At 69.0% G+C, this 57,671-nt stretch carries 49 protein-coding genes, 1 tRNA gene and 2 pseudogenes (1 of these 52 running past the window's edge); 35 read left to right on the forward strand and 17 right to left on the reverse strand.

Translation table 11 applies throughout. From position 1 onward, the window contains the following. From AO398_RS29735 to AO398_RS29740, 4 genes and pseudogenes are all read left to right on the forward strand, one after another. Nucleotides 1-701, forward strand: a pseudogene (locus AO398_RS29735) (hypothetical protein); the annotation flags it as partial. Between the two features lie 76 nt (nt 702-777). Next, nucleotides 778-2,301, forward strand: coding sequence for a phytoene desaturase (locus AO398_RS22285; protein ID WP_058194370.1), 1,524 nt, complete (start codon nt 778-780; stop codon nt 2,299-2,301). Beyond that, nucleotides 2,282-3,352 carry a phytoene/squalene synthase family protein gene (locus AO398_RS22290; protein WP_058194371.1) on the forward strand — a complete coding sequence of 357 codons (1,071 nt, stop codon included), beginning with the start codon at nt 2,282-2,284 and terminating at the stop codon, nt 3,350-3,352. The genes AO398_RS22285 and AO398_RS22290 overlap by 20 nt, the downstream gene beginning before the upstream one ends. Before the next feature lie 9 nt (nt 3,353-3,361). Beyond that, complete coding sequence (locus AO398_RS29740; protein ID WP_280139147.1) at nt 3,362-3,496, forward strand: hypothetical protein; 135 nt, start codon at nt 3,362-3,364, stop codon at nt 3,494-3,496. 77 nt (nt 3,497-3,573) lie between these two features. On the opposite strand, the gene hemC is transcribed toward AO398_RS29740, so the two are convergent. Then, a complete protein-coding gene (gene hemC, locus AO398_RS22295; RefSeq protein ID WP_058194372.1) occupies nt 3,574-4,497 on the reverse strand; it encodes a hydroxymethylbilane synthase in 924 nt (307 codons plus the stop codon). Nucleotides 4,498-4,679: 182 nt separating this feature from the next. Here hemC and AO398_RS22300 point away from each other — a divergent pair, with 182 nt between their 5' ends. The 3 genes from AO398_RS22300 (at nt 4,680) to AO398_RS22310 (ending at nt 6,777) form a co-directional block, all read left to right on the forward strand. Continuing rightward, nucleotides 4,680-5,597: a metallophosphoesterase gene (locus AO398_RS22300; protein ID WP_058194373.1), complete on the forward strand. Its 918-nt coding sequence runs from the start codon at nt 4,680-4,682 to the stop codon at nt 5,595-5,597. Between the two features lie 101 nt (nt 5,598-5,698). Continuing rightward, a complete protein-coding gene (locus AO398_RS22305) occupies nt 5,699-6,205 on the forward strand; it encodes a hypothetical protein (protein ID WP_244498857.1) in 507 nt (168 codons plus the stop codon). Nucleotides 6,206-6,315: 110 nt separating this feature from the next. Continuing rightward, nucleotides 6,316-6,777, forward strand: coding sequence for a hypothetical protein (locus tag AO398_RS22310; RefSeq protein ID WP_058194374.1), 462 nt, complete (start codon nt 6,316-6,318; stop codon nt 6,775-6,777). Nucleotides 6,778-6,816: 39 nt separating this feature from the next. On the opposite strand, the gene AO398_RS22315 is transcribed toward AO398_RS22310, so the two are convergent. Continuing rightward, nucleotides 6,817-8,349 carry an acyl-CoA carboxylase subunit beta gene (locus tag AO398_RS22315; RefSeq protein WP_058194375.1) on the reverse strand — a complete coding sequence of 511 codons (1,533 nt, stop codon included), beginning with the start codon at nt 8,347-8,349 and terminating at the stop codon, nt 6,817-6,819. Nucleotides 8,350-8,506: 157 nt separating this feature from the next. Further along, nucleotides 8,507-8,581 (reverse strand) — tRNA-Val (locus AO398_RS22320). Nucleotides 8,582-8,783: 202 nt separating this feature from the next. Here AO398_RS22320 and AO398_RS22325 point away from each other — a divergent pair. Next, nucleotides 8,784-9,083 carry a SelT/SelW/SelH family protein gene (locus tag AO398_RS22325; RefSeq protein WP_058194509.1) on the forward strand — a complete coding sequence of 100 codons (300 nt, stop codon included), beginning with the start codon at nt 8,784-8,786 and terminating at the stop codon, nt 9,081-9,083. Nucleotides 9,084-9,138: 55 nt separating this feature from the next. Continuing rightward, nucleotides 9,139-11,355, forward strand: coding sequence for an HWE histidine kinase domain-containing protein (locus tag AO398_RS22330; protein WP_082643405.1), 2,217 nt, complete (start codon nt 9,139-9,141; stop codon nt 11,353-11,355). Nucleotides 11,356-11,405: 50 nt separating this feature from the next. Here AO398_RS22330 and AO398_RS28540 read toward each other — a convergent pair whose 3' ends face one another. From AO398_RS28540 to AO398_RS22375, 9 genes are all read right to left on the reverse strand, one after another. Then, the gene (locus AO398_RS28540) at nt 11,406-11,648 is read right to left on the reverse strand and encodes a hypothetical protein (protein WP_152997613.1); all 243 of its coding nucleotides are present in this window, start codon (nt 11,646-11,648) and stop codon (nt 11,406-11,408) included. 269 nt (nt 11,649-11,917) lie between these two features. After that, entirely contained in the window at nt 11,918-13,060 is a 1,143-nt protein-coding gene (locus AO398_RS22340) for an ABC transporter permease (RefSeq protein ID WP_152997620.1), read from the reverse strand. 11 nt (nt 13,061-13,071) lie between these two features. Then, nucleotides 13,072-14,088 (reverse strand): ABC transporter permease, encoded by a 1,017-nt coding sequence (locus tag AO398_RS22345; protein WP_058194378.1) that lies wholly within the window; start codon nt 14,086-14,088, stop codon nt 13,072-13,074. Further along, nucleotides 14,085-15,851, reverse strand: coding sequence for an ABC transporter substrate-binding protein (locus AO398_RS22350; protein WP_244498858.1), 1,767 nt, complete (start codon nt 15,849-15,851; stop codon nt 14,085-14,087). The genes AO398_RS22345 and AO398_RS22350 overlap by 4 nt, the downstream gene beginning before the upstream one ends. Nucleotides 15,852-16,177: 326 nt before the next feature. After that, a complete protein-coding gene (locus AO398_RS22355) occupies nt 16,178-17,053 on the reverse strand; it encodes a hypothetical protein (RefSeq protein WP_058194379.1) in 876 nt (291 codons plus the stop codon). Next, nucleotides 17,053-18,894, reverse strand: a complete 1,842-nt coding sequence (locus AO398_RS22360) for an ABC transporter ATP-binding protein (RefSeq protein ID WP_058194380.1) — start codon at nt 18,892-18,894, stop codon at nt 17,053-17,055. The genes AO398_RS22355 and AO398_RS22360 overlap by 1 nt, the downstream gene beginning before the upstream one ends. Next, nucleotides 18,891-21,185, reverse strand: a complete 2,295-nt coding sequence (locus AO398_RS29515) for a glycosyltransferase (protein WP_244498859.1) — start codon at nt 21,183-21,185, stop codon at nt 18,891-18,893. The genes AO398_RS22360 and AO398_RS29515 overlap by 4 nt, the downstream gene beginning before the upstream one ends. Beyond that, a complete protein-coding gene (locus AO398_RS22370) occupies nt 21,173-22,453 on the reverse strand; it encodes a glycosyltransferase family 4 protein (protein ID WP_058194381.1) in 1,281 nt (426 codons plus the stop codon). The genes AO398_RS29515 and AO398_RS22370 overlap by 13 nt, the downstream gene beginning before the upstream one ends. Further along, nucleotides 22,450-23,688: a glycosyltransferase gene (locus AO398_RS22375; RefSeq protein WP_058194382.1), complete on the reverse strand. Its 1,239-nt coding sequence runs from the start codon at nt 23,686-23,688 to the stop codon at nt 22,450-22,452. Before AO398_RS22375 ends, AO398_RS22370 begins: the two co-directional genes overlap by 4 nt. A gap of 144 nt (nt 23,689-23,832) precedes the next feature. Between AO398_RS22375 and AO398_RS22380 the strand changes: the two genes are divergently transcribed. From AO398_RS22380 to AO398_RS22390, 3 genes are all read left to right on the forward strand, one after another. Then, on the forward strand, nt 23,833-25,098 hold the full coding sequence (locus tag AO398_RS22380) for a glycosyltransferase family 87 protein (RefSeq protein ID WP_058194383.1): 1,266 nt from the start codon (nt 23,833-23,835) through the stop codon (nt 25,096-25,098). Between the two features lie 313 nt (nt 25,099-25,411). Further along, nucleotides 25,412-26,146: a hypothetical protein gene (locus AO398_RS22385; protein WP_058194384.1), complete on the forward strand. Its 735-nt coding sequence runs from the start codon at nt 25,412-25,414 to the stop codon at nt 26,144-26,146. Between the two features lie 15 nt (nt 26,147-26,161). Continuing rightward, nucleotides 26,162-26,857: a DUF2268 domain-containing putative Zn-dependent protease gene (locus AO398_RS22390; RefSeq protein WP_244498860.1), complete on the forward strand. Its 696-nt coding sequence runs from the start codon at nt 26,162-26,164 to the stop codon at nt 26,855-26,857. A 574-nt stretch (nt 26,858-27,431) separates the two neighbouring features. Here the strand turns inward: AO398_RS22390 and AO398_RS22395 are convergent. Then, the gene (locus AO398_RS22395; protein WP_058194385.1) at nt 27,432-28,292 is read right to left on the reverse strand and encodes a carotenoid 1,2-hydratase; all 861 of its coding nucleotides are present in this window, start codon (nt 28,290-28,292) and stop codon (nt 27,432-27,434) included. Continuing rightward, nucleotides 28,289-29,824: a 1-hydroxycarotenoid 3,4-desaturase CrtD gene (gene crtD, locus AO398_RS22400; protein WP_058194512.1), complete on the reverse strand. Its 1,536-nt coding sequence runs from the start codon at nt 29,822-29,824 to the stop codon at nt 28,289-28,291. Before crtD ends, AO398_RS22395 begins: the two co-directional genes overlap by 4 nt. Before the next feature lie 110 nt (nt 29,825-29,934). Here crtD and AO398_RS22405 point away from each other — a divergent pair, with 110 nt between their 5' ends. From AO398_RS22405 to AO398_RS22470, 15 genes are all read left to right on the forward strand, one after another. Beyond that, nucleotides 29,935-30,804 carry a polyprenyl synthetase family protein gene (locus tag AO398_RS22405; protein ID WP_058194386.1) on the forward strand — a complete coding sequence of 290 codons (870 nt, stop codon included), beginning with the start codon at nt 29,935-29,937 and terminating at the stop codon, nt 30,802-30,804. Between the two features lie 32 nt (nt 30,805-30,836). Further along, nucleotides 30,837-31,997 carry a methyltransferase gene (locus AO398_RS22410; RefSeq protein ID WP_082643406.1) on the forward strand — a complete coding sequence of 387 codons (1,161 nt, stop codon included), beginning with the start codon at nt 30,837-30,839 and terminating at the stop codon, nt 31,995-31,997. Between the two features lie 58 nt (nt 31,998-32,055). After that, nucleotides 32,056-32,994, forward strand: a complete 939-nt coding sequence (gene bchC / locus AO398_RS22415) for a chlorophyll synthesis pathway protein BchC (RefSeq protein WP_058194387.1) — start codon at nt 32,056-32,058, stop codon at nt 32,992-32,994. Continuing rightward, a complete protein-coding gene (locus tag AO398_RS22420) occupies nt 32,991-33,995 on the forward strand; it encodes a chlorophyllide a reductase iron protein subunit X (RefSeq protein ID WP_058194388.1) in 1,005 nt (334 codons plus the stop codon). The genes bchC and AO398_RS22420 overlap by 4 nt, the downstream gene beginning before the upstream one ends. A gap of 3 nt (nt 33,996-33,998) precedes the next feature. Continuing rightward, the gene (gene bchY, locus AO398_RS22425; RefSeq protein ID WP_058194389.1) at nt 33,999-35,543 is read left to right on the forward strand and encodes a chlorophyllide a reductase subunit Y; all 1,545 of its coding nucleotides are present in this window, start codon (nt 33,999-34,001) and stop codon (nt 35,541-35,543) included. Continuing rightward, on the forward strand, nt 35,543-37,009 hold the full coding sequence (bchZ, locus tag AO398_RS22430; protein WP_058194390.1) for a chlorophyllide a reductase subunit Z: 1,467 nt from the start codon (nt 35,543-35,545) through the stop codon (nt 37,007-37,009). The genes bchY and bchZ overlap by 1 nt, the downstream gene beginning before the upstream one ends. A 35-nt stretch (nt 37,010-37,044) precedes the next feature. Next, nucleotides 37,045-37,266 carry a hypothetical protein gene (locus tag AO398_RS22435; protein WP_201025810.1) on the forward strand — a complete coding sequence of 74 codons (222 nt, stop codon included), beginning with the start codon at nt 37,045-37,047 and terminating at the stop codon, nt 37,264-37,266. 124 nt (nt 37,267-37,390) lie between these two features. Beyond that, a complete protein-coding gene (pufB, locus tag AO398_RS22440) occupies nt 37,391-37,627 on the forward strand; it encodes a light-harvesting antenna LH1, beta subunit (protein WP_058194392.1) in 237 nt (78 codons plus the stop codon). Between the two features lie 10 nt (nt 37,628-37,637). Beyond that, nucleotides 37,638-37,826, forward strand: coding sequence for a light-harvesting antenna LH1, alpha subunit (pufA, locus tag AO398_RS22445; RefSeq protein ID WP_058194393.1), 189 nt, complete (start codon nt 37,638-37,640; stop codon nt 37,824-37,826). A gap of 86 nt (nt 37,827-37,912) precedes the next feature. Continuing rightward, nucleotides 37,913-38,737: a photosynthetic reaction center subunit L gene (pufL, locus tag AO398_RS22450; RefSeq protein WP_058194394.1), complete on the forward strand. Its 825-nt coding sequence runs from the start codon at nt 37,913-37,915 to the stop codon at nt 38,735-38,737. 96 nt (nt 38,738-38,833) lie between these two features. After that, a complete protein-coding gene (gene pufM, locus AO398_RS22455; protein ID WP_058194395.1) occupies nt 38,834-39,814 on the forward strand; it encodes a photosynthetic reaction center subunit M in 981 nt (326 codons plus the stop codon). Between the two features lie 10 nt (nt 39,815-39,824). Further along, nucleotides 39,825-40,937 carry a photosynthetic reaction center cytochrome PufC gene (pufC, locus tag AO398_RS22460; protein WP_058194396.1) on the forward strand — a complete coding sequence of 371 codons (1,113 nt, stop codon included), beginning with the start codon at nt 39,825-39,827 and terminating at the stop codon, nt 40,935-40,937. A gap of 118 nt (nt 40,938-41,055) precedes the next feature. Further along, nucleotides 41,056-41,208 (forward strand): DUF3096 domain-containing protein, encoded by a 153-nt coding sequence (locus AO398_RS27755; protein WP_082643410.1) that lies wholly within the window; start codon nt 41,056-41,058, stop codon nt 41,206-41,208. Between the two features lie 156 nt (nt 41,209-41,364). Further along, nucleotides 41,365-44,055, forward strand: coding sequence for a pyruvate, phosphate dikinase (gene ppdK, locus AO398_RS22465; RefSeq protein WP_058194397.1), 2,691 nt, complete (start codon nt 41,365-41,367; stop codon nt 44,053-44,055). A 199-nt stretch (nt 44,056-44,254) separates the two neighbouring features. Next, on the forward strand, nt 44,255-44,506 hold the full coding sequence (locus AO398_RS22470) for a hypothetical protein (RefSeq protein WP_058194398.1): 252 nt from the start codon (nt 44,255-44,257) through the stop codon (nt 44,504-44,506). Nucleotides 44,507-44,535: 29 nt separating this feature from the next. On the opposite strand, the gene AO398_RS22475 is transcribed toward AO398_RS22470, so the two are convergent. The 3 genes from AO398_RS22475 to AO398_RS22485 form a co-directional block, all read right to left on the reverse strand. Next, complete coding sequence (locus AO398_RS22475) at nt 44,536-46,029, reverse strand: DUF882 domain-containing protein (RefSeq protein ID WP_058194399.1); 1,494 nt, start codon at nt 46,027-46,029, stop codon at nt 44,536-44,538. Nucleotides 46,030-46,224: 195 nt separating this feature from the next. Beyond that, nucleotides 46,225-48,237, reverse strand: coding sequence for a L,D-transpeptidase family protein (locus AO398_RS22480; RefSeq protein WP_058194400.1), 2,013 nt, complete (start codon nt 48,235-48,237; stop codon nt 46,225-46,227). A 244-nt stretch (nt 48,238-48,481) separates the two neighbouring features. After that, the gene (locus AO398_RS22485; RefSeq protein ID WP_058194401.1) at nt 48,482-49,966 is read right to left on the reverse strand and encodes a sigma-54 dependent transcriptional regulator; all 1,485 of its coding nucleotides are present in this window, start codon (nt 49,964-49,966) and stop codon (nt 48,482-48,484) included. 246 nt (nt 49,967-50,212) lie between these two features. Here AO398_RS22485 and AO398_RS22490 point away from each other — a divergent pair, with 246 nt between their 5' ends. The 8 genes and pseudogenes from AO398_RS22490 to recJ form a co-directional block, all read left to right on the forward strand. After that, nucleotides 50,213-52,084 carry a M3 family oligoendopeptidase gene (locus AO398_RS22490; protein ID WP_058194402.1) on the forward strand — a complete coding sequence of 624 codons (1,872 nt, stop codon included), beginning with the start codon at nt 50,213-50,215 and terminating at the stop codon, nt 52,082-52,084. 1 nt (nt 52,085) lies between these two features. Beyond that, nucleotides 52,086-52,241, forward strand: a pseudogene (locus tag AO398_RS29520) (type II toxin-antitoxin system death-on-curing family toxin); the annotation flags it as partial. An 85-nt stretch (nt 52,242-52,326) separates the two neighbouring features. Beyond that, complete coding sequence (locus AO398_RS22500) at nt 52,327-53,688, forward strand: AarF/ABC1/UbiB kinase family protein (protein ID WP_058194403.1); 1,362 nt, start codon at nt 52,327-52,329, stop codon at nt 53,686-53,688. 124 nt (nt 53,689-53,812) lie between these two features. Then, nucleotides 53,813-54,106 (forward strand): aa3-type cytochrome c oxidase subunit IV, encoded by a 294-nt coding sequence (locus AO398_RS22505; RefSeq protein ID WP_058194404.1) that lies wholly within the window; start codon nt 53,813-53,815, stop codon nt 54,104-54,106. 188 nt (nt 54,107-54,294) lie between these two features. Further along, entirely contained in the window at nt 54,295-55,524 is a 1,230-nt protein-coding gene (locus tag AO398_RS22510) for a Re/Si-specific NAD(P)(+) transhydrogenase subunit alpha (protein WP_058194405.1), read from the forward strand. Nucleotides 55,525-55,548: 24 nt separating this feature from the next. Then, nucleotides 55,549-56,004 (forward strand): proton-translocating transhydrogenase family protein, encoded by a 456-nt coding sequence (locus AO398_RS22515; RefSeq protein ID WP_058194406.1) that lies wholly within the window; start codon nt 55,549-55,551, stop codon nt 56,002-56,004. Nucleotides 56,005-56,008: 4 nt separating this feature from the next. Continuing rightward, entirely contained in the window at nt 56,009-57,409 is a 1,401-nt protein-coding gene (locus AO398_RS22520) for an NAD(P)(+) transhydrogenase (Re/Si-specific) subunit beta (RefSeq protein WP_058194407.1), read from the forward strand. Between the two features lie 127 nt (nt 57,410-57,536). After that, nucleotides 57,537-57,671 carry the start of a single-stranded-DNA-specific exonuclease RecJ gene (gene recJ / locus AO398_RS22525; protein WP_058194408.1) on the forward strand. Its footprint extends 1,698 nt past the window's final position, so 135 of the gene's 1,833 nt are visible here — the first part of the coding sequence; the start codon lies at nt 57,537-57,539; its stop codon lies beyond the right edge, outside the window.

Consider the following 57,671-nt stretch of genomic DNA (forward strand, 5'->3'; position numbering starts at 1 on the left):
TAGGCGGCACGGCGGTCGGCACCGCGTCTGCGGCCGGGGGGGCCGGCAGCACGGCGCTGGGCTTCGTGGCCGGCGCGACCGGCACGGGATCCACGGCCATCGGTGCCGCGGCCTCGGCCGCCGGCAACAACAGCGTCGCGCTCGGCAACGGAGCCGCCGCCAACCAGGCGAACACGATCGCGATCGGCGCCAACGTCAAGACGACCCAGGCCAACCAGGTGGCGATCGGCAACGCCGCCAACACCTATACGCTGGCCGGCGTAGCCTCGCAGGCGAGTGCGGCCGCCCAGAGCGGAGCGACGGCGTTCGTGACCACCGACGCCGCCGGCAACCTCGCGGCCTCGGCCTACGGTCCCTCGACCATCGTCGGCCTCGGCAACCGGATCGATTCGGTCCAGTCCCAGGTCAACAACCTGGAGGCCAAGACCGACACGATGCAGCGCTACGCGGTCCAGACCCGGAAGGAAGCCCGCCAGGGCGTCGCGATGGCGATCGCGATGGCGACCGCGCCGATGCCGTCTGCTCCCGGCAAGACCACCTGGGCGACGAACGGCGCCACCTATCGTGGCGAGTGGGCCGGCGGCGTCGCCGTCGCGCACCGGCTGCCGACCTGCTGCGTACCGATCGCGATCACCGCTGGCGTCGCTTACGCCGGCGACAGCAACCTCGGCGTCCGCGCCGGCCTGGCCGGCGAGTTCTGAGGGCAACCTGCGTCAGCAAGGCCGGACCCGCGTTTCGGCCTTGCGCACGGGAGAATCCCCGGCATAGTGTCAAGTTATGTTGACACTCGCGGTCGAGCAGTCGGAACGGCAGGCGACGGATCGGCGACCGCACGCGGTCGTCGTCGGCTCGGGCTTCGGCGGCTTGGCCGCCGCGGTCCGGCTCGGGGCCCGGGGCTACCGGGTGACGGTGCTGGAGCGCTTGGAGCAGCCCGGCGGGCGCGCCCGGGTGCATCGCCAGGACGGCTTCACCTTCGATGCCGGTCCGACCATCGTCACCGCGCCGCAATTGTTCGAGGAGCTGTGGCAGCTCGCCGGACGCCGGCTCTCCGACGATGTCGCGCTGGTGCCGATCGATCCGTTCTACCGGATCCGCTTCGCCGACGGAGAAACCTTCGAGTACAGCGGCGATCCCGAGCGGATGCGCGCCGAGGTGGCGCGCTTCGCCCCCGACGATGTCGCCGGCTACGACCGCTTCATGGACCACAGCCGCGCGGTCTGCCGGATCGGCTTCGAGCAGCTCGGCCATGTTCCATTCGGCAGCGTTGGATCGATGCTGAAGATCGCCCCAGACTTGCTGCGCCTGTCGGGCCATCGCTCGGTCCACGCCGTGGTGGCGCGCTTCATCCGCGATGAGCGGCTGCGCACCGTATTCAGCTTCCATCCGCTCCTGATCGGCGGCAACCCGTTCCGGGCCAGCGCGATCTACTGCCTGATCGCCGATCTCGAGCGGCGCTGGGGCGTCCATTTCGCCATGGGCGGCACGGGCAAGCTGGTCGATGGTCTGGTCCGGCTGATCCGGAGCCAGAACGGCCGGGTCCGGCTCGGCGTCGACGTCGACCGCATCCGGGTCGAGAACGGGACTGCGACCGGCGTCGAACTCGCCGGTGGGGAAACGATCGCGGCCGATCTCGTGGTCTCGAACGCCGATTCGGCGGTGACGCATGCGCGGCTGCTGCCGAAACCCCGGCGCTGGAGTTCCGGGCGGCTGAAGCGCGCGCGCTCCTCGATGGGGCTGTTCGTCTGGTATTTCGGGACGAAGCGCCGCTACCCGGACGTCGCCCACCACATGATCCTGCTCGGGCCGCGCTATCGCGGCCTGCTGGCCGACATCTTCGACAAGAAGGTGCTGGCCGAGGATGCGAGTCTCTACCTGCACCGGCCCACCGCCACGGATCCGAGCCTCGCGCCACCGGGCTGCGACGCGTTCTACGTTCTGGCGCCGGTGCCGAACCTGGCCGGCGGCCAGGATTGGGGCGCCCTCGCCGAGCCGTACCGGCGCCGGATCGCCGAAATGCTCGAATCGAGCGTCCTGCCCGGTCTGTCCGACGCCATCGTGACCTCGAAGGTCACGACGCCCCAGGAATTCCAGGACGATTTCCAGAGCTACCGCGGCTCGGGCTTCGGCCTGGAGCCGGTGCTGACCCAATCCGCGTGGTTCCGGCCACACAACCGGTCGGGCGACGTCCGCAATCTGTATCTGGTGGGAGCCGGCACGCATCCCGGGGCGGGTCTGCCCGGCGTGCTTTCCTCCGCCCGTATCCTCGATCTTGTGGTTCCGGATGCCCGTGTTTCCGCCTGAATTCGCAGCCGCCGCCGACCGCACCGCCTGCCGCGTTGCGATCCGGGCCGGCTCGAAGAGTTTCTTCGCCGCCGGACGGCTGCTCCCCGGCGAGGTGCGCGAGGCGGCCTACGGCCTCTATGCCTTCTGCCGGCTCTCCGACGACCTCGTCGACGACGCCGCCACCGCCTCCGACCGCCGCGACGCGGTGGCGCGGCTCGGCCGCCGGGTCGCGTTGGCCTATGCCGGCACTCCGGCAGATACGCCGGCCGACCGGGCCTTCTCGGAGATCGTCGGTCGTTACGCGATCCCCGAAGCCCTGCCCTACGCGCTGATCGAGGGCTTTGCCTGGGATGCGGAGGGCCAGCGCTACCCCGATCTGTCCGCGCTGCACGCCTACGCCGCGCGGGTGGCGGGCTCGGTCGGGGCCATGATGGCGCTGATCATGGGCGCACGCTCGCCCGACGCGCTCGCCCGCGCCTGCGATCTCGGCGCCGCCATGCAGCTCACCAATATCGCCCGCGATGTCGGCGAGGATGCCCGGATGGGCCGGCTCTACCTGCCCCTCGACTGGATGGTCGCGGCCGGGCTCGACCCCGTCGCGTTCCTGGCTGATCCGCGGCCGAGCCCGGCGCTCGCCGGCGTTGTCGCCCGGCTGCTCGCCGAGGCGGACGGACTCTATCGCCGGGCCGAGGCCGGCATCGCGGCGCTGCCATCGCCCTGCCGCCCGGCGATCCGGGCTGCCGCGCTGATCTATGCCGAGATCGGTCGCGTCGTGGCGGTGCAGGATCATGATTCCATCAGCACCCGCGCCCGGGTCGGCACCGCGCGCAAGCTGACCCTGATCGCCCGCGCCCTCCGCGCCGGTCCGGCCACACCCGGCCTCGCGGCGCCGGCCCTTCCGGAAGTCGCGTTCCTGATCGACGCGGTGATGCGTCAGCCGCCTCTGCCCGATCGACGGCTTTCCGTGCTGCGGCCCTGGTGGGACGTGGGCGGCCGGGTGGTGCACGTGCTCGAGCTGATCGAGCGGATGCGCGAGCGCGAGGCTTACGGCCGCTCCGCCCCATCGTGAAGGTGGCCCATGAGCGACGGCCTCTTCGCCGCCTTCGATATCGGGCTGGTCTTCGCCCTGGCCTTCGGGCTCGGCCTCTGGCAGCTCATCACGGTCCGCCGCAGCATCCGCCGCGACCGCGCACGCGGTGACGCGCGGGAGTGAGCCGGTTGCGGTCGGACAATCCCAATCTCAGCCGGATGCGGGAATTGGGATGGTCGTTGGTCTGCTGACGCCGCCAGCTATTGCAGGTGCCGCGTGTAGGTGTCGCCTGCCGCGTCCTTCAGCACCGCGCCGGCCTCGCGGCCGATCCGCTCGGCCTCCGCCGCCGGGCCCTGCCGGGAGACGGCCCAGTGCCGGCTGCCGTCGGGCAGGAACAGCAGCCCGTCGAGCGTGAGATGGTCGCCGTCGATCCGCGCCAGGGCGGCGATCGGGGTCCGGCAGGAGCCGTCGAGCTCGGCGAGCAGCGCCCGCTCGGCCGCGATCGCCGTGGTTGTGCGGGCGCAGGCGATCGGCGCCAGCAGATCGCGGATCGCGGCGTCATCGATCCGGCATTCGATCCCGAGCGCGCCCTGCGCCACCGCCGGCAGCATCTCGTCCACCGACAGGATGCTGCGGGCCATGTCCTGCAGGCCGAGGCGCTGCAGCCCCGCGAGCGCCAGCAGGGTGGCGTCGCATTCGCCGGATTCGAGCTTGCGCATCCGGGTGTTCGCGTTGCCCCGCAGCGGCACGACCTTCAAGTCCGGCCGGTGCATCAGCACCTGCGCGCCCCGCCGCAGCGACGAGGTACCGACCCTTGCGCCCTGCGGAAGGCCGGCGAGCCCATCCGCATGCGGGGACAGGAACGCGTCGCGCGGGTCGTCCCGCTCCAGAATGCAGCCGATCACCAGACCGTCCGGCAGCCAGGTCTCCACGTCCTTCATGGAATGGACCGCGACGTCGACTTCGTCGGCGAACAGTGCCTGCTCGAGTTCCTTGGTGAACAGGCCCTTGCCGCCGATCTCGGAGAGGGGGCGATCGAGGATCTTGTCGGCCACCGTGGTGACCACCACCAGCTCGGTTTCGAGCCCCGGATTGGCCGCCACGATCTTGTCGCGCACCATCCCGGTCTGTGCGAGGGCCATCGGGCTGCCGCGGGTGCCGATGCGCAGGGGGCGGTTCAACATTGGGGTCCGGACGTTTCTTGCGGCGTTGTCCGCCCGTTATAGCCTGCCCGTCGCCGCAGACCATCGCCGGGTGCGGAATTCAGACTCGCTGAAGCGTCTTCGTGCCAGGCTGGCGGCGCCCCGGTTTCGCCGGACTGCGCGCTTAGCGGCTCGCAGGTCACTTCGAGAGCCTTGGATACCCCATGCTGATCGTGCCGAGCCGACGGCAGTTCCTGACCGGACTAGGCGCCGGCGCCGGGCTCGTGGCGGCCACCGGCGTCTACGCCGTCGATGTCGAGCCGCTGCACCGGCTGGTGGTGACGCCGTACGCGCCCGCTCTGCCGCGCTGGGATCCGGCCCTCCGCCTGCGCGTGGCGGTGCTAGCGGATTTTCACATCTGCGAGCCGTATATGCCGTTCGACCGGGTGGCGGAGATCATCGACGCGACCAACGCGTTGAAGCCCGACCTCGTGCTGATGCTCGGCGACTACCCGGCCGGCAAGATCGCCTGGCGCAAGCTGCCGCTCGAGCAGTTCGCCCGGATGGTCGAGGGCTTGAAGGCGCCGCTCGGCACCCATGCCATCCTGGGCAACCACGACTGGTGGGACGACCACGCCGTCCAGCGCTCCCGGCGTGGCTCGCCCGCGGTCAAGCATCTGCTGGAGGCCCGCGGGATTCCCGTGATGGAGAATGGGGCGGTGCGGCTGGTGAAGGACGGCCGGCCGTTCTGGCTCGCCGGCCTCGCCGATCAGCAGCCGTTCTTCAACAGCTTCGATGTGGGCCTCGACGACCTGCCTGCGACCCTCGGCATGATCACCGACGACGCGCCGGTGATCCTGATGGCCCACGAGCCCGACATCTTCGCCGACGTGCCCGACAGGGTTTCGCTGACGCTCGCCGGCCATACCCATGGCGGGCAGATCCGGCTGTTCGGGCATTCGCCCGCAATCCGGCGGGTGCGCGGGCACGATTACGCCTACGGCCACGTCATCCAGGACGGGCGCCACCTGATCGTGTCCGGCGGTTTCGGCATGAGCCGGATCCCGGTGCGCTTCGGCGTGCCGCCCGAGATCGTTTTGCTGGAGCTCGGATCTGCGGATGCCGGGGCGAGTGCCGCCTGATCCCGGTCCGCTAGCCGACCGTCGCCGGACGGCATGCGTCAAATGGACCGGGCTTATTCAGCGCGGTGATATTGCGGTCTCGAATCGAGGGCGAGGCCGCTTTGCCGATCCTCATCGCCGTGGTGGGTATCCTGGCCGCCATCCTGTTCTGGATCTTGCGGGCGCAGCGCACGGTTCAAGACCTTAATGAGGTCGACCGAGACACGCAGAGGCTTCAGCGGCGGCCGAGATCCGTTCTGGAGGACGTGTTCGGCACGTCCTCGGAGCGTGTCCACGATGTGCGCTTGGCCGCACTCATACGCATGATTCAGATCGTGCGGACCGGGAGCCCGGTCACGGCGAGCGAGAAGACGCAGATCCTAGAGTTCCTGGAGACGCCCCTCGGGATCGACGCGATGTCCGCCGCGTTCGAGCGCTTGGCGATACACGCAGGCGCGTCGGCCTTTCTCTCAGGTTGCCGACCCGTCGATTCCCCTGCTGCACCGACACCTCACGGTCGCGGAGCGTGCCGACCGGAGCGACATGGTGACGTCGTTGGCCGGCGCCTATTCGGCGCCAAGCGCATTGCAACGCAAGGCTATCAGTCGGCTGAAGCGCTGCCTGCTTGAGGAACATCCGACCGATGCCGCCGGCCAGCGTCGCGAGGTCGGCTGCTGGACCAGCAGCGCCCGAACGCCGCGCCCCTCGCGGGTCCCGGTTCCAGCGCTATGTTCTAGCGATGCGCGCACTCCTCTCCATCCTTGCCCTGGGCGTCCTCGTAGCCGGTCCCGGCCCCGCCCGGGCGCAATCCTGTGACACGCTGATCGACAAGGTCACGGCGGAGACGGCTGCGAAGGCGACCGAGCGGCGCAGCGATTATGCCAGCTTCACCGCCGGCCCGGACATGACCCTTTCCCTCGCCTGCGGCACACCGGACCTGTCCTCGGTCGGCGCCCAGTATCGTGGGGCGAACCCGCCGGACGTGTATTACGATACCTTCGGCCGGGCCGGTCACGCGGTCACCGGCATCGACGCCGCGACGATCACGGAAGCCGCGCACCGCGCCCAGGCCGACGCCGTCCGCCTGCGGCACAGCAATGTCGACCTGGGCGGCGCTCGCATCACCTGCTCGACCATGGTCTCGCCCGACAAGGGGCCTCTGACCCTGTGCGCGGTGATCGAGCACAGCGACCGGAGCTGAAAGACCGGCGGCGGAAGCCGCCGCCCCGCGTGGTACGCCTCAGAGCGGGATGTTGTCGTGCTTCTTCCAGGGCTGCTCCATCTCCTTGGTGCGGAGCATGCCCAGCGCCCGGGCGATTCGGCGGCGGGTCGAGTGTGGCATGATCACCTCGTCGATATAGCCGCGCTCGGCCGCCACGAAGGGTGAGAGGAACCGGTCCTCGTACTCGCCGGTGCGGGCGGCGATCTTCTCCGGGTCGCCGATCTCGCTGCGGAAGATGATCTCCACGGCGCCCTTGGCGCCCATCACGGCGATCTGCGCGGTGGGCCAGGCGTAGTTGAGGTCGGCGCCGACATGCTTGGACGCCATCACGTCATAGGCGCCGCCGAAGGCCTTGCGGGTGATGATCGTGACCAGCGGCACCGTCGCCTGCGAATAGGCGAACAGCAGCTTGGCGCCGTGCTTGATCAGACCGCCATATTCCTGCGCGGTGCCCGGCAGGAAGCCCGGCACGTCCACAAAGGTCACGATCGGGATCGCGAAGGCGTCGCAGAAGCGCACGAACCGGGCGGCCTTGCGCGAGGCATCCGAATCGAGCACGCCGGCCAGCACCATCGGCTGGTTGGCGACGAACCCGACCGTGCGGCCCTCGATCCGGCCGAAGCCGGTCATGATGTTGCGGGCATAGGCCGCCTGGATCTCGAAGAAGTCGCCCTCGTCGACCACCCGGCGGATCAGCTCGCCCATGTCGTAGGGCTTGTTCGGGTTGTCGGGTATCAGGGTGTCGAGCGACATGTCGAGCCGGTCGACATCGTCGAAGCTCTCGATCTCCGGCACGCCCTCAATGTTGTTGGCCGGCAGGAAATCGAGCAGGCGGCGGATCTGCAGGATCGCCTCCACGTCGTTCTCGAACGCGCCGTCCGCGATGGAGGATTTAGTGGTGTGGACCTTGGCGCCGCCGAGCTCCTCCGCGGTCACGACCTCGTTGGTCACGGTTTTCACCACGTCCGGGCCGGTCACGAACATGTAGCTCGTGTCGCGGACCATGAAGATGAAGTCGGTCATGGCCGGCGAGTAGACGTCGCCGCCCGCGCACGGGCCCATGATCACCGAGATCTGCGGGATCACACCCGAGGCCATGACGTTGCGGCGGAAGACCTCGCCGTAGCCGCCGAGCGCCGCAACGCCCTCCTGGATGCGCGCGCCGCCGGCATCGAAGATGCCGATGATCGGGGCGCGCATCTTCAGCGCCATGTCCTGAACCTTCACGATCTTCTGGGCGTGCGCCTCCGACAGGGAGCCGCCGAACACCGTGAAGTCCTTCGAGAACAGGAAGACCGTGCGGCCGTTGATCGTGCCCCATCCGGTGACGACGCCGTCGCCGGGGATCTTCTGCTTCTCCATGCCGAAATCGGTGGAGCGGTGCTGCACGAACATGTCGAATTCCTCGAACGACCCGTGGTCGAGGAGGAGTTCGATCCGCTCGCGCGCCGTGAGCTTGCCGCGCTTGTGCTGGGCCTCGACGCGCTTCTCGCCGCCGCCCAGGCGCGCCTGGGCCCGCCGCTCCGCGAGCTTGTCGAGGATGTCCTTCATGGCTGTTCCCGCCCTTACCCTGCTCGTGCCGCCTTGCCCGGTTGATGCCGGGTCGAAGCTTGTGCGTTCACCGATCCAGCGGCCTTAGCACGGGCTTTTCGGGTGGCAAACCGACGCAAATGTCTCGCGCGTCGGACCTTCGGGGGAGGAGAGAGAATGGTGGACGGTGCAGGGATCGAACCTGCGACCTTTCCCGTGTGAAGGGAACGCACTACCGCTGTGCTAACCGTCCGTGCCGCCGAGGGTCGAACCCCATAGGCGGAACCAACGCGGTCGACGGCGCCTGGAACAGGCGGCGACCGGATGTCGGGCCTTCTAGGGCGTGGCGACCCGAAACGTCAAGCACCACGCGTGAGGTTGACAAGACCAGCGCTGCGATGCGCTGTGGCCCCATGCACGAGGAGCAAGCGGGCGACAGGCCCGACAGCGACGTGATGGGGGAGAACGGTGCGCGGGCTGCAAGGCCCCGCGTCGCGATCACGTACTGTACCCAGTGCAACTGGCTGCTGCGCTCCGCCTGGATGGCCCAGGAACTGCTCTCGACCTTCCGCGACGATCTGGGTGAAGTCGCCCTCATGCCCGCCACCGGCGGTGCGTTCCGGATCGAGATCGCCGGCGTGCTCTTGTGGGAGCGGGTCCGCGACGGCGGGTTCCCGGATGTGAAAGCCCTCAAGCAGCGGGTGCGCGACCACCTCGACCCGGAGCGCGATCTCGGCCATATCGACCGGTCATGAAGCGAGGGAACGGCGAGGAGCCCGCGGGGCACCGCGTGCCGGGGACGGGCGCCGCTTGAGCCCGGAGCAGGAGGCCGAGGGCGTGAACCTCCCGGCGGTCCTTCCCGCGCGCCGGTCGTGGCTGTCGCGCCGGCTTCACCGGTTCGGGCAGAACGGCTTCTCGACACAGGTCTACCTGATCGCCCTGGTGATCGCCCTGATCGGCCCGGGGCTGCTGTTCACCAGCATCCTGCTGATGCGCTACGCCTCGGCCGAGCGCGCCCGATTCGAGCAGGATGCTCGCGAAAATGTGCGCGGCATCGGCCTGTCGCTGGACCGGGACACCGCCGGTCTGGTCTCGGTGCTCCAGACGCTGGCGACCTCGCCGCGGATTCGGCAGAGCGATTTCGAGGCGTTCGATGCCCAGGCGCGCCTCGTGCGGGAATCGATCGACCTCGATGTGCTGCTGCGGCGGCCCAACGGGCAGGAGGTCGTGAATACCGGCGTGCCGCGCAGCGCGCCGCTGCCGATGATGCCGCTGCCGTTCGATCCGGAACTGACGCAGGGCGCCCAGCGCGCGATGGTGAGCGGCTACATTCCGGGCCCGACGCCGAACGAGGCGACCTACGCGGTCGGCGTGCCGGTGATCATCGACGGCGAGGTCGCGTACATCCTCAGCTTCACCGTGCCGCTGGCGCGCCTCCAGGGCATCCTGTCCCGCGAGGTGGTGCCCGGCTGGACCACCGGCATCTCGGACCGGAACGGCTTCGTCCTCGCCCGCCTGCCGGACCCGGACGCCGTCGTCGGCAAGCCGCGGCTCGCGAGCCTGCGCCAAGTGCAGACGGCGACGCCGGGCGTCTGGGAGGGCCAGGACCGCCAGCACAAGCCGGTGGTGGTCATCGAGGCGCGCTCGCGCCTCACCGGCTGGATGGTCGCCACCAGTATCCCGCAGGCCCTGGTTGATGCGCGGGTGCGCCGGTGGATCTGGGCGTTCGCGGGCTTCGGCCTGCTGGTGCTCGCCACCTCGTCGGTGCTGGCGGTGAACCTCTGGTCCCGGGTCTCGCGCCCGCTTCGGCTGCTGGCGGCCTCCGGCCCGGCGCTTTCGCGGGGCGAGGCGATCCCCCGGGTGCCGTCTCCGGTCCACGAGATCCGGCGGCTCGGAGCGGTGCTGTCCGATGCGTCCGTGCGGCTGCGCACCCGCGAGGCGGAGCGCGACCGGGCGCTCGCCGACACCCGGCGCGGCCTGACCGCGCTTAGCGAGAGCGAAGCTCGGTTCCGCCACATGGCCGATTCGGCGCCGGCGCTGATCTGGATGACCGACGAGAGCGGGGGCGTCAGCTTCGCGAACCTCCATTTCGAGCACATGTTCGGGATCCCGGCAGCCCAGCTCACCAATGAGGGGTGGGAGCGGATCGTCCACGCGGACGATCTGGAGGGTTTCCGGGCGGCCTTCACCGAGGCCTTCGAGGCCCGCGCGCCGTTCCGCGCCGAGGTCCGGGTGATCGACCGGAGCCAGGCGGTGCGCTGGCTGCGCTGCGAGGGCGTGCCGCGCCTCGACGACGATCAGAACTTCCTCGGCTATACTGGCTGCAACATCGACATCACCGATGCGAAATTCGCCGAGGAGCACCTGCTGCTCCTGATCCATGAGCTGAACCACCGGGTGAAGAACACCCTCGCGACGGTGCAGTCGATCGCCGGCCAGTCCCTGCGCAATCTCGAGGGCCCCGAGGCGGACGCGGCCCGAGCGGCGTTCGAGGCACGCCTCCTGGCACTCGCCCGTGTCCACGACGTCCTCACCCGCGAAAGCTGGGAGGGTGCCGAACTGTCGGCCGTGGTGGCGGACGCGATCCGTCCACTCGAATCGGGCGACGGCCATGCCTCCCGCTTTGAGGTTATCGGCCCGGCCCTGCGCCTGCCGCCGCGGCTCGCCCTGTCGATCGCCATGGCGTTGCACGAGCTCGGCACCAACGCGGTGAAGTACGGGGCCCTCTCGGTCGAAGGCGGCACGGTGGAGATCGCCTGGACCGTGCGGCGGGAGGCGGAGATCCGGCTGCACCTGCGCTGGGCCGAGCGGGGTGGCCCGCCGGTGACGAAGCCGACCCGCACCGGCTTCGGCTCCCGCCTGATCGAGCGCAGCCTCGCCCGCGAGCTGGCCGGCGAGGTGACGCTGACCTATGAGGAGACCGGCGTGATCTGCACGATCGACGCTCCGGTCCCGCCGCCGGGCCTCCTCGAGCGCAAGAGCGCCGCCGCGCCAACCCGGATCGCGCCGCTGCCGCTGGCAGGGTAAGGGCGCCCAGCCGTGATCCGAGAGCCATTCACGGCTGGACGTAGGCTCGATCAGTGCCGATCGAAGCGGCGGGCACTCTGCGCGTCCCGCTGAGCGTTGACGTAGGCGTTTTGCTCTCGCCGAGCTCGTTCGCTATCGCGCTGCGCCTGCTGGCGGGCAAACTCGAGTTGCTGGCGCTGGTTGGACTCGATGTCCTTCAGGATGTTGAGTTCGCGTTGCGTTTGGAAATCATCAGCCGCGGCAGGATTGATCACTGATACGACCAACACGACAATACAGGCGATCATGCGCATAGGTAATACTCCCTAAAGCGATCGATCCACCTCTCGCCATTGGTATCGCATCGGCCATAGATCGAACATGACTGGCGTGATGCGCGGTATCCACTGACATCTTTGGCGGATCGGCTCGATTTTAGGGGTCTGCCGAATGAATATGCTCTGAGTGATCGCCGATGGCGTTGTTAAGCTTCGCTTTGAACTCTGTCGTGATGCCAACACAAGCCGGCTCTTCAGATGCCTCTGCGGTCTCACGATGAGCGGGGCGGATTCGATCCGCCGCCTCAGTGATACGGATCGGCCGCGTCCCGCAGTCCGTCGCCCATGAAGTTGAAGGCCAGCACCGTCACCAGAACCGGCAGCACCGGCAGCAGCAGCCAGGGATAGAGCTGCACCGCCGCCAGATTCTGCGCTTCGTTGAGCAGGACGCCCCAGCTCGTCACCGGCGGCCGGAGGCCGAGCCCGAGGAACGACAGGGCGGTCTCGCCCAGGATCATGGTCGGGATCGACAGGGTCGCCGAGGCGATCAGGTGGCTCATGAAGTTGGGGATCAGGTGCCGGCCGATAACCCGGGCGGGCGAGGCGCCCATCAGCTCGGCGGCCTGGACGAAATCCTCTTCCCGCAGGGCCAGGAGTTTGCCGCGTACCGCCCGGGCGAGACCCGGCCAATCGAGCAGGCCGAGGATCACGGTGATGCCGAGGAAGACCAGCAGCGGGCTCCAGTTTGCCGGCAAAGCCGCCGACAGGGCGAGCCAGAGCGGCAGCTCGGGCAGGGAGCGCACCACCTCGATCAGGCGCTGCACCCCGGCATCGACGATCCCCCCGAAATAGCCCGCAATGCCGCCGAACAGCATGCCAAGCGTGAACGAGATTGCCACGCCCACGAGCCCGATGGTGAGGGAGATCCGCGCCCCGTAGATCATGCGGGAGAAGAGGTCGCGCCCGAGCCGGTCTGTTCCGAGCAGGAACAGGGTGCCGTCCTCCGGCGGGCAGACGACGTGCAGATCTGTGGGGATCAGCCCGAGCCAGACATAGCCGTCGCCGCGGCAGAGGAAGCGCAGGGGCTGCGGCCGCGCGGCATCGACCACGTAGTCCCGTCGGAACGTGTCGAGGTCGAGATGGGCCCGGTAGGGATACACGAACGGTCCGACGAGTCGCCCGTCATGGAACAGGTGCACGCCCTGGGGCGGGGCATGCAGGAAGTCGCCGTTGCGCCGGGCCTGGCCGTAGGGGGCCAGCATCTCCACGAACGGCACCGTCGCGTAGAGCGCCAGCAGGATCAGCGCCGAGGCCACGGCGATCCGGTGGCGCAGGAACTTGCGGATGATCAGCCGCCAGGCCGAGGCGCTGCCCGTGGGATCCTCGCCGAGCGCCTGCGGCTCGAACGGCGCCGGATCGACGAAATGGCCTCGGGCCGTCTCTGGCATCATGGGGATTGTCATCGCGCGCCCATGCGGATGCGCGGATCGAGCCAGACCAGGATGAGGTCGGAGATCAGCATGCCGACCAGCGTGAGGCCCGCGACGAACATCAGGATGAACCCGGCCATGAACTGGTCCTGGCTGCGCAGGGCGTCGAGCAGCAGCGGCCCCACGGTCGGCAGGCTCAGCACCAGGGAGACCAGCACCGAGCCCGAGACGAGGTGGGGCAGCAGGTTGCCGATATCGGCCACGAACGGGTTCAGCGACATCCGGAATGGGTATTTGAGCAGCGCCCGCATCGGCGGCAGGCCCTTGGCGCGGGCCGTGACCGTGTAGGGCTTCGCCAGCTCGTCGAGGAGATTCGCCCGCATCCGCCGGATCATGGCGGCGGTGCCGCCCAGCCCGATCACCAGGGTCGGCACCACGAGATGCGCCAGGAGCGAGCGGATCTTGGGCCACTCCCAGGGCTGGTTGGTCAGCGCCGAATCGTAGAGGCCGCCGATCGACAGGTCGAACCAGCGGTTGGCGTAGAACAACAAAATCAGCGCCAGCAGGAAGCCGGGCACGGCGAGGCCGACATAGCCGAGCAGAGTCACCACCGCGTCGCCGAACGTGTGCCGGTGGGTCGCCGAATAGATCGCCGCCGGGATCGCCACCACGTGGACGAACACCACCGCGGTCAGGTTGATCAGCAGCGTCAGCCACAGGGCATCGCCGACGACATCGGCCACCGGCTTGTCGTACTCGAACGACCAGCCCCAATCGCCCTGAAGCAACCCCGAGAACCCGACCGGGCCGGGCATCAGGCCGATCCACATCAGGTATTGCTGCCAGACCGGCCGGTCGAGGCCGTATTGGCGGATCAGCAATTCGGCCTTGGCCACGGAGCCCGCCTCGCCGGTGGCGCGCAGCTCCATGATCCGGTTGGTGAGGTAATCGCCCGGCGGCAGCTTGATGATGAAGAACACCAGCGCCGAGATGACGAGGAGCGTCAGCGCCATGGTGACGACGCGGCGGAGGATCGCGACGATCACCGGGCCTCCGCGCGCGCGTCGGCGGCCTTGTCCCAGAACACCTCGTCGAGGCGCTGCACGCCGATGAGCGCGGTGGGATCCCAGGAATACAGGGCGCGCGCGGGCAGGTTGACCAGCCGGTCGGCCCCGACCACCGGCTGGAGCGCACCTGCCACCGTGCCGATCACCCAGGTATTCTGCGCGTGGTTCATCAGCATCTCGCGCCAGATCGCAGCTTGTTTCTCGGCATCGTCGGTATGGCGCCATTGCCGGTCGAGTTCGAGGAGATGCTGCACCTCCGGGACGTCGCAGGCCTCCCCGGACTTGCCGCGGCTCTCGACATGGGCGCTCCAGAGTGGCCACGCATAATGCTCGGGCTGGGCCGGGCTCAGCTCGGTCGGCGGCATGATCGCGGTCGGCACCGCGAGGTCGAGGCCTTGGGCGGCGACCATCACGGTCATGCCGGCCACCGAGCGGCGATGGAGGTTCGTCCGTTCCTGCGGCTTGGTGACGAGGCGGATGCCGATCTCGCGCCAGAACTCGGTGATGAGCAGCAGCGCGTCGAGCACCATCTCGGCCTCGCCGTCGCTGTCGACCACCAGCTCCATCGGACGTCCGTCCGGCATCAGGCGGATGCCGGAGCCGTCGCGCCCGGTCAGCCCCACCGCGTCGAGGAGGCGCGTCGCCTGGGCCGGGTCGTAGCCCGCATGCAGCGTGCGCAGTTCCGGCGAGAAGAGCGGGCTGTCGGAGACGATCGTGTCGTTGCCTTCAACGCCGAGGCCGAACAACAGCGTGTTGTTGAGCGTGCGTCGATCGATGGCCAGCGACAGGGCCTGGCGGTAGCGCACGTCCCGGTTCAGCGCCCGCCAGCCGGGATCCCGGGTGGTGAGGTTCGGATAGAGGGCGATCTCGGAGCCCCGTGCCACCGGCCACAGGTTGGTGCGGTAGCGATGCGCCTTCTCGCCCTCCTTGAGGCTCGGAATGTCGGGCATCGACAGGCCGCGGAACATCAGGTCGGCCTCGCCGGCATTGGTCTTGGCGACCAGCAGCCCCTGGGAAGCGACATCCATCACGATCGTGTCGACGTAGGGCAGCTGGGTCCCGGCGGTGTCGACCCGGTGATAGCTGCGGTTGCGCTCGAACCGGAAGCGTGTCGCCGGCGAGCGGGTCTTCGGCACCCAGCCCTGAAGGGTCGGGCAATCGGGATTGTTCAGCTCGTAATTGTCGTCGAGGCGGTTGTGCAGGGCCGCCCAGCCGCGCAGCTTGAGTGCCTTGGCCTTCGCGTCGGCCGCTTCCTTGCCGAGATAGCGGGCATGGACCGTCTTGAGGTAGTGCGCCGGGCGGTAGATCAGCGGATCCCGGGGCGCGGCGAGCGCCGGCAGGAACATCGGGTTCGGCCGGTCCCAGCTGTAGCGGATCGTCATCGGGTCGAGGAACTCGACCTGGGGCGGCTTGCCGTCCACCAGGAAAAACGCCGGCGGCCCTTCGGGGCTCAGCGCCTTCTCGTTGGCGACGTCCTCCCAATAGTAGCGGAAATCCTCGCTGGTGAACGGGTGACCGTCCGACCAGCGATGGCCCTGGCGCAGCGTGAAGGTGAAGGCTCCACCGGCGACATCGACCCGTTCGAGCAGGTCCGGCCGCAGCTGCAGCGTGGCATCGTAGCCGACCAGCCGCGTGTAGCCGTAGACCGACAGGTAGCGGACGTCCCGGGCCTTGGCGATCAGGGTGCGGATCGTCCCGCCGGCGGTCCCGGTGCGGCGGCCCCGGGCGGCGAGGTCGATCACGAAGGGTTTTTCCGGCGGTGCGGGGGCGTCGGCCGGTGGCGTGTCGGCAAGCGCGTTGCGCGGACGATAGAGCAGGGCGGCGGCGCCGGCGCCGGCGATCAGGGCGCGACGGGAGACGCCGGTTTCCCTTCCCCCTCTGCGGGGGAGGGTACCCTGCGGAGCCGGGGGAGAGAGGGGAGCGACGGTGCAGGATAGGGCTTCGCCCGTGACGGCGGTCGCGCCTTGTCCTGAGCGCCGGTGCCCCTCTCCCGACCCCTGCTCACGCAGGGGCCAGCCTCCCCCACAGAGAAGGGGAGAGGGGAAAGCGTCGTGCCTGTCAGCCCCGCTCACGACCCGTCCCCCGCAGGATGCAGCACCACATAGGTCAGCCGCGCCGGCGAATAGCCCGTGGTCCGGTGGAGATCGTCGAAGGCGTGCGCCCGGGCGATCAGGCCGGCCGCCTCCCGCACCAGCGCGTCGTCGGCCGGCTGCTCGAAGTGCCGGCCGTTGCGGGTCCAGCGGATCGGCTCGGGGCTGTGCACGGGGCCGGTGATCATCGCGGGCGGCGGGTGCGCCGGGCCGCCATGAGCGTGGATCCGGTGACCGGCGGCGTCGTCGTCGAACACCAAGCGCGTCAGGCCGCGGGCGTGGGCCTCCACGACCCGGCGCCCCTGGGCGACGTGATCGTCGAAGAACGCCACTGTGCGAGTTGGATCGATGCCGGACCAGTCGGCTGTGGACCAATCGGCGGTGCTGTAGCGGGCCTGGGGGTCGCGGTATTGCAGGCCGGACAGGTCGGGATCGTGGCAGAAAATCTTTGCGGAAGGCCGGGCCATGCGGATCACCCAGGTGGTGAGCCCGCGAAACACGCCCGATTCGATCACGAAATCCGGCTTCAGGGCCCGCATCGCCACGTAGAGCTGCAGCGCGCCGTTGAAGCCGCTGCCGCCCCGGCGCTGGCGGACCGGGGCGGTGGGGATCAAGTCCCAGAAGTGCCGCACGCTCTCCACGAGATCACCTTCCGGCGTCAGGCCTGCGGCCGAAAGATCCTGCTCCAGGATCGCGGCTGCGGATTCGAGCAGGGTGGTCACCTCCCGCGGCGAGGTCGGCCGGTGGCTCCAGTCGGGGGCGGCGGGCACGAGGTCGTAGCCGAGGCGGTCGAACAGGGGCGACAGCACCTTTCGGCGCAGGCGTTCCAGCAGCACGGGCGGGCGCGGCTGCATCAGGCGGCCTCCGCGTCCTGCACGGTCGAGAACCGGACCCGGTGGCCCGGCTCGATCGCCCGCATGATCCCGGCCTCGTCCGCAGCGAGCCGGTAGGGCGCCGCCCAGCGGCTCGGGTCGTTCTGGTCGCCGGTGATCGCGGCGAAATCCAGCGGGTGGTCGAGGCTCGGGTCCGGCACGGCGGCGAGCAGCGCCTGGGCGTAGGGATGGACCGGGCGGCGGAACAGGGCGGCGCGGGGCGCTTCCTCGACGATCCGGCCCCGGCACATCACGCTGATCGTATCCGCCATGTAATCGATCACTGCCAGGTTGTGGGAGACGATCAGGTAGGACAGGCCGAGGGCCGCTTGCAAATCCTTGAGAAGGTTCAGGATCTGCGCCTGCACCGAGACGTCGAGCGCCGAGACCGGCTCGTCCAGCACCAATAGACGGGGGCGCGGGGCCAGGGCCCGGGCGATGCCGATCCGCTGGCGCTGTCCGCCCGAGAAGGCGTGCGGGTAACGGCCGAGACCGCTCGCCTCCAGCCCGACCATCGCCATCAGCTCCCGGCAGCGGGCGCGCCGCTCGGCGGCGGGGATACCGTGGATCTCCATCGGCTCGGACAGGATCTGGCGCACGGTCATGCGCGGATCCAGAGACGCGTAGGGGTCCTGGAACACGAACTGCACCGTGCGTCGGTAGGCGAACAGGGCGTCGCCCGTCAGCCTGTGAACGTCCCGCGGGCCGGTGCCGTCGTCGAACAAAATTCTCCCGGAATCCGGCTCGAGCGCCCGCATGATCATCTTCGAGACGGTGGTCTTGCCGGAGCCGGATTCGCCCACCAGCCCCAGGGTCTCCCCGGCCGCCAGGCTCAGCGACACCTCGGAGACGGCCTGGACGATCTTCGGTTTCTGCCACAGGCGGCCCGACCGGAGCGTATAGCGCTTGCTGACGTTCTCGACCCGCAGCAGCGGCCCCGCGGGCTTCTCCCGCGGCTGGACCGGGGGGATCTCCGCGCGGGCCGGGCGGATCGGAGTGAGACGCTCGCCCGGGGCCATGTCGAACCGCGGCACCGCGTGGAGCAGCGCCTTCAGATAGGCGTGGCCGGGCGCACGCATGACGGTGTCGCGGGGACCGGCCTCGACCAGCCGACCGCGGTAGAGCACGGCGACGTCGTGAGCGATGTTGGCGACCACCCCGAGATCGTGGGTGATCAGCAGGATCGCCATGCCGGTCTCGTCCTGGAGCCGCGCCAGCAGGGCGAGGATCTGCGCCTGGGTGGTGACATCGAGCGCCGTGGTCGGCTCGTCGGCGACCAGAAGGGCCGGCTTCAGGATCAGCGCCATGGCGATCATGGCGCGCTGGCGCAGGCCGCCGGAGAGTTCGAACGGATAGGTCTTCAGGGCGCGCTTCGGATCCGGGAAGCCGACCCGGGCCAGGGCCTCCTGGGTGCGGGCATCGGCCTCCCGCCGGTCGGCACCGGTATGGATGCGCAGGGCCTCGCCGATCTGGTCGCCGATCGTATGGAGCGGCGACAGGCAGGTCATCGGCTCCTGGAAGATCATCGCGATCCGCTGCCCGCGGATCGCCCGCATCGCCGAGCCCTCGGTGTCCAGCCGGGCGATATCGGTGCGTTCCGACGTGTCGCGGAACAGGATCTTTCCACGGGTGATCGACGCGGCGACAGGCAGGATGCCCATGATCGCCTGCGCGGTCACCGACTTGCCCGAGCCGGATTCGCCGACCAGCGCCAGGGTGCGCCCGCGCATCACGTCGAGGGACAGTCCGTGCAGCGCCTCGAACGGTCCGGTCTCCGTGCGGAACGCGACAGCCAGGTCGCGGATGGACAGAAGCGAGCTCAACCGTTCCTCGCAGCGGGGGAGACCGAAAGATTAGATCCCGCTGCGCCGGTTTCCACTGGGACGCCCAGGAATAGGCGTCGCGGATCCAAACATGTCACGGCCGGATGTCCGCAGCACGTCTCCAGCAGGCCGGCGACGAAAGCCCAGAGCGCGGCGTCGTGGGCCAGGTGATGCGTCAGCAGGCCGATGGGCCGCGTCGGGTCGCGGGCGATGCGGGTGGCGAAGTCCCGCAGCAAGGCTTCGGGGTCGCGCAGCGACCGGGTACCGCGCCAGTCGATCGGATCCAGCGTCGCGTCCAGCCGGACCAAACCGGGGATCGCCGGCCCGGGCACGGAGGACAGCCCGCGATAGCCGAGCCCCGGCAGAGCGGCGGCGAGATCCGGCGCGAGCCGGTTCCACGGCGGCACGAAGACCGGAAGCAGCGCCGCCTCCGGCAGCCGCTCCCGGGCGATCCGCAGGCCCGCCGCGGCATCCGCCATCAGCACGTCGATCGGGCGATGCGCGCCGAACTCAGCGGGTTTCTCGCCCGGTGGGGCGTGGTTGTGATGGGCCAAGCCGTGGACGGCGACGCGGACGGTCTTCTCTGCCGCGGCCAACCGTTCTCGAAGGGATGGCTCGATCCGGGCCGGGATGGCGGCCAACAGGACCGGGACGGCATGCGTCTCGGCGAGATCGATCAGCCGGTCGAGGGCCGGGGAAGCCGCCACCGCATCGTCGTCCCGCCACCAGAACGGCACGCGCTGGCCGCAGGCGGCAAGGTCGTCGAGGGTTTTTCGTAGTGCGGTGAAGCTGAGATGCGCGCTCTCCCTCCCCCCTCTGCGGGGGAGGGTACCCTGCGCAGCAGGGGGGGAGAGGGGAGCGCCGTCTCCGGACAGGGCGTGCCGGGAACCGAAACCCGTAGCGTCGCGCTGCCCCTCTCCCGACCCCCTTCGGGGGCCACCCTCCCCCGCAAAGGGGGGAGGGAAGTGCGCGTGTTGGACACCGATGTCTTGATCCGGCATGGCGGCAAGGCTCAGGGCCCACTGCGTGCCGCCCGCGACGCGCCCCCTCTCCCGTGCGGGAGCGGGTTGGGGTGAGGGACCCGGTCTTTCCGGAGAAGTCGCAGCCCTCACGCTGTCCCTCTCCCGCACGGGACTGGGGCCCTCCGCCACGTCCGGCACCGCCCGGCCCACCCCAAAAAAATCCTCCACGATTTTAACCGTCCGCGCCGCCCCGCCGAGATCGATCCCATGCCCCTCGGGCGGCTTGGCGCCGAGCTGGGCATCCACCGCTTGCAGGAGTGATGCCGCGGTGAGGTCCGCCTCCGGCAGAACCCGTGCGAGGCCACGTCCGGCGAGGCATTCTGCGCGCAGCCGCTGCTCGGTCTCGCCGCCGGCCTCGAACGGCACCAGCACCGCTTGGGTCGCGGTCGCCAGGAGGTCGATGGCGGTGTTGTAGCCGCACTGGCTCACCGACAGGGCCGCACCGGCGAGCAGGGTTCGGTAATCGGGGCGCGCCCGCGCGATCGTGCCCTCGGGCAGGCCGTGGCTGAGGGCCGCCAGATCGTCCTCCGGCACGCCGTGCCCGGCGAGGATCCGCCAGCCGAGCGACGGCTGCAGCCGGGCCGCCGCGGCGGCTGCCCGCAGAAGGCAGAGCCCCGCCGGCCCGGATCCGGCCGCGACCAGCACGCCGCTGCGCGTGGCCGCCGGAACGGCAGCCGTGCCCTCATCGACATAGCCGGTGTACCGGATTTTTTGGGCGGTCCCGGCATCGAGGGGCCAGGAGACGTCGAGGGGCACCAGGGCCGGGTCGCCGTGGACCAGCACGGCGTCGTAGAGCCGTGCCACCCGCTCATGCGCCTGCGCGATCCGCTCGAGCTTCGCGGAGGCGACGAGGATATCGCGCACGGAGGCCAGGACCAGCGGGCGCGGCCGGTGCGCCTGCGCGGCATCCACCAGGGCCAGGAACTCGGCGGCCAGCGCGCGGCGGCCGAAGGGGAACAGCTCGGTGATCACCGCATCGGGGGCGAAATCCGCCAGGGCGTCCAGCAGAAGCGCGCGGCGCCGGGCGATCAGCGCTGCGTCGGCCGGGTGTCCATCCGGACCGAGCAGCCGCGAGAAATCGGTGCCGACGACGTGGAGCGACGGCAGCTGCACCAGGCGCAGGCCCTCCGGCCGGACCATCGGCGCCGGCCTTCCGCCCGAGACCAGCAGCGCCTCGTGTCCCGCCGCGGCGAAGGCCCGCGCCAGGGCGGCGGCGCGCGTGAGATGGCCGGCCCCGAGGAGATGCGTGACCGCGATCAGGACGCGCACGCGGTGAGCTCCGGTTCCGCGGCCTCGGTGGGCGGGGGAAGGCCCGCCGAAGCCCGCAAGGCCGCCGCGATCAGGGTGACGGCGGCGGCTTCGGAGAAGTTCTGCACGAGCCGCACCCGCGCCGCCGCACCGAGGCGCAGGCGCAGGGCCGGGTCCGCGGCGAGGCGGGCCAGGGCCTCGGCGAGGGCGGGGGGGTCGCCGGGGGCGACCAGAATGCCGTGTTCGCCGTCGGCGATGAATTCCGGTGTGCCCGCGAAGGCGGTGGCCAGGATCGGCAGCGCCTGGCTCGCAGCCTCCATCAGCACGTTGGGCAGCCCGTCCCGGTCGCCCCCCGGGGCGGGTTTGGTCGGCAGCACGAACAGGTCGGCCGCGCGCATCGCCGCGACCACCTCCGGCTGCGCCAGGGCACCCCGGAAGGCGATTCGCTCGGACAAGCCCCGCTCGCGAACGCGCGCCTCCAGAACGCCGCGCAGCTCGCCGCCGCCGATCAGGTCGAGACGCCAATGCAGGCTGGGGGGCAGGGCAGCCAGCGCGTCGATTAGGTCGTCATGGCCCTTCTTGGCGACCAGGCGGCCGACGCAGAGCAGCCGCAGCGGCGCGCCCGGATCGGTCCCGTCCCGGGGCTCGCGCGGCGGCGGCGCGGCGGGGAACCGGGCGAGGTCGAGGCCGTGATAGGCGAGCCGCGTCCGGCCCGGCGCCAGGGCTTCGAGGCGGGCGAGCCCATCGCGGGTGCAGGTCACCCCCCAGGCCGCATCGCGCAGCTTTTCGGAGAGCTCCCAGGCCGGCGTCGTCCAGATGTCCTTGGCGTGGGCCGAAAAGCTCCAGCGCCGCCCGGTGAGCAGCGCGGCGTAGCGGGCGACGCTGGCCGGCGTGTGCAGGAAATGCACGTGGATATGGCTGACCTCGGGCGCCAGCTCGCGGGCGAGCACCAGCGCCTGTCCGAGGCGGCGCAGGCGCGATGCGGTGGGATCGCGCCACAGATCGCGCGCGAACAGGGCGAGCAAAGCCGGCAGGCGCGGCCGCCGCAGGGCGGCGCCGAGGCCGCGCAGAACCCGCAGGGGCGCGTCGCGGAGATATTCGGGCAGGTAGGCGGCGGGCGCCTGGATCGCCGCGTGCATCGGATGGCGGGCCCGGTCGGTCGGCCGGCGCAGGGACCAGATCTCCAGGGGCAGGCCGCGCCGCTCCAGGGCCAGCAGCTCCTGTGCGATGAAGGTCTCGGACAGGCGCGGATAGCCCTTCAGCACCACCGCGATACGCTGATGCGTCACGAGATGGCCCGCGCGCGGATGCCGATCCTGCCTTGGCCGGCCAGTACCCGCACCCGGCGGGCGACCGCGTCGAGCCCGTCGAGCAGGCCGGGCACCAAGACCCGCGACGGTACGCTCTGGTTGGGCAGGGCGCGGAGCGCCGCGGCCATGCGGGCGGGGGCGCGGCCATCGGCCTCCAGCAGAACCCGGGCGAGGCCGAGCTGCTCGGCCGCCAGCGCCCGGATCGCCTGCTCCCGGCGCGGCTCGGTCCGCGGCACCAGGATCGCCCGCAGATCGAAGGACAGGATCTCGCAGAAGGTGTTGTAGCCGCCCATCGCCACGACCCCGGCCGCCTTGCGCATCAGGAACTCGATCTGGCTGTCGAAGGTGATCGCCGCGATCCTTCCCCCGAGCCGGTCGATCCGAGCGGTGAAGCCGTCGCGGGTGGCATCATCGAGGAACGGGCCGAACGCGATCAGCGCGGGCAGGGGAATGCCGGGATCGGTCTCGTAGGCGGCGATCACCCAGTCGATCAGCGCGGCGCCGTCGCCGCCGCCGCCGGGTGTGACCAGCACGAACGGCCCCCGGGCGATGGCGGGCTCCTCACGGCCCGCGCGCATCTCCGGGACCTCCCGGCGGAGATAGCCGGTATAGATCAGCCGCAAGGCGATCCGCGCCGCCATGTCGGGCTCCATCGGCAGGGCCGCGAGCGGCTCGTGGATGCGGCTGAGGCCGTAGACCCAGATCTCGTCGTAGAACCGCGCCATGGTCTCGGCGGCGCCCTTGCGCTCCCATTCGGGCACGAGGCGGTCGGCATCGTCGAGCACGTCGCGCAGGCCCAGCACCAGGCGGGGGCCCCGGGCGGAAGCGGCTTCCAGCACCGGCATCAGCTCGCCCTGGAACCCGGCCGGTTCCTTGTCGACCAGAATCAGGTCGGGGGCGAAGCTAGCATCGGTCCGGGTGATGATCGCGGCGCGCTGCTCGACCGTGCGCGCGAGCGGCGTGGCATTGTCGAGGCTGGCATAATTGCCGTCCGCGAACTTGGTCACCGGCGGCAACCGCACGGTGTAGACCCCCGATGCGAAGGCGTAGCGGTCGATCACCGGCGAGCCGGAGATGATCATCGCCCGCGCACCGCGGTTCGATGCCACGATCGCGTTGGCGATCGCCCGCGAACGCCTCAGGTGGCCGAGCCCGAACGTATCGTGGCTGTAGATCAGGACGCGCGGGGCGGGGGAGGCGTCGTCCGCTCGCATCGTCATCGCCGCCCCCGTTGACGGCGCGAATGTCGCAGCCGCGCCCCTCTCGCACAACCCGCGCCGTTGGGCAAACCGCACGTTAACGGCGCCGGAACCGGCTGCGCCTAGGCTCAACGCGATAGATCGCCGCCGAAAGCCGCCATGTCCGCGCCCATCACGATCGAAGCGTCGGGATTCCGTCCGGCCGCGCTCTGGGCCGATCTCAAGGACCTCGCCGGCAGCGATGCGCGGCTGTTCGCCTTCGCCAAGCGGGCCGCCTGGGTGCTGGTGCCGCTCACGCTCGCCATCGTTGTCGGCGTGTTCGGCACCGGGCCGGAGCCGCGCCGGAACTGGTACGGCGACATGCTGGGCAACGATTTCAGCCAGGTCTGGGTGGCCGGCCGGGCCGCCCTCGAAGGACGCGGCGGCGAGCCCTACGACCTGCCCGTCCATCTCGAAAACCTGAAGGCCGCCTTCGGGCCGGAATGCCGCTTCGCCTGGCACTACCCGCCGGTCTTCCTGATGCCCGCCGCCGCCTTCGCCATCCCGGAGCCACAGCCCGCCTTCCTGCTCTGGACGGCGCTCTCGCTGGCGGTCTTCACCTGGGCGATGCGGTTCGCCGCCGGCCGGCGGGATGCGGCCTGGATCGCGGTCGCCCATCCGCTGGTGTACTGCACGCTCTCCTACGGCCAGAACGGGTTGTTCACCGCCGCGCTCCTGACCTTCGGGACGCTGCTGGTGGACCGCCGCCCCTGGCTCGCCGGCCTGTGCTTCGGCCTGCTGGCCTACAAGCCCCATTTCGCCGCCCTGGCGCCGCTGCTCCTGCTGATCACCGGCCGCAGGGTCTGCCTGACCTCCTGCCTCGCCACCGTGCTCGCCCTGTGCCTCGCCTCGCTCGCCCTGTTCGGTACCGCGCCCTGGATCGGCTTCGTCGGTACGTTGGGCGAGACCAACCGGATCATCCTGCAGAAGGCTGCAGCCGGGCTCGAGCTCAACGCCAGCGCTTTCGGGGCCGTGCGCCTTTGGGGCGGCCCGATCGCCGCCGCCTGGGCGCTCCAGGCGGTGGTGGCCGCCCTCGCGCTGGGGCTGGCCATCCGGGCCTGGACGAAACCTGTGGAGCCGAACCTGCGTGCCGCCGCCCTGCTCGCCGCCGCGCCGCTGCTCTCGCCCTATCTGCCGGTCTACGACCTCGTGCCACTGGTCCCGGCGACGCTGCTCTTGGTGCTCACCGCGCACCGCGCCGGCGGCCTGCGCCGCCACGAGCGGGCGTTCCTACTCGCGACGCCCCTGTTCGCGCTCCTGCGCGAAGGTGCCGGGCTGACGGGTGTTCCATTCGGGCTGGTGCTCGGCCTCGCCGCCCTGGCCTGCATCGCCGACCGGATCCGCCCATCAGGATCTTTGGACGGGCAGCACTCCGCTCTGGTTTGAGCGCCTGCGCCGTTCCCAGAACCCGCACGCCATCGTTGCGAGCGCAGCGAAGCAACCCAGGGGAGCGGGCGACCTCCGGGCGTAGCGTTTCCCGAGGTTGCTTTGCTGCGCTCGCCATGACGGTGGGGCGTTTTCTTGACACCGACACGACGTCGTGTCTCGATCATAACAAGTCCTGACGCAGACGCCTCGACATACCAGTTCGAGATTTATTTAAGAGGCGAAACATAAGACAAACGAAGATAGGGATTTTCTCGGTTTTATCTCGGGCTCTGTTTATTGATAGCCAAACATCATACGCGGGAGAATCATTGTGTTTTCAGCGTTCCTGAAATCCCTTGGCAGCGCCTATCATCCGCACGCGGAGGCACCGAAGACTGCCACGCACTCAACCTTCGATCGACGTACCCGGACGACATCGACAGCGTCGGCCACCGCCGCGGACACACAAAGCTTCTCCCAGGTCGCCGTCGACACCCGAAAAGCCCTGGATGCGGGCTATCGGAAGCTCGGCAAGGCGGCGGATGCCGGCACGACGGACCAGGATTGGCACGGCACCATCCGCATTCAGAAGCTGGACCGCCGCGCGCTCTACGCCATCACAACCAATCACGGCGGCCTGTTCTCCGCGGCCGAGGTGAAGGCGGCTCAATCCGAGGTGGCGGCCATCGAGTCGCGCGCGTCCCACGCCGCCAATCCCCGCGGGACTGACGCGGCGGCGGCCGCCAAGGCGACCATCACGGTGCTGGACGGCGCCGGCCCGGAGGAGAAGGCGTCCCTGGAGTGGGCGCAGAAGCGCGCCGCGGCGCAGGTCCGGTATCAGGCCCTCGCGAAAGAGCGGCACCAGGGACGGGCCGCCCTGAGCGTCGAGACCGGCGACCCGGTCGTCAACCGGTTCGTCAAAGCCTGGGGCGAACTGGAGAAGGCGCAAGCCTACGCCGAGGATCCCAAATCCATCCGCATCGGGGACATGCCGTCCTGGTCGAAGGCGATCGCGCTCTGGACGAGCTTGCAGGAGCCGCACACGAAGGTCTTAGGGCGGCTTTGAAGCAGTATGCATAGCGTGAGCAACACGGTCCAGACGGGTGACATCGTGTCCTGGCAGGTGCATTGGCTCGAAGCGTCGGGCGATCTGTGCTCTTGGCGGGAGACCGTCGCGGCGGAGATCGCAATCGCCCGGGATGCCGTGGCGCGTATCGTGCCGGTCCCGGCCCTCGATATCGGCGTGGTGCGCGATGCCAGCGAGGCCATCCCCGAGATCGGCACGGCGGCAAATGTGCTTAGTCCGCACCTCGTCTTGCTGACGCTGGATCCCGACAATCCCAACTTCGAGACCTCCCTGCGCACGGGCGATATCCGCCGGACGATTGTCCACGAGGTGCATCATTGCCTGCGCATGGCCGGCCCGGGCTACGGCGCGACACTTGGCGAAGCCCTGGTCAGCGAGGGTCTGGCCGGCCAGTTCGTCCGGCACCTGCTCGGCACGCCGCCCGAGCCGTGGGAAGCCGCCGTCTCCGACGCCGTGCTCGCCGCCCACCGGCCCGATTCCGCCACGCTCGCGGGCACGGATCACGATCACGGCGCCTGGTTTTTCGGGCGCGGCGGGCGCCACCCCCGCTGGCTCGGCTACACGCTAGGCTACCGGATCGTCGGGGATTGGCTCGCGGCGGGGGCGGCGCCCGATGGCGACACGTGGGTCAATGTTCCTGCCGACTCGGTGCTGGCAGCGGCGCGGGGGCGTACGCTCGCCGAGGTTTGAGATGGGAAGCCGCGATCCCATTCGCTCTTTGATGCTCAGGCTTGTGGATCCACGCGCTTCCAGATGAGGCGCAGGTCCCCCCGTACGCATGGGCGACGATGTTCAACCAACGCCCTCGGCGCGGCACGACGCGCGCTCCTCCCCCTTGTGGGGAGGAGTTGGAGGTGGGGGTGGTTCAGGAGGTACCTTTGCCCCCTAGCCTGCACCACCCCCACCCCTGACCCCTCCCCACAAGGGGGAGGGGAAACGCGTTGCCTTTCAACAGCTTGTCAGAAGACGAGGCCGATACGTCATTCTGCTGGACCACAAAGGGGGGGGGAGGGAGAGCCGGAGCGTCTCTCGGTATCCTGCCGACCCCGATGCGGGTATTTGCACGTCCTTGCGGGAGCGGGGGCGAAGCGCTCGGCGCAAAGGAGGATCGAAGAACCCGATAGCGTTCCGCGAACGCCTTATTGCACTGCAGAGCGTCAGGATCAGCGCGACGATGGGACGGTCGAGGCCGATAGCCTTCACGTGATCCGAGCGCCGGCCCGGACGCCGCGCGAACCACCACACGCCAGTCCATCCCCAAAAGTTACCGCTCATACGGCCGCGGCATGCGGAATGGCAGCATCAGCTGCACCAGCGGGTTGCGGAAGCGGTCGAGCGACAGGCTCTCGTGCACCGCCCGCACCGGCTCGCCGGCCAGCGTCGAGGCGAGCAGGGAGCGCGAATAGAACGGCGTGTCCTCGAAGGTGGTGAGCACCCGGGAGCGGCCGTCGTCGCTGCGGGTCTCGCGGGGCATGCGCCAGAACGATGTGGCCGGCAGCGGCGCGGCCAGCGGCGGGCGGATGTCGCGGCGGCTGCCGTCGTGGCCGAAGCGCAGCGACAGGTTCTGCCCGCCGCCGTCGCGGTGGCGCACGTCGTACAGGATCGCGGCGCCGTCGGGCAGGTCGGCCCGGCACCAGGTCCAGCGGGTGAAGGCGGCGGCCAGGGGCTCGTCGCCGTCGTTGGTGTCGAAATAGCCGCTGCCGCTCCAGCCCAGGCCGGGCTGGTCCAGATCGACCTCGACCCGCGAGGACGGGGACATCGGCCACCAGCGGTGGCGGCCATTCGGGTCCAGCTGGAACGGGCCGGGGGTGAAGCCCCGCGGGGTGAGCCGGACCGTGCCGCGGATCCGCCGGGGCAGGGGGGCGCCGCGCTCGTCGATCCGGACCGTCAGCGCCGTGCCGTCCCAGTCCATCGCACTGGGGCCAATGGCGATGGAATGCCGGCTCCGGGACAGGCTGGCGGCACCGCGCTCGGTCATGGCGAACCGGCTGCGGTCGCCGTACAGCACCACGTTCATGGCGCAGTGGGCGAACGGGTTCCTGTCGGCGCTCCAGCCATAATACGGCGAGAACACGCTGCCGATGAAGGCGATGATCGTCAGCCCCTGGCGTCCGTCGTCGCTCACCGCATCGACGTACCACCACGCGTAGCCGTTCTGCGCGACCGGGCCGTCGAATCGAGGTCCTGCAGGATCGCCGCCGCCGCCAGACGGCCCGATTGCGCCGCCATCGGCACGCCCGGGCCGGGATGGATCGAGCCGCCCGCCAGGTACAGGCCCGGCAGGGCCGTCCGGGCGCCCGCCCGCTTGAAGGTCGAGGCCCAGCCCTGCGGCGCCCGGCCGTAGAGCGCCCCCGCGCTCCCGGGAAACCGGCTCTCGAACCCCGCCGGATCGGTCACCACCGGGGGCGAGGTCATCGCCAGAGTCAGCCCGCAGGCTTCCAGGCGGCGGCTCAAATGCGTCGCGCATGTCTCGATCTCCGAGGGCATCGGCGGGCGGTCCCGGCCGTCGGCCGGGGCGTTAACGAGCAGAAGCAGGCGCTCTGGCCCGGTGGGCACGGCGTGCGCCTCGGTCCGGTCCTGAGCGCAGACGTAGACCGTAGGGTCCTCGGGCAGGCGCCGCCGCCGCAGGATCGCGTCGAACTCGGCCCGGTAATCGCCCGAGAAGAAGACGGTGTGGTGGGCCAGCGGAAATCCATTGGGTACCGCGACGGCGCTCAGGGTCATGGCGGAGAGCGAGCGCTCGGCCGGCGCCAGGCGCTCGCCCATCGGCGCCGCCTCCCTGCCGAACAGCCCGGCGCCCAAAGCCGAGGCGTCCGCGTTGCAGACGACCCGATCGGCCGGGATCGTCGTGCCGTCCGCCAGGACCACGCCGGAAACCCGGCCGCCCGCGGTTTCGACCCGCTCCACATGGGCGCCGTAGCGGAACGTGGCGCCGCGCGCCGCCGCCAGGTCCGCCACCGCCTTGGCGAGCGCGCTCATGCCGCCCGCCACGGTCCAGACCCCCGCCTGCTCGACATGGGCCACCAGCATCAGCGTCGCCGGCGCGGTGAACGGCGAGGCGCCGCAATAGGTGGCGTAGCGCCCGAACAGCTGCAGCAACCGGGGATCGCGGAAGAACGTGCCGAGCGCCGACCACAAGGTGGCGAAAGGCTGGATCCGCCACAAATCGCCCAGTCCCGAGATCCCGACCCGCTGCGCCAGGCCGGTGGGGCTCGTCCGGCCCTCACGGATGAACGGCCCCTCCAGGGTGCGGTAGACCTCGGCCGACCGGGCGCAGAACCGGCGGTAGCCCTCGGCTTCCCGGGGGCCGGCGAAGGCCTCGATCGCCGCCGCCGAGGTGTCAAGATCGGCGGACAGGTCCAACCGTGCATCCTTCGTCCAGGCGTGACGGGCGAGGAGGCTGGCGGGGGTAAGCTGCGCATGGTCTGCGAAGGAAGCGCCGGATTCGGCGAACAATTCTTCGAAGATCCAGCGCATCGTGAACACGGTCGGACCGGTTTCGACGCAGGCATCGCCGACCCGGACGCTCGCCATCTTGCCGCCCGGCCGCGCGGCACGCTCAACCACCGTTACCGCGAGCCCGGCATGGGCCAACCGTAAGGCGGCAGCCAAGCCGCCGATCCCGGCTCCGATCACGACGACGCGTTCCTGCGCCACGCTGAACCCCGCCTCCAACCGCTCCGATCGGGATTGATCTGCGGCCCGACAAGTGTCAATAAGAAATGACACTTGTCGCTGACAACCGATGCTAACACGGGAGGCGCGCCATGGAGTCGGGCCGGCGGATCGAACAGGCGCTGGACCGCGCCGTGGCCTATGCCGAGGCGCCGGGGGCGCCCCCTCTGCTGGCCGAGGCGCTGCGTTACGCTGTCTTCCCCGGTGGACACCGCATCCGGCCCCGCCTGTGCCTCTCGGTGGCCCTGGCCTGCGGCGACGACGATCCCGCCTCGTCGGAGGCCGCCGCGGCTGCGATCGAGTTGCTGCACTGCGCGTCCCTGGTCCATGACGACCTGCCCTGCTTCGACGACGCGCCCCTGCGCCGCCAGAAGCCGACGATCCACGTCGCCTACGGGGAGCCGATCGCGGTGCTCGCCGGCGATGCCCTCATCGTGCTCGCCTTCGAGACGCTAGCCCGGGCCGCCGGCCCCTATCCGGTCCGGCTCGGCCGCCTGGTCGGTCTGCTCGGCCGCGCCGCCGGCTCGCCCATCGGCCTCGCCGCCGGCCAGGCCTGGGAATCCGAAGCCCATATCAGCCTGAGCGACTACCAGCAGGCCAAGACCGGCGCCCTGTTCGCCGCCGCGACCGTGCTGGGCGCAGCAGCGGCCGGGTCCGACCCGGAGCCCTGGCGGCGCCTGGGCGAATGCCTCGGCGAGGCCTATCAGGTCGCCGACGACCTGCGCGACGTCGCCTGCCGCCAGGAGGAGATCGGCAAGCCCGCCGGCCGGGACGCCACCCTCGGACGCCCCAACGCTGCGGCATTGCTCGGCACCGACGGCGCCCTGGAGCGCCTGGCCCGCCTCACCCGCGAGGCGGTGGCGGCGATCCCGGCCTGCCCGGGCGTGGCCCAACTCACCGCCGAGATCGAGGCGCAGGCGCGGCTGTTCCTGCCCGCGAGCCTGCGCGCGGTGGCGGCCTGACCGCCGGCTCGGTTCCCGGCCCCGGTGCGGCCTTGGCCGCGCCGGCTTCGCTGCGCGACCGCTGGCTCGGCTGGCGCAACCGCCTGGTGGCCAGCCCACGCTTCCAGCGCTGGGCGGCGGGCTTCCCGCTGACCCAGGGCATCGCCCGGAAGAACACCCGCGCGTTGTTCGATCTCTGCGCCGGCTTCGTCTACGCGCAGGTGCTGACGGCCTGCGTCCGCCTCGACCTGTTCCGGATCCTCAGCGAGGGGCCGCTGACCCTCGACGCGCTGGCACGCCGGCTCGATCTGCCGGTCGAGAACGCCCGCTGCCTGCTGCGCGCTGCCGCCTCCCTAAATCTCGTCCAGGCGCTCCCCGAGGATCGGTTCGGTCTGGCGGATCTCGGGGCCGCGCTCACCGGCAACCCCGGCATCGCCGCGATGGTCGAGCACCACGCCCTGCTCTACGCCGACCTCGCCGATCCGGTCGCGCTGCTGCGCGGGCAGGCGGGGCCGACGCGGCTCGCAGGCTATTGGCCTTATGCGGGCGGCGTGAGCGCCGATGCGGCGGCGGTCGCGCCTTACGGTGGCCTGATGGGCGCCTCGCAGGCGCTGATCGCCGACGACGTGCTCGATGCCGTTGACCTGTCCGGGAGCCGGCACCTGATGGATGTCGGCGGCGGCGAGGGCGCCTTCCTGCAAGCGGTAGCAGCTCGACACAAGACCTTACCCCTGACGCTGTTCGACCTGCCGGCCGTCGCCGGCCGCGCCGCCGAACGGCTCGCGCAGGCGGGGCTGTCCGAACGGATCGCCTGCCGGGGCGGCAGCTTCCATGACGGCCTGCCGGCCAGCGCCGATACGATCACGCTGATCCGGATCGTCCACGATCACGACGATGGCCCGGCCCAGGCGCTTCTCGCAGCCGCGCACGCGGCGCTTCCCCCCGGTGGGACGCTGATCCTGGCAGAGCCGATGGCCGGCACGCCGGGCGCGGAGCCGGTGGGGGACGCATATTTCGGCTTCTACCTCCTCGCCATGGGCTCGGGCCGGCCGCGCCGGTCCGAAGAACTTCGGGCCATGCTGCGGACGGTTGGTTTCGCGACCGCTTACGAGCAAAAGACCCGCCGCCCCCTCCTGACACGCCTGATCGTCGCGCAGAAAGACGTTCGCTGGTGTAAGAATGACTTGACGCAGCATTGTGTCTATCTAGGATGACACATCGCGATCCCGCACCGGCGAGAGTCGCAAAAACATCGGGCGGAAAATTCCAGTCATGGACGCGCTCGCCGTCATCCTCGAACGTCCGGAGCATTTGGCGCTCAGTCGCCTGGCCCTGACACCTGCCGGAGCGGCCGACGCGGTCGTTGCCGTGTCCTGGAGCGGCATCAGCACCGGCACCGAGCGCCTCCTCTGGTCCGGCCGCATGCCCCCGTTCCCCGGAATGGGCTACCCGCTCGTCCCCGGCTACGAGTCGGTCGGCACGGTGGTCGAAGCCGCCGAGGATGCGCCGATCCGGGTCGGCCAGACCGTCTTCGTTCCGGGTGCACGCTGCTTCGGTGCTGTGCGCGGCCTGTTCGGCGGCGCAGCCTCCCACCTCATCGCCCCCGCCGCCCGCCTCGTGCCTGTCGACCCGGCCCTGGGTGAACGCGCCTGCCTGATCGCGCTCGCGGCCACGGCCTACAGGGCGCTGGGCAGCCTCCGTCCTGGGACGACGCCGCTCATCGTCGGGCACGGCGTGCTCGGGCGCTTGCTGGCCCGCCTCACGCTCGCTGCCGGCGCCGAGCCGACCGTCTGGGAGATGGACCCGGCCCGGCGCGACGGCACGCCCGGCTACGCGGTTCTGGCGCCGGAGGACGATCATCGGCGCGATTATGCGGTGATCACCGACGTCAGCGGCGACGCCTCTGGCCTCGACGGCTTGATCGCCCGGCTCGCCCCCGGCGGCGAAATCGTCCTGGCCGGCTTCTATGAGGCGCCCCTGTCCTTCGCGTTTCCGCCGGCCTTCATGCGGGAAGCCCGCATCCGGATCTCGGCCGAGTTTCGCCCTGACGATCTCGCCGCCGTCACGGCGCTGATCGAGAGCGGCCGGTTCTCCCTCGACGGGCTGATCACCCACCGCGTCCCGGCGGCACAGGCCCAGGACGCCTATCGGACTGCCTTCGCCGATCCCGCCTGCCTGAAGATGATTCTCGACTGGAGGGACGCCGCGTGAACGTTCAGCTGAACAAGGCTGCCCTCGACCAGGCCACCAAGCTCCGCGCCGAAGCGGCGATCGAGCCGGATGCGGTCGCGACCGCCCCGGTGAAGAAAGAGACGCAGATCATCGCGATCTACGGCAAGGGCGGCATCGGCAAGTCGTTCACGCTGGCCAATCTCAGCTACATGATGGCCCAGCAGGGCAAGAAGGTCCTGCTGATCGGCTGCGACCCGAAGAGCGACACCACCTCGCTGCTGTTCGGCGGCAAGGCCTGCCCGACCATCATCGAGACCTCGACCAAGAAGAAGCTCGCCGGCGAGGCGGTGGCGATCGGCGATGTCTGCTTCAAGCGCGACGGCGTCTACGCCATGGAGCTCGGCGGCCCCGAAGTTGGGCGCGGCTGCGGCGGCCGGGGCATCATCCACGGCTTCGAGCTGCTGGAGAAGCTCGGCTTTCATGAGTGGGGCTTCGACTTCGTCCTGCTCGACTTCCTGGGCGACGTGGTCTGCGGCGGCTTCGGCCTGCCGATCGCCCGGGACATGTGCCAGAAGGTCATCGTCGTCGGCTCGAACGACCTGCAATCGCTCTACGTCGCCAACAACGTCTGCTCGGCCGTCGAGTATTTCCGCAAGCTCGGCGGCAATGTCGGCGTCGGCGGCCTGGTGATCAACAAGGACGACGGCACCGGCGAGGCCCAGGCCTTCGCCGACGCCGCCGGTATCCCGGTCCTGGCCTCGATCCCGGCTGACGACGACATCCGCCGCAAGAGCGCGAACTACGAGATCATCGGTCGGCCGGAGAGCCGTTGGGGCAGCCTGTTCTCGGACCTGGCCGCCAACGTCGCGACGGCGGCGCCGCACCGGCCGACGCCGCTCACGCAGGACGGGCTCCTCGGCCTGTTCTCCAGCGATGTCACGGGCCGCGACGTGGTCCTGGTTCCTGCGACCCACGAGGACATGTGCGGCGTCGCCCACGTGACCAAGCCGTCCCTCGAAGTCGTCTACGACGAGGTTTGAGGCATGGCCGTCTCCCTCGACATCTCCGACCTGCGGGCTCGTCCCCGCCCCGCCGCCCCGCCGGCCGAGGCGATCAACCTCGACGCCACGAAAGGCGACGGGCTGGGCTGCCATTCCGGCAAGGATGCGATGCGGGAAGCCGCGGAAGCGGCCGGGATGTCGGAAACCCTGGCGCAGCTCCGCAGCGATTACCCGCAGGGGCCGCACGACCAGCCGCAGAGCATGTGCCCGGCCTTCGGCTCGCTCCGGCTCGGCCTGCGCATGCGCCGGACCGCCACGATCCTTTCGGGCTCGGCCTGCTGCGTCTACGGCCTGACCTTCACGTCGCATTTCTACGGCGCCCGGCGCAGCGTCGGATACGTGCCGTTCAATTCGGAGACCCTGGTCACCGGCAAGCTGTTCGAGGACATCCGCGACGCGGTCCACGCGACGGCCAAGCCCGAGGACTACGACGCAGTCGTCGTCATCAACCTCTGCGTGCCGACCGCCTCGGGCGTCCCGCTCCGCCTCCTGCCGAAAGAGATCGACGGCGTCCGGGTGATCGGCATCGACGTGCCGGGCTTCGGAGTCCCGACCCACGCCGAGGCCAAGGACGTGCTGGCTGGGGCCATGCTCAAGGTCGCCCGCACCGAGGCCGAACAGGGACCGGTCGCGACCCCGCGCGGCGGCCGCTCGGAGCGCCCGAGCGTGGCACTGCTCGGCGAGGTCTTCCCGGCCGACCCGGTGGTGATCGGCGCGCTGCTGGAGCCGTTGGGCCTCGCGGCCGGACCAGTCGTGCCGACCCGCGAATGGCGCGAGCTCTACGCTGCCCTGGATTGCGCCGCAGTGGCCGCGATCCACCCCTTCTACACCGCCTCGATCCGCGAGTTCGAGACCGCGGGCCGTCCCGTGATCGGATCCGCCCCCGTGGGCGTCGATGGAACCGCGGATTGGCTCGACCGGATCGGCGAGGCCTGCGGCGTCGCCCGGGCCACCGTCGAGGCCGCCAAGAACACGATCCTCCCGGGCATCCGCGGCGCCCTCGCCGCCATGCCGATCAAGGGTCGGATCACGCTGTCCGGCTACGAGGGCTCGGAACTGCTGGTGGCGCGGCTGCTCATCGAGAGCGGCGCCGAGGTCCCGTATGTCGGTACCGCCTGCCCGCGCACGCCCTGGTCCGAGGCCGACCGCGACTGGCTCGAGGCGCGCGGTACCGAAGTCCGCTATCGCGCCTCGCTGGAGGACGACCTCTTCGCCCTCGACGCGCTGAAGCCGGATCTGGCGATCGGCACGACTCCGGTGGTGCAGCGGGCCAAGGAGCGCGGCATGCCCGCCCTGTACTTCACCAATCTGATCTCGGCCCGCCCGCTCATGGGTGCGGCCGGCGCCGGCTCCCTGGCGCGGGTGATCAACGCGGCGCTCGCCAACAAGCCCCGCTTCGACGCCATGCGCGACTTCTTCGAGGGCGTCGGCACCGGTCACGCGGCTGGCGTCTGGCAGGAAACCCCGCAGAAGCGCCAAGGCCCGAAGATCGAAGGCCCGAAGAAGCCGATCGGGGAGATGGCGTGATGCTGATCCTCGATCACGACAGGGCCGGGGGCTACTGGGGCGCCGTCTACGTCTTCACGGCGATCAAGGGCCTGCAGGTCGTCATCGACGGCCCGGTCGGCTGCGAGAACCTGCCGGTCACCTCGGTGCTGCACTACACCGACGCGCTGCCGCCGCACGAATTGCCGATCGTCGTCACGGGCCTCGCCGAAGAGGAACTCGGCCGCCATGGCACCGAGGGCGCGATGAAGCGCGCCCATGCCACCCTCGATCCGGGCCAACCCAGCGTGGTGGTCACCGGCTCGATCGCCGAGATGATCGGCGGCGGCGTGACCCCCGAGGGCACCGGCCTCCAGCGTTTCCTGCCGCGCACCATCGACGAGGACCAGTGGCAGGCTGCCGATCGCGCCATGCGCTGGCTCTGGCAGGAATACGGGGCCAAGAAGTTCGCCAAGAAGGGCATACCGGCCCGGCCCGAGAAGAAGCCCGGCGAGAAGCCCCGGGTGAACATCATCGGGCCGGCCTACGGCACCTTCAACATGCCCTCCGACCTCGCCGAGATCCGGCGGCTGATGGAGGGAATCGGCGCCGAGGTGAACCTGACCTTCCCGCTGGGTTCGCACCTCGCGGACGTGCCCAAGCTCGTCAACGCCGACGCCAACATCTGCCTCTACCGCGAGTTCGGCCGCCTGCTCTGCGAGGATCTGGAGCGGCCCTACCTGCAGGCGCCGATCGGCATCCTCTCGACAACCAAGTTCCTGCGCTCGCTGGGTGCGATTCTCGGCCTCGACCCGGAGCCGTTCATCGAGCGCGAGCGCCACACCACGATCAAGCCGGTCTGGGACCTCTGGCGCTCGGTCACGCAGGATTTCTTCGGGACCGCCAGCTTCGGGATCGTCGCCACCGAGACCTACGCCCGCGGCGTCCGGCACTTCCTCGAGGACGAGATGGGCCTCCCCTGCAACTTCGCGTTCAGCCGGTCGGCCGGATCGAAGCCGGACAACGAGGCCGTGCGCAAGGCCGTGATCGAGAAGCCGCCGCTGGTCCTGTTCGGCTCGTTCAACGAGCGGATGTACCTGGCCGAGGGCGGAGCCCGGGCGACCTACATCCCCGCCTCCTTCCCCGGGGCGATCATCCGGCGGCATACCGGCACGCCGTTCATGGGTTTCGCCGGCGCGACCTACCTGGTTCAGGAAGTCTGCAACGCGCTGTTCGACACGCTCTTCCACATCCTGCCGCTCGCCCGCGACATGGATAAGGTCGAGGCCACCCCGGCGCGTCGCCATCGCGAGCTGCCCTGGGACGAGGCTGCGCGCGCGGCGCTGGACGATCTGGTCGAGGCGCAACCGGTGCTGGCGCGCATCTCCGCCGCCAAGCGCCTGCGCGACGCCGCCGAGCGCGCCGCCCGGACATCAGAATCCGCAGCCGTGGCCCCCGCCCATGTGGCGCGTGCCCGTGCCGATCTTGCCGGGGGAATCCCCGCATGAACCACCTTTCCGTTCCCCCGAGAGGAGACCTGACGATGCGTACGATGGTCCCGACCGCGCGCCTGCACCAGGAAGCGCTGCAGTTCCGGCTGATCCTGGCCGCGACCTACCCGTGCTTCCTGGCCGCCGCCGCGTTCGCCCGCTTCAAGCCCGCCCGGGATGCGTCCCGCTCCGGCCTCGCCCCGGCGCCCCGCTCGGTCTTCGGCGAGGCCCGGGCCATGGCGGTCCAGACGATCCCCTTTGCCTTCATGGGCTGAACGCCCTGTTCGAGACGCTTCCGTCCGGTGACGCGGGGGAAGTCAAGCCGTGACCGCCAAGGGCGCCACGGCGGAACCCGTCGCGCTTCGTCTGGAGCGCGGCCAACATACGGAGGTCTGAACGATGGCCGGTGGACCCGTTGCAACAGAAAGACCGAGCAGCCTGTCCGGGCTGACGGAACCGGAAGCCAAGGAGTTCCACGCGATCTTCCTAACGAGCTTCCTCATCTTCACGGCGATTGCCGTGGTCGCCCACATCCTCGTCTGGCTGTGGCGCCCGTGGCTCCCCGGACCGCAGGGCTACGCCTCCCTCGAGGGCGTCACCGATGCGGCCCGCGCCCTCGTCACGATGATCGGCTGAGGAGGATCGGATGCACAAGGTCTGGTTACTGTTCGATCCGCGGCGCACGCTGGTGGCTCTGTTCACCTTCCTCTTCATCCTGGCGCTGCTGATCCATTTCATCCTGCTCTCGACCGACCGGTTCAACTGGCTGGAAGGTCCGAAGGCGAACAAGGCGGCGAGCAACATCACGCTCGTCCTGCCCAGCATGCCCGCCTGATCCAGGCCGGCCGGGACCGCGGCGCACGAGGGCCGCGGTCCCCAAGATACCAAGACTGATTTCGGCCGGGCTGAGGAGTGTCCGCCATGGCGATGCTGAGCTTCGAGCGAAAGTACAGGATCCGCGGCGGCACGCTGCTGGGCGGCGACCTGTTCGACTTCTGGGTCGGGCCGTTCTACGTCGGATTCTTCGGCGTGACCGGGCTGTTCTTCACCGTGCTCGGCACCGCCCTGGTGATCTACGGCGCGGCGATCGGACCGACCTGGAACGTCTGGCAGATCAATATCGCGCCGCCCGACATCAGCTACGGGCTGAAGCTCGCCCCGCTCAAGGAAGGCGGCCTCTGGCAGATCATCACGATGTGCGCGCTGGGCTCGTTCCTGTCCTGGATGATGCGCGAGGTCGAGATCTGCCGGAAGCTCGGCATCGGCTATCACGTGCCGGCCGCCTTCGGCATGGCGATCTTCGCCTACTTCACCCTGGAGGTAATCCGGCCGTTCCTGATGGGCGCCTGGGGCTACGGCTTCCCGTACGGCATCCTCAGCCACCTCGATTGGGTGTCGAACACCGGCTACCAGTATCTCCACTTCCACTACAATCCGGCGCACATGCTGGCCGTGACGTTCTTCTTCACGACCACTCTGGCGCTGGCCATGCACGGCGGCCTGATCCTCTCGGCGACCAACCCGAAGAAGGGGGAGACCGTGAAGACCCCCGAGCATGAGGACACGTTCTTCCGCGACACGATCGGCTACTCGATCGGCACGCTCGGCGTCCACCGGCTCGGCCTGTTCCTGGCCCTGTCGGCGGGCTTCTGGAGCGCCGTCTGCATCGTGATCAGCGGGCCGTTCTGGACGCAGGGCTGGCCGCAATGGTGGGGCTGGTGGCTCAACCTGCCGGTGTGGCGCTGAAACAACGCATCGCCCGCCGAGACTCGGGCGAACCGATACCAAGGATCCAAGCCGGAGCCGCACGACGCGTGCGGCCGACCGGGGGGAGGGCGGGCGATGGCCTATTACCAGAACATCTTCACCCAGGTTCAGGTGCGTCCGCTGGAGCCGGAGAACGGCGTTCCGGTGAGCTCGAACGAGCGCGTCGGCAAGCCGTTCAACAGCTACCTGTTCGGCCTGCTGGGCAACAGCCAGGTCGGCCCGATCTACATCGGCTACGTCGCCGCTCTGTCGATGGTCTGCGGGCTGATCGCCTTCGAGATCATCGGCCTCAACATGTGGGCCTCGGTGAACTGGGATCCGGTTCAGTTCGCCCGGCAATTGCCCTGGCTCGCCCTGGAACCGCCCTTGCCGAAATACGGGCTGAAGATCCTGCCGCCGCTGAACGAAGGCGGCTGGTGGCTGATCGCCGGCTTCTTCCTCACGGCGGCGATCCTGCTGTGGTGGGTCCATCTCTATCGCCGGGCGCGGGCGCTCGGCATGGGTACCCATGTGCCGTGGGCCTTCGCCTCGGCGATCTGGCTCTACCTGGTCCTCGGCTTCATCCGGCCGGTGATGATGGGCTCGTGGTCGGAGGCGGTGCCGTTCGGCATCTTCCCCCACTTGGATTGGACCGCGGCGTTCTCGCTCCGCTACGGCAACCTGTTCTACAACCCGTTCCACATGCTCTCGATCACGTTCCTCTACGGATCGACCCTGCTCTTCGCGATGCACGGGGGCACCATCCTGGCCTGCTCACGCTACGGCGCCGACCGCGAGATCGACCAGATCGTCGATCGCGGCACCGCCACCGAGCGCGCCGCGCTGTTCTGGCGCTGGACCATGGGCTTCAACGCCACGATGGAATCGATCCACCGCTGGGCCTGGTGGTTCGCGGTGCTGACCACGCTGACCGGCGGCATCGGCATCCTGCTCACCGGCACCGTGGTCGACAACTGGTACCTCTGGGCCGTCAAGCACGGCGTCGCCCCCTCCTATCCGCAGGTCTACGGCCCGATCGTCGACCCCGCCCATCTCGCACCCGGCATGAAGCCGTGAGGAGGCCGTCATGAAGACGATTCTGGCGGTGGTCGGCGGGGCGCTGGCCCTGTTCCTCACCATCGCGATGTTCGGGGGCGCGGGCTGGACCCATCCCCCCATGGCGGCCAAGCAGATCGGCTTCCGCGGCACCGGCATGGACCTGATCCGGACCCGGGCCGGGAACGAAGCGCTCTCGGCCGCCAATGTCGCCCCGCCCCCCGCCGACCCGGCCGATGCGGGCGGCGAGAAGGCGTCGGCCGTCTACGAGAACGTCCAGGTGTTGGGCGACCTCTCGGCCGAGCAGTTCAACCGGCTGATGGTTTCGATCACCGAATGGGTGGCGCCTCAGCAGGGTTGCACCTACTGCCACAGCACCGAGAACATGGCCTCCGACGAGCTGTACCAGAAGCGGGTCGCCCGGCGGATGCTGCAGATGACCCAGACGATCAATTCGTCCTGGAAGGAGAAGCACGTCCACGAGGCGGGCGTCACCTGCTACACCTGCCACCGGGGCAATCCGGTGCCGGCCAACATCTGGTTCGACCGTCCCGTCCAGGGCGAGGGTAAGTTCAGGCCGCGCAACAACAGCCAGAACCTCGCCTCCGCGGAGGTCGGCAACACCTCGCTGCCCTACGACGTCTATCAGGCCTTCTACCAGCACAAGGAGACGTCCGAGGACGCGGTGCGGGTCAACGGGACGACGGCTCTGCCCGAGACGAAGGGCAAGCCGATCCAGGACGCCGAGAAGACGTTTGCGATCATGATCAGCATGTCGCAATCGCTCGGGGTGAACTGCACCTTCTGCCACAACACCCGGTCCGTGGCGCAGTGGGACACCAGCACGCCCAATCGGGTCCATGCCTGGTACGGCATCCGCATGGTGCGCGACCTGAACCAGGACTACATGGAGCCGCTCACCTCCACCTTCCCGCGCAACCGGCTCGGGCCGATGGGCGACGTGCCGAAGATCAACTGCGCCACCTGCCACAACGGCGCCAATAAGCCGCTCAACGGCGCCAACGTGATCGGCCCCTACCCGGAACTGTCGCACCCGACCATCGAAGCCAGTCTGCCGACCGGCGAGGCGAAGGATCCGATCCCGGGGACGAACATTCCGGCGCTCAAACCGTCCAAACCCTGATGCGAGCGCACGAAGCGCCGGACACATCCGGCGCTTCGTCGTGGGTCAGCGCCGGGGAACCGTCACGTGCTACGGGCGTCGACCGTGAACGGCCGAGCTCGGCCATTTGGAGGCGCCCGTGACTGTTACGATCTCGAACCTTCAGCCGCTGATTGCGATCCTGGCCGGGATCCTGATCCTGATCGTCCCGCGGCTGCTCAACTACATCGTGGCGATCTACCTGATTGTGGTCGGCGTGATTGGTCTCGGGCTGCTGCGCGGCCTCTCCTGAGACCCTCAGCAAGGTTAAGTCCTGACAGACCGCGCCGGGCGTCAGCCTGATGCGCACAAGCCCGCAATGCGTTCATCTTGCGTTGCGGTGCGGGATGGTCCAACCCGCGCCCATCAGCTCGGCCTGCGCCGGGTATCAGACACGGACGGGATCGACATGGCGACCGGCAGCGCGAAGTGGGTCTATGCCTTCGGCGACGGCAAAGCGGAGGGCAAGTCGCAGATGCGCGACCTGCTCGGGGGCAAGGGCGCCAACCTCGCCGAGATGTGCAATCTCGGCCTTCCGGTCCCGCCCGGCTTCACCATCACCACCGAGGTCTGCACCTCCTATTACGATAACGGGAAGGCCTATCCGCCCGAGCTGAAGGATCAGGTCGCGGCCGCGCTGAACCAGATCGGCACGCTGACGGGCCGCAAGTTCGGCGATGCAGCGAACCCGCTCCTGGTCTCGGTCCGCTCGGGCGCCCGCGCCTCGATGCCGGGCATGATGGACACCGTGCTGAACCTCGGCCTCAACGACCAGACCGTCCTGGCGCTGGCCAGGGAGGCCGATGACGAGCGCTTCGCCTACGATTCCTACCGCCGCTTCATCACCATGTATTCGAACGTGGTGCTGAATGTTGAGCACCACGCCTTCGAGGAGGCGCTGGAGCACTACAAGGAGGGCAAGGGCTACGAACTCGACACGGAGCTCGGCGCCGAGGATTGGAAGACCCTGATCCAGACCTACAAGAAAATCGTCCGCGACGAGCATGGCTCCGACTTCCCGCAGGTGGCCGAGGACCAGCTCTGGGGCGCGATCAGCGCCGTGTTCAATTCCTGGATGATCCCGCGGGCGAAGAAGTACCGCGAGCTGAACAGCATCCCGGAAAGCTGGGGCACGGCCGTCAACGTTCAGGCCATGGTGTTCGGCAACATGGGCGATACCTCGGCCACCGGCGTCGCCTTCACCCGCAACCCCTCCACCGGCGAGAAGGCGCTCTACGGCGAGTTCCTGATCAACGCCCAGGGCGAGGACGTGGTGGCGGGTATCCGCACGCCACAGAACATCACGGAAAAGGCCCGGATCGAGGCCGAGAGCGACAAGCCTTCGATGGAGAAGGCCATGCCCGAGAGCTACGCGGAGCTGACCCGGATCTACGGGATCCTGGAAGCGCATTACCGCGACATGCAGGACATGGAGTTCACCATCGAGAAGGGTAAGCTCTGGATGCTCCAGACCCGCAACGGCAAGCGCACCGCCAAGGCGGCCCTGCGCATCGCCGTGGATCTGGCCGGCGAGGGGCTGATCTCCCGCGAGGAGGCGATCGGCCGGGTCGAGCCCTCGGCCCTCGATCAGCTGCTGCACCCGACCATCGACCCGAAGGCGGACCGGAAGGTCATCGCCTCCGGCCTCCCGGCTTCCCCCGGCGCCGCCACCGGCGAGATCGTCTTCAACTCCGAGGACGCGGAGGCTCTGCGCAAGGTCGAGCGCAAGTGCATCCTGGTCCGCATCGAGACCTCGCCCGAGGACATCCACGGCATGCACGCCGCCGAGGGCATCCTGACCACCCGCGGCGGCATGACCAGTCACGCGGCCGTGGTCGCCCGCGGCATGGGCAAGCCCTGCGTCTCCGGCGTCGGCTCGATCCGGATCGACTACAAGGCCCAGACCATGAAGGTCGGCGACGCCACCCTGAAGGCCGGCGACCGGATCACCATCGACGGCTCGACGGGCCAGGTGATCCAGGGTGAGGTCAAGATGCTGGAGCCCGAGCTGTCGGGCGACTTCGCGACCCTGATGGAATGGGCCGACCAGTTCCGCGGCATGAAGGTGCGGGCCAATGCCGACACGCCGACCGACGCCCGCACGGCGCGGAATTTCGGCGCCGAGGGCATCGGCCTGTGCCGCACCGAGCACATGTTCTTCGAGGGCGACCGCATCATCGCGGTCCGCGAGATGATCCTGGCCGACGATGCCGAGGGCCGCCGGGCCGCGCTCGCGAAGATCCTGCCCTACCAGCGCCAGGACTTCGTCGAGCTGTTCACGATCATGTCCGGCCTGCCGGTCACGATCCGCCTGCTCGATCCGCCGCTGCACGAGTTCCTGCCGCACACGGATGCCGAGGTCGCCGAGGTCGTGAAGGCGACCGGGGTATCCGAGGACAAGATCCGCCACCGGATGCGCGAGCTCTCCGAGCACAACCCGATGCTCGGCTTCCGCGGCTGCCGCCTGGCGATCGCGTTCCCGGAGATCGCCGAGATGCAGGCCCGGGCGATCTTCGAGGCCGCCGTCCAGGCTGCCGCCGATACCGGCAGCCCGGTCACCCCCGAGGTGATGGTACCGCTGGTCTTCACCCGTACCGAGTTCGACATCGTGAAGGCCCGGATCGACGCCATGGCCAAGGCTGTGTCCGAGGAGAAGGGCGCCACCCTGGACTATCAGGTCGGCACCATGATCGAGCTGCCGCGCGCTGCGCTCAAGGCCGGCGAGATCGCCCAGACCGCCGAGTTCTTCTCGTTCGGCACCAACGACCTGACGCAGACGGCGCTTGGCATCTCCCGCGACGACGCGGCGACCTTCCTGGGCCCCTACACCCAGAAGGGCATCCTGCCGGCCGACCCGTTCATCACCATCGACCAGGAGGGCGTGGGCGAGCTGGTCCGCATCGGCGTCGAGCGCGGCCGGGCCACCCGCCCGAACATCAAGCTCGGCATCTGCGGCGAGCATGGCGGCGATCCGGCCTCGATCGGCTTCTGCCAGGAGGTCGGGCTCGATTACGTCTCCTGCTCACCCTACCGGGTGCCGATCGCCGCCGTCGCCGCGGCCCAGGCGGCGCTGGGCAAGGTGTTGGGCAAGGAAGGCTGACACCAGTCGACCGTATCGGGGGGGCGTACACCGCCCCCCCGATACGGGCCATCAACCAAACCAACCGAATCGCCGTTGATAAATGCTCGTCCCCGTTGAACGCGAGCTACGGTGGCACGTTTAGTGATTGAACCGACGGGTTGCGCGTGCTGGTAATCAGTCCGCCTCGGATCCAGCGTCAGGCGCCAGACTCCTCGCCATGATTGATCGCAGCCTTTCTCCGCTGGACCTCGCCAATGGTGCAGCGGCCCCTGTGCCGCGGGCTGCGGTCAGGGCCTATCTGGCCTTGGTATCGGGCCTTGGCGCCATCATAACCGCCGTGATGCTGATAATGTCGGTCGCTTCCAACAGCGGTGGCGAGGCTGAGCGCATTGCCGACACGCAGGACGACGGTTACGCCGCGACCCTCGTCTCCGCTCTGGCGATCAATCTTTCCAAGCCGCTGCGGTAAGCACAGCCTGAACGTATACGATCGGACGGTCAGCGCGTGCTGCGCGTCGCCGAGCCGGTGAACCGGGCGGCGGTGAGTTCGTCGCCTGGGCTCTTCGCGCTGAAACGGGTCGAGACCGGGCCGGGTTTCGCCGCCACCACGGCGTCCGGCGCCGTATCGCGAAGGCGGGTGGTCGCAACGCGGACCGGTACGCTGCGGCTTGCCGGCGTTGCGACCGGACCGGCCGACGCCGCCTCGAACAGCGAGCGCAATTGCGCCTTCGCGTCGGCATCCGCAGCAACCAGAGGCCGCCGTGGAGTCGGCTCGACAGCCGAGTCCCTCGCCAGAGCCCGTGTCGCATTCGGAGCCGCAAGGTTGGCCATGCCGCCACCGAGCGCGGCGAATTGCACGGGACGCGGCGGCGGCAGCGGCATGCTGATGGCGGCCGCGGCGACGGCGGAGAAGCCTGAGGGCCGGCGCGGCGGCAGGGGCGCGATCACCGCCGAGACGGCCTCGTCGGCGACCGGAGCCGGCTTGTCCACGGTGAGGAGGGCTCTGGCGTCGACCGGCCTGCCCTCGGCCGCTTGATCCGGGCGGCCCAAGGTGTTGCGGAGCGTCTCGTCGGTCGCCGGAGCCGCGTAGGCCAGGGCGACCCGGGTGCCGATCGGATCCTGTGGATCGGCGCTGGCCACGGCCACCACCGGCGCCTGCCGGCCCCGTTTCGCGACGGGCGCGGGCGGCGGAGCCGCCGCCGGCTCGGGCGCGGAGGCGCCGCCGCCGAACAGGCTCGCCAGGAATCCGAACAGGCCCGGCCCATCCTCCTCCTCGCCGCTCGCCATCTGGGTGGTGAGGCCGGCCACGGTGCCGCCGCGGGCCAGGATCTCGGCCTTGGCTTCCTCGTAGCGGGGGAAGGGGCGGTTGTCGCTCGCGAGGTGGACGGTCTTCCCGTCCGGGAACAGCCGCGCGAGCTGATCGTGGGTCATGCGCGGCCACATCCGCACCGAGCCGACGTCGAGGTGGATGAAGGGCGTCCCGGCATGCGGATACCAGCCCACGCCGCCGCGCTGCATCTGGAGCCCAACCTCGCGGATCCGGTCGATCGAGACCTCGGGCAGGTAGAAGTCCATCGCCTTGCCGAGCATGTGCTGGCTGAACTCGGCGACCATCCGGGAGCGCCGGCGCAGCATCGCGTTGGTGCCCGGCGAGCGATAGGCCGAGACCACATGGATCGGCTGCGTCGCGCCGACCTGCCGGTACGCCTCCCAGACCGTGTCGAACAGGCGCGGATCCATCTTGATCGGCTCGTTCACCCGCCAGTCGCGCAGCAGCCAATTCATCTGTTCGAGGGCCGCACGATCGTAGCGGCCGTCGCGCTTGAACGTGATGGTCGCGCTTTCCTTGGTGTGCGTGTGGAAGATCGTGAGCGAGCGCGTATCGCCGTTGGCCACCGCATTCTCGGTCTCGGCTGCGCCGGCGATCAGGCCGAGCGCCGTGCCACAGAGGGCGAGGACGAGGTGTCGGGCGGTTCTGCGAAGGCTCGGCACGGCGGTCCTGATCCTCTCCCGAACCCGCGAAGGGTGCTCGGCGGATGTCTGGTCGAGGCGGTCGGCCTGTGACGGCCGAAATCGCTTCCCTTCGCCGAGTATGCGAAGGAAACGGCTAAGGCTGGACCGTGGCGAAATCGTGCCCGGCTGTGCGGCCGCGCACCTATGAGTTGACGGCGCAGTGTGGTGGCGAGCCTACCACCAGCCCCGCGATGCCGGCGCCGGAGCCGGTGTCCACAGGCCCGGCTCGCCGTATTCCGGTGCGCCGTCGGCGCGCGCTGCCCGGCGAACGGACCGACGCGGCGAGTCGTACTCGTCGTACCGGTCGCTCGGTTGCACGTCCGAGTAGCGGCGGGGGCGCACAGCCTCGCGGCGGGGCGCCGCATGCGCATGAGCCACCGGCGCGGCCTCGGGCTTACGGCGGGCTTTCTCCTCCGGGAGCTTGGCGATCGCCGGTCCGCCGCCGCCGGGCAAGCCGAGCGCCGCGCGCATCGGTGCATCGTAGCCATAGAGATCGGGCAGCGTGCGGAACGTACCACCATCGTCCACGTAGGCGGTGAAATAGGCGAGGTGCACCGGCAGCTTGGCCGGCAACCGGAGCGTGCGCTCGCCCTTGCCGATCAGCTTCTTGAGCCGCGCCTCGGACCAGTCCGGCAGCACCGCGTCTGCGAGACGGAACGGGTCGTCGACGCGGACGCAGCCATGGCTGAAATCGCGCTTGGCTGCCGAGAATAGTGACCGGTTCGGCGTATCGTGCAGGTAGACCGCATGCTGGTTGGGGAACATGAACTTGATGAAGCCCAGCGCGTTGCGCTCGCCCGGGGGCTGGCGCAACGAGACGTGCCCACCATGGCGCACCACCTCGTAGCCACCCCAGGTCTTGCCGCCGTAGCCCGCGAGCTTCGGCGCCATGGTCTTCAGGATCGAGGGCGGCACGTACCAGGATGGGTTGACCACCGCGTATTCCATCAGCCCCGAGAACAAGGGCGTGCGCGATTCCGGCTTGCCGACGATGACCCGGGCCTCGTCGCGCAAGCTCCCGCCGCGATAGGCGCGCAGGCGGTATTCCGGGATGTTGACCAGGATGTAGTCCGAGCCGAGATCCCCCGGCAGCCAGCGCCAGCGCTCCATGTTGACGATCAGCTCGGCTTCGCTGCCACTCGCGCGCGCTGGGCGGCCTGCATCCGCCAGGGCCAGGACGGTCTGGATGTTGAGCACGCCGTTTCCGGGCAACCCACGGCCGCGCTGGAATTTCGCGACCGCGTCCGCCACCGTCGCATCGTATTCCTCCGGTTCGCCCGGGCCACGATCGAGGGTGCCGGCCGGACGCGTTTCGAGGCCGAAATGTGCGCGTAGCAGCGGCACACGGGCATCGCGCATGCCGACCCGCAAGGCAGGCCCCGGTGGCAAGCGCAGGGGCTTCACGGCCGCAGGCGCAGGCCCGCGCGAGCTCCCAAGACGCGCCTTGAGGGCCTGGTAGCCAGCCGTGGATGGGTTGTAGCTCTGGAGCGCATCGCCAGCCTTGGATCCAGCATCGGTGAGCTTGGACAGCACCGCGTCGGCATTCGGCAGATCGAGCTGCGGCGTGATCAGCCGGGAGATTGACGCAAGGTTGATGCGACCGCCCCGAGCGTCCCGGGCATAGCGCAGGGCCGCCGCGGAGAAACGCAGGTCGGCATCGGCCACCGCCTTATCGTCGGGTTTCTCGGCCAGGTTCGGGATCGTGTAGGCGCGGGCGTCGAGCCCGTCCTCTCCGGCTGCGGCCAAGCGCGCTGAGACCGAATTTGCACCCTCGGTCCAGGCACCGTCCGCGATCCACAGCGGCTTGTAGGCATGAGCCTCGTAGAAGGCGCGGATGCCGTCGCGCTCTTTGCTCGTGAGCCGCGGGAGCAGCGGCGCGGTGTCGGCTAGCCGGGACACAATTGCAGCGCCGAGCGGATCGGTGGGAACGACCGGGGTGGTGACGACCGGAGCCGGAGCGGGCTCGGCCGAAGGCGCCTCGGGCTTGTAATCCGGCAAGGCTGTCGAGACCGGGTCGGATCCGGCTGGAACCGTTTGGGGGGGTGGTGCGGGGTCAGCCGGATTCATAGGTGCGCCGAGCGGCGCCGGATCGAGCGCCGCCATCTCGGCGCTGAGCGCGCCAGCCGAAGCCAGCGTTCCGGTCATCAGGGCGGCCAGCGCGACGAGGCTGGAGCGCGGGACGCGCATCGTAATCTCCCAAGACACGGCGGCAGGGCCGCACGCTCTGATTGTGATTATCCGCTCAAGCGTGGCGTTGAGCAACTGCAGTCTTCGTCCGACAAAGTTCAGTTCTGATCAAACGAGATCTTAGAAGATCACCGTACGATAGGTCCTTGATGGGCCGGCGCCTGCGTGTTCGCCGGACTGCGAAGTTGTCCCGAAGATTGTGCCGTCTGGAACGGCACGGTGCGCCAGCACACCAGCGCTGCCTTCAAGCCGCATCCTCGGCTTTGTCGTCGCCCTCCAGACCGAGGTCCTTCAGCTTGCGATAAAGCGTGGATCGGCCGATCCCGAGGCGGCGCGACACTTCCGACATGCGCTGCCTGTAGAATTGCAGGGCGAAGCGAATGATCTCCGTCTCCAGCACCTCCATGGTCTTCATCTCGCCGGTCTCCTCCGTGACCAGCGACATGGCGTGCGGATCACGAACCTCGACCCGGACGATCTCGCGGACGGGCTCCGGCGCGTAGGCCGGCATCTGCGGCTGGGTGGGGGCGGCCGGGATCCGGACATCGAAGCCCTCGACCTGGGCGGCGATCTGCGGGAACTCGGCGACCGTCAGTTCGTCGCAATCGGCAAGCACCACCGCACGGAACAGCGCATTCTCGAGCTGGCGAACGTTGCCCGGCCAGGGATAGCGGGTGAGCAATGCCATCGCCTCAGGAGCGATCGCCCGCACCCGTTTGCCCTCCTCGGCAGAGAACCGGGCGCAGAACGAGCGCACCAGATCCGGGATATCCTCCCGGCGGGCACGCAGGGGCGGCAGCGTCATCGGAAAGACGTTGAGCCGGTAATAGAGATCCTCGCGGAACTTACCCTGCTTCACGAGGTCGAGGAGCGAGCGGTTCGTGGCCGAGACGAGGCGGATATCGACCCGTACCGAGCGTTTGCCGCCCACGGGATCGACCTCGCCTTCCTGGAGCGCGCGCAGCAGCTTCACCTGGGCGTCGAGGGGCAATTCGCCGATCTCGTCGAGGAACAGGGTGCCGCCAGAGGCCTCGACGAACTTACCGGCATGCTTCTCGGTGGCACCGGTGAACGCCCCCTTCTCGTGGCCGAACAGGGTCGATTCGACCAAGTTCTCCGGGATCGCCCCGCAATTGACGGTGACGAACGGCTTGCCACGCCTGTCGCCCGAGCCCTGGATCGCCCGGGCCAGCACTTCCTTGCCGACACCGGATTCACCCTCGATCAGTACCGGGATGTTGGATTTGGCCGCTCGCTCGGCGAGGCGGATCACCCGCTCCATGTCGGGGCTCTTGGATGTGAGGTCCTTGAAGGTCAGCACCCCGGAGGCGCGGCGGCGCATGCGGCGCACCTCCTCCTCGAGCACATCGACCCGCAGGGCGTTCTTGATCGAGACCTGCAGACGCTCGGCACCCGCCGGCTTGACCACGAAGTCGACGGCGCCCGCCCGCATCGCGTTGACGACCGCATCAATCGAGCCGTTAGAGGTCTGGACGATCACGGGCGTATCAAGCCCGCCGCTGCGCATCTCGGCGAGCACGCCGAGGCCGTCCAGCCCCGGCATCACCAGATCGAGGAGCACCACGTCCGCGCCCTCAGTTTTCAATACGGTCAGCGCATCGGCGCCCGTCTCGACAACCCGTGCGTGGAAACCGAACCGACGCACCGCTGCCTCGGCCAGGCGCCGCTGGACGGGATCGTCGTCCACGATGAGAACGGTGGTGGACATGGCGGCTCCCTGCGCGGCGCGTCAGACCAATCACGGCGCGGGACCGGCCCGCGTCGCACCGTCTGAGTCGGCGAGTGTTTCGTTTCGAACCGGAGGGTGCCGGACAGACGTAAAGTCGCCCTTAACGACGTTTGCCGCGTGGGCGCGTTGTGCCGAACGCGATGCCGCGGCCACCCACGTTGAACGCGTGGCTGCGCGCTCGATATCAAGGTACTGGCCTTCGACCCCCTACGAGGATTGCGAGACATGATGCCGAGCCCCACCGCGACGCCGGTGAACGTCCGTTTGCCGGAGGGCGTGAGCGCCGCTCGCGCCGCCGCCAAGGCCGTCGACCTCGGTCATCTGCCGGAATGGGACCTATCCGACCTGTATTCCGGCATGGACGCGCCGGAATTTTCGGCTGACATGACCCGGGCCGAGGAGGAGTGCCGCCGCTTTTCGAAGACTTATGCCGGCCACATCGCCACGTTGGCTGCAGCCGCCGACGCCTCCGAGCGCCTCGCCGAAGCGGTCCGGGGCTATGAGGGCATCGAGGAGTTGCTCGGCAAGTTGATGTCGTTCGCCGGTCTGATCTATTCCGGGGACACCACCGACGAGGCACGGGCCAAGTTCTACGGCGATACCCGGGAGCGCCTGACCGATGCTTCGGCCGATCTTCTGTTCTTTGCACTCGAGCTGAACCGGGTCGAGGATGCGGTGATGGATGCGGCGATGTCCAAGGGGCCGCTCACCCATTACGCCCCGTGGATCGAGGACCTGCGCCGGGAGAAGCCGCACCAACTCGACGATCGCACCGAGAAGCTGTTCCTGGAGAAGTCGGTCACCGCGAACGCCGCCTGGGACCGGCTTTTCAACGAGACGATTGCTGGCCTCCGTTTCACCGTCCAGGGCGAGCAGATGCCGCTGGAGCCGACCCTCAATAAACTTCAGGATACGGACGGGGCGGTCCGCAAGGAGGCGGCCGGGGCGATTAGCGAGGTTCTACGGACCAATCTCCGGGTGTTCACGCTGATCACCAATACTCTGGCCAAGGACAAGGAGATCTCCGACCGCTGGCGTGGCTTCAAGGACGTCGCAGACGCACGCCACCTCGCCAACCGCGTCGAGCCGGAAGTCGTGGCGGCGTTGGTGGACGCTGTGCAAGAGGCCTATCCGCGGCTCTCGCACCGCTACTACAGGCTGAAGGCCAAGTGGTTCGGGCAGGATGCGCTGCCCTATTGGGACCGCAACGCGCCACTGCCGAAGGTCGAGCAGCGCACGATCCCCTGGACGGAAGCACGCGACACCGTTCTGTCAGCGTACGACGCCTTCTCGCCCAAGATGGCCGGGATCGCGAAGCGCTTCTTCGACGAGCGTTGGATCGATGCACCGACGCGACCCGGCAAGGCGCCGGGTGCCTTCGCACATCCAACTGTGCCCTCGGTCCACCCCTACGTGCTGGTGAACTACCAAGGTAAGCCGCGGGATGTGATGACCCTCGCCCACGAGCTGGGCCACGGGGTCCACCAAGTGCTCGCCGGTCCGAACGGGGCCCTCATGGCATCGACGCCCCTGACGCTGGCTGAGACCGCCAGCGTGTTCGGTGAGATGCTGACCTTCCGCAAACTGCTGGCCGCCACCACGGATACGACCCAGCGTCGGGCGATGCTCGCCGCCAAGGTCGAGGACATGATCAACACCGTGGTGCGCCAGATCGCGTTCTACTCGTTCGAGCGGAAGGTCCACCTGGCCCGAGCGAAGGGCGAGCTGACCAGCGACCAGATCAACGCCCTCTGGCTCTCGGTTCAGGCTGAATCCCTGGGGCCGGCGATCACGCTTGATGCTGGCTACGAGCCGTTCTGGGCCTACATCCCACACTTCATCCATTCGCCGTTTTACGTCTACGCCTACGCATTCGGCGACTGCCTGGTGAACTCTCTGTATGGGGTCTACGCTCAGGCGGAAGCGGGCTTCGTGGAGCGCTACTTCGCGCTGCTCTCGGCCGGTGGCTCGAAGCCCTATGGTGAGTTGCTCGCGCCGTTCGGGCTCGACGCGAAGGATCCGGGCTTTTGGCAGATCGGCCTCGGGATGATCGAGGGGATGATCATCGAGCTGGAGGGGATGGAGGGCCCGGCCTAACCTGCTTCGGAGCCGGATCACGTTCCTGGGGCTCAACGATATTGATTTCGTCGCCGACGAAGCCGAAGCGGTGGTGATGATACGTGGCCTCGCCGCGGGCGAGATCGACGAGTCCGGCCTCACCCGCTGGATCCGGGACAATTGGCCGGCTGGCTGAGCCGCCGCGGCGCAGCGACCCGGCGGGCTGGTGCGGGGTACCGAAACGCTTATGTCCGGCCCAGCACCGAGGAAGATCCTGGACCATGGCCGAGACCGATCGCGAAGCCAATCGCTTCTCCGCCCGCGCGGGCCGCTATGCCAGCGTCGGCGCCAATGTCGGCGGCGTCGCCGCTCGGATGGCCATGTCCCGGTTGTTCGGCAAGGAGGGCACGACTAGCGCCGCCGCGCTCGCGCAGGCCCTCGGCGGCCTCAAGGGTCCGATCATGAAGGTGGCGCAACTGCTCGCCACCATCCCCGACCTGCTGCCGCCGGAATACGCCGCCGAACTCCAGAAGCTCCAGGCCGACGCGCCACCGATGGGCGCGGCTTTCGTCAAGCGGCGGATGCAGTCGGAGCTGGGGGCTGGCTGGCAGGACAGATTCGGGAGCTTCGACCTGAAGCCCGCTGCCGCGGCCTCGCTCGGGCAGGTGCATCGTGCCACCGCGAAGGACGGCGAACGGCTCGCTTGCAAGCTGCAATATCCGGATATGCAGTCGGCCGTAGAGGCCGACCTGAAGCAGCTCGAGATCGCCTTCGCGCTCCACCGCCGGATGAACAGTTGGCTCGACACCCGCGAAATTGCCAAGGAGATCGGCGCGCGGGTGCGCGAGGAGCTCGATTACGAGCGGGAAGCCAAGCACGCACGCCTCTATGGCGAGGTACTCAAAGACATCGAGGCGGTTCGCGTGCCGGGCGTGTTCACCGATCTGTCGACCAAGCGCCTGCTGACGTTGAGCTGGCTCGACGGCGACAAAATCCTCGGCTTCGCGGAAGAGCCGGTCGAAATACGCAACCGCATCGCGCAGGCGATGTTCAAGGCGTGGTGGCACCCGTTCAGCCGTGCCGCCGTGATCCATGGCGACCCCCATCTGGGCAATTACACGGTCTTCTCGGAGGGTGGCGAAGCGGCGGGTATCAACCTGCTCGATTATGGCTGCGTCCGCATCTTTCATCCCCGCTTCGTCGGGGGCGTCGTCGATCTGTATCGCGGCCTGTTGGAGGAGGATGGGGCACGTATCGTCCATGCCTACGAGGTCTGGGGCTTCAAGAACCTCGATAAGGAAAAGATCGAGATCCTGAACATCTGGGCGCGGTTCATCTACGGACCACTCCTGGAGGACCGGACCCGGACCGTGGCCGACGGGGTCAAGCCCGGAGAATATGGCCGGCGGCAGGCCTTCCAAGTGCACCAGGCGCTGAAGGAGCGTGGCCCAGTGACCGTGCCGCAGGAATTCGTCTTCATGGATCGGGCCGCCGTCGGTCTCGGCGCGGTTTTCCTGCACCTCCGCTCGGAGCTGAACTACCACCGGTTGTTCGAGGCCGAGATCGAGCATTTTTCCCTGGATCAGCTCGGCGTACGCCAAGACCAGATCCTGGCCCAGGCCGGACTGCCGAGGCCGGCGTAAATTCGCGCACGGAAGTCCACCGAGAGGGCAATCAACTTGCGTGCGTCCGATTGCGGCAGGAAAACGCTTGAGCTACATCCCGGGGTGACCACAAGAAGTCGCATCTAAGGGAAACGAGCGCACGATGGCCGAGAGTGAGACGGTGGCCGGGCACACCTACAGCCCGGCGATGGACGCGAACACCCACGAGCAGACCTATCGCGGCTTCGTTCGCTTCGTCGAGATCGGCACGGGCGTCGTGATCTGCTGGGTGCTGGCCCTGGCCGTGGGCGGCATTCGGGAAGCTTGGCTGCTCGCGATTCTCAGCGTCATCGTATCGGGTGCCGCTGGCGCCGTCGGGGCCCTGGCCCCCGCCATTGGTTGGCGCGCCCCCCTCGTCGTCGGCATCCTCTTGTTCCTGTATCTCGCCTTCGCCTGAGGCTGAAGCAGCGGCCGCTCACGCGATAGGGCCGAGCGGTCGAACGACGCGTCGAAGTGTGGCTGCCGGGTCGGCACGCCGCGGGTTACATTCGCTCTTATTCCATCAGCGCAACCTTCTTTCGCGTCTCGAAAATCCGTGCCGGTTCGCGCATTCGAGAGGCCAAGCTTATACAGGGGAAGCCTCGCATGCGCATTGCTGTGCTGTCCGAGACGGACTCTGCGGAACCGCGGGTGGCCGCGGTCCCGGAGACCGTGAAGAAATTCAAGACGCTCGGCGCCGACATCACCGTGCAGGCGGGTGCCGGTCTGAAGGCCGGGATCCTTGATGCCGAATACGAGGCCGCCGGCGCCGAGATCGCCGGCAGCGCCTCCGACGCAGCGCGGGATGCCGATCTGGTCCTCAAGGTCCGCCGTCCGGCTGCCGAGGAGCTGTCGCTGTTCAAGCGCGGCGCCACGATCATCGCGATCATGGATCCCTACGGCAACGAGCCGGCGCTGCAGGCGATGGCCGATTCGGGCGTCTCGGGCTTCGCCATGGAGTTGATGCCACGGATCACCCGGGCGCAGGTGATGGACGTGCTGTCGTCGCAGGCGAACCTGGCTGGTTACCGGGCTGTGGTAGACGGCGCTGCCGAATACGGTCGGGCCATGCCGATGATGATGACCGCGGCTGGTACCGTGCCGGCCGCGCGCGTCTTCATCATGGGCGTCGGTGTCGCCGGCCTCCAAGCGATTGCCACCGCCCGACGCCTCGGCGCGGTCGTCACCGCCACCGACGTGCGCCCCGCCACCAAAGAGCAGGTCGAATCCCTCGGCGCGAAGTTCGTCGCGGTCGAGGATGACGAGTTCAAGCAGGCTGAGACCGCAGGCGGCTACGCCAAGGAAATGTCGGCTGGCTATCAGGCCAAGCAGGCCGAGCTGGTGAAGGGCCACATCGCCAAGCAGGACATCGTCATCACGACGGCGCTGATCCCCGGCCGTCCGGCCCCAAAGCTCGTCTCCGAGGAGATGGTCGCCTCGATGAAACCGGGCTCGGTCCTGATCGATCTCGCGGTCGAGCGCGGCGGCAACGTCGCTGGCGCCAAGCCGGGCGAGATCGTGGTGACCGACCGCGGCGTGAAAATCGTCGGCCACACCAACGTGCCAGGTCGCCTCGCAGCCACGGCGTCGAGCCTCTACGCGCGCAACCTCTACGCGTTCGCCGAGACCCTGATCGACAAGGAGAGCAAGGCGCTGGCGATCAAATGGGACGACGAACTGGTCAAGGCCACCAACCTGACCCGTGACGGCTCCGTGGTGCACGCCTCCTTCCAGTCGAAGACTGACGGCCCCGCCTCGGAAGCCGCAGCCGTGGGCCTCGCCAAGTCGGAGACCGGCAAGGCCGAGTCCGCCCCGCCTCCGTCGGGCGCGAACTGAAGATCGATCGAGAGGAGAAGCAGAATGGCAAACCTTGTCGTCCCTCCCGATCAGGCGGCTGATCAGACCCGCGTGCTGGCAGATGCGGCGCGCGCCGCAGCTGACGTGGCACGCAACGCGGCCGATCAGGCCCAGGCTATCGCGTCCGGCATGGGCCACGGGATCAGTGCGGCCACCGGCGGCGCCGTCGATCCATTCATCTTCCAGTTCGCCATCTTCGTGCTGGCGATCTTCGTCGGCTACTACGTGGTCTGGTCAGTCACCCCGGCCCTGCACACGCCGCTGATGTCGGTAACCAACGCGATCTCGTCGGTGATCATCGTCGGCGCGATCCTCGCGGCCGGCGTGCCGCTCCTCGAGAAGGGCACCGGCTGGGCCCGGGCCTTCGGCTTCATCGGCATCGTGCTCGCCAGCGTAAATATTTTCGGGGGCTTCCTCGTCACCCAGCGCATGCTCGGCATGTACAAGAAGAAGGCCTGAGACGATGTCCCAGAACGTCTCCGCGCTTCTCTACATCGTTGCCGGCGTCCTGTTCATCATGGCGTTGCGGGGGCTCTCGCACCCAACCACGTCGCGGCAGGGCAACCTCTACGGCATGATCGGCATGGCGCTGGCCGTGCTCACCACCCTGGTCGGCCATCCGCCGGCCGGCTTCGGCGCCTGGATCCTGGTGATCCTCGGCATCGGCATCGGCGGCGGTGCCGGCGCGGTCATCGCCAAGCGTGTGCCGATGACGGCGGTGCCGCAGCTCGTGGCGGCCTTCCACTCGCTGGTGGGCCTCGCTGCCGTGGCGGGCGCCGCGGCGACGCTCTACGCGCCGCAGGCGGTCGGCATCCTCGAGAACGGCCACATCCACAAGCAGTCGCTGTTCGAGATGGCGTTGGGCGCAGCGATCGGCGCGATCACCTTCACCGGCTCGGTCATCGCCTTCGCCAAGCTTGACGGTCGGATGTCCGGCAAGCCGATCATGCTGCCGCAGCGTCACCTCATCAACATCGGCTTGGCCGTGGCGTTGGTGGTGCTGATCGCGCTGTTCATCGGCAACGAGAGCAAGGCGGTCTTCTGGCTGATCGTGCTGCTGTCCTTCGCGCTGGGCGGCCTGCTGATCATCCCGATCGGCGGCGCCGACATGCCCGTCGTCGTGTCGATGCTCAACTCCTACTCGGGCTGGGCGGCAGCCGGCATCGGTTTCACCCTGGGCAACCTTGCGCTGATCATCACCGGCTCGCTGGTGGGCTCGTCGGGCGCGATCCTGTCCTACATCATGTGCCACGCGATGAACCGGTCGTTCATCTCGGTCATCCTGGGCGGGTTCGGCGGCGACGCCGCCGCTGCGGCCGGCCCCGGCCAGGTCGAGACGCGCCCGGTCAAGCAGGGCTCGGCCGACGACGCCGCCTACATCATGAAGAACGCCGAGCGGGTGATCATCGTCCCGGGCTACGGCATGGCGGTAGCGCAGGCGCAGCACTCGTTGCGCGAGATGGCCGACATGCTGAAGAAGGAAGGCGTCGACGTGAAATACGCCATCCACCCGGTGGCAGGCCGCATGCCGGGCCACATGAACGTGCTACTCGCCGAGGCGAACGTGCCGTACGACGAGGTGTTCGAGCTTGAGGACATCAACGGCGAGTTCCCGCAGGCCGATGTCGCCTTCGTGATCGGCGCCAACGACGTCACCAACCCGGCCGCCAAGACCGATAAGGCCTCGCCGATCTACGGGATGCCGATCCTGGACGTGGAGCGGGCCAAGACCGTTCTGTTCATCAAGCGCGGCATGGGCTCTGGCTATGCCGGCGTGGAGAACGAGGTGTTCTTCCGCGACAACACCATGATGCTGTTCGGTGACGCCAAGAAGGTGGTCGACAACATCCTAAAGGCGTTCTGAAAACGCTACTGGGTCGGTTGGTGCGAGGGGCGGGCAGCGATGCCCGCCTTTTCGTTTTGCCAGCTAGGCTTTGATCGCAGCCGCTGTGGCCCCAGCGCCCGCACTTACGAGACCGACCCGGTGTAGAATGCCGCCCGTGTCCGACACCGCCGCCTCGCTGATCGCCACTGCGCCGCCATTCCTGGGCGTCACCGCCTCCGTGACCGGGCGGCGCTGGCAGGAGCGCTGTACCGGGATGACGGTGCAAAACCATATCGCGAAG

The sequence above is a fragment of the Methylobacterium sp. GXS13 genome (genome assembly GCF_001455965.1).
GTDB lineage: Bacteria > Pseudomonadota > Alphaproteobacteria > Rhizobiales > Beijerinckiaceae > Methylobacterium.

Coding starts and splice junctions, on each gene's coding strand:
- AO398_RS22285 (WP_058194370.1), top strand. CDS start 778: ATGTTGACACTCGCGGTCGAGCAGTCGGAACGGCAGGCGACGGATCGG.
- AO398_RS22290 (WP_058194371.1), top strand. CDS start 2,282: ATGCCCGTGTTTCCGCCTGAATTCGCAGCCGCCGCCGACCGCACCGCC.
- AO398_RS29740 (WP_280139147.1), top strand. CDS start 3,362: ATGAGCGACGGCCTCTTCGCCGCCTTCGATATCGGGCTGGTCTTCGCC.
- hemC (WP_058194372.1), bottom strand. CDS start 4,497: ATGTTGAACCGCCCCCTGCGCATCGGCACCCGCGGCAGCCCGATGGCC.
- AO398_RS22300 (WP_058194373.1), top strand. CDS start 4,680: ATGCTGATCGTGCCGAGCCGACGGCAGTTCCTGACCGGACTAGGCGCC.
- AO398_RS22310 (WP_058194374.1), top strand. CDS start 6,316: ATGCGCGCACTCCTCTCCATCCTTGCCCTGGGCGTCCTCGTAGCCGGT.
- AO398_RS22315 (WP_058194375.1), bottom strand. CDS start 8,349: ATGAAGGACATCCTCGACAAGCTCGCGGAGCGGCGGGCCCAGGCGCGC.
- AO398_RS22325 (WP_058194509.1), top strand. CDS start 8,784: ATGGGGGAGAACGGTGCGCGGGCTGCAAGGCCCCGCGTCGCGATCACG.
- AO398_RS28540 (WP_152997613.1), bottom strand. CDS start 11,648: ATGCGCATGATCGCCTGTATTGTCGTGTTGGTCGTATCAGTGATCAAT.
- AO398_RS22340 (WP_152997620.1), bottom strand. CDS start 13,060: ATGCCAGAGACGGCCCGAGGCCATTTCGTCGATCCGGCGCCGTTCGAG.
- AO398_RS22355 (WP_058194379.1), bottom strand. CDS start 17,053: ATGCAGCCGCGCCCGCCCGTGCTGCTGGAACGCCTGCGCCGAAAGGTG.
- AO398_RS22375 (WP_058194382.1), bottom strand. CDS start 23,688: ATGCGAGCGGACGACGCCTCCCCCGCCCCGCGCGTCCTGATCTACAGC.
- AO398_RS22380 (WP_058194383.1), top strand. CDS start 23,833: ATGTCCGCGCCCATCACGATCGAAGCGTCGGGATTCCGTCCGGCCGCG.
- AO398_RS22405 (WP_058194386.1), top strand. CDS start 29,935: ATGGAGTCGGGCCGGCGGATCGAACAGGCGCTGGACCGCGCCGTGGCC.
- bchC (WP_058194387.1), top strand. CDS start 32,056: ATGGACGCGCTCGCCGTCATCCTCGAACGTCCGGAGCATTTGGCGCTC.
- bchY (WP_058194389.1), top strand. CDS start 33,999: ATGGCCGTCTCCCTCGACATCTCCGACCTGCGGGCTCGTCCCCGCCCC.
- bchZ (WP_058194390.1), top strand. CDS start 35,543: ATGCTGATCCTCGATCACGACAGGGCCGGGGGCTACTGGGGCGCCGTC.
- AO398_RS22435 (WP_201025810.1), top strand. CDS start 37,045: ATGCGTACGATGGTCCCGACCGCGCGCCTGCACCAGGAAGCGCTGCAG.
- pufB (WP_058194392.1), top strand. CDS start 37,391: ATGGCCGGTGGACCCGTTGCAACAGAAAGACCGAGCAGCCTGTCCGGG.
- pufA (WP_058194393.1), top strand. CDS start 37,638: ATGCACAAGGTCTGGTTACTGTTCGATCCGCGGCGCACGCTGGTGGCT.
- pufL (WP_058194394.1), top strand. CDS start 37,913: ATGGCGATGCTGAGCTTCGAGCGAAAGTACAGGATCCGCGGCGGCACG.
- pufM (WP_058194395.1), top strand. CDS start 38,834: ATGGCCTATTACCAGAACATCTTCACCCAGGTTCAGGTGCGTCCGCTG.
- pufC (WP_058194396.1), top strand. CDS start 39,825: ATGAAGACGATTCTGGCGGTGGTCGGCGGGGCGCTGGCCCTGTTCCTC.
- ppdK (WP_058194397.1), top strand. CDS start 41,365: ATGGCGACCGGCAGCGCGAAGTGGGTCTATGCCTTCGGCGACGGCAAA.
- AO398_RS22470 (WP_058194398.1), top strand. CDS start 44,255: ATGATTGATCGCAGCCTTTCTCCGCTGGACCTCGCCAATGGTGCAGCG.
- AO398_RS22480 (WP_058194400.1), bottom strand. CDS start 48,237: ATGCGCGTCCCGCGCTCCAGCCTCGTCGCGCTGGCCGCCCTGATGACC.
- AO398_RS22485 (WP_058194401.1), bottom strand. CDS start 49,966: ATGTCCACCACCGTTCTCATCGTGGACGACGATCCCGTCCAGCGGCGC.
- AO398_RS22490 (WP_058194402.1), top strand. CDS start 50,213: ATGATGCCGAGCCCCACCGCGACGCCGGTGAACGTCCGTTTGCCGGAG.
- AO398_RS22500 (WP_058194403.1), top strand. CDS start 52,327: ATGGCCGAGACCGATCGCGAAGCCAATCGCTTCTCCGCCCGCGCGGGC.
- AO398_RS22505 (WP_058194404.1), top strand. CDS start 53,813: ATGGCCGAGAGTGAGACGGTGGCCGGGCACACCTACAGCCCGGCGATG.
- AO398_RS22510 (WP_058194405.1), top strand. CDS start 54,295: ATGCGCATTGCTGTGCTGTCCGAGACGGACTCTGCGGAACCGCGGGTG.
- AO398_RS22515 (WP_058194406.1), top strand. CDS start 55,549: ATGGCAAACCTTGTCGTCCCTCCCGATCAGGCGGCTGATCAGACCCGC.
- AO398_RS22520 (WP_058194407.1), top strand. CDS start 56,009: ATGTCCCAGAACGTCTCCGCGCTTCTCTACATCGTTGCCGGCGTCCTG.